Origin of the sequence: Streptomyces sp. MNU76 (genome assembly GCF_020982545.1) — a bacterium.
GTDB lineage: Bacteria > Actinomycetota > Actinomycetes > Streptomycetales > Streptomycetaceae > Streptomyces.
Genome location: NZ_JAJKLK010000019.1, coordinates 857,301 through 914,971, shown reverse-complemented (window position 1 = coordinate 914,971; position 57,671 = coordinate 857,301). Strand labels below are relative to the sequence as shown.

Genomic DNA, 57,671 nt, shown 5'->3' with positions numbered 1-57,671 from the left:
GTGAACATCGGGAACCGCCGGGTACCGCGTACGGGCTTCCCGTCGGCATCGGGCACGCTGATGTGATCCCGCACCTCGATCTCATCACCGCCCTCGGCGGACCTGGCCGCGTCGGCCACCCCGGACGCCTCAGCCGAAGGGCCGGCGACCTCGGCCGCCTCGCCCGACCCGGCTGCCCCGGCGGCTCCGGTCGACCGCGAGCCCTCTGCACCCTCGTTCGCGCCGACTGTCTCCGCAGTCTCCGCCGCCTCCGGCTTCCCCGCCTTCTCCGGCTTCTTGACCGACCCGGCGGCAGCCGAGCTGCCCTTCCCAGCCGACCCGGCCCCCTCAGCGGCGGCCCCCGCGGTTTCTGTCGTCCCGGCCTTTTCCGTCGTCCTCGACATCTGTGCCCTCTCCGACGACATCTGTGCCCTCTCCGACGCCGCCCCGTCGCTCGCGCCCGGCCGCTCCGACGTGGCGGCTTCGACCGCCGTCTTCCCAAGGCCGGGGGCGCCGTCGGCCGACGCCCCTGGCCGTTCGGCCCGGCCGGAGGCCCTCGGTGGCCCCGGCCGCCGCGATGTCCCCTCCGCCCTGCCGTCAGCCGACACTGCGCTCCGCCGCCTCGACCACGTTGACGAGCAGCTGGGCGCGGGTCATGGGCCCGACGCCCCCGGGGTTGGGGGAGATCCACCCGGCGACCTCGGCGACCCCGGGGTGCACGTCCCCGACGATCTTGCCCTCGGCGGAGCGGGAGACACCGACGTCGAGCACGGCGGCGCCCGGCTTCACGTCCTCGGGCCGGACGAGGTGGGCCGAGCCGGCCGCCGCGACGATGATGTCTGCCCGCTTGAGGTGCGCGGCCAGGTCACGCGTACCCGTGTGGCACTGGGTCACCGTGGCGTTCTCGCTGCGCCGGGTCAGCAGCAGCGGCATCGGGCGGCCGATGGTCACACCGCGACCGACGACCACGACCTCGGCACCCTTGATCTCGACGCCGTACTGGCGCAGCAGGGTGAGGACACCGTTCGGCGTGCAGGGCAGCGGCGCGGGCTCGTTCAGGACGAGGCGCCCGAGGTTCATCGGGTGCAGGCCGTCCGCGTCCTTGTCGGGGTCCATCAGTTCGAGGATGCGGTTCTCGTCGATGCCCTTGGGAAGCGGCAGCTGCACGATGTATCCGGTGCACGCGGGGTCCTCGTTGAGCTCCCGCACCACCGCCTCGATCTCCTCCTGCGTGGCGGTCGCGGGCAGCTCACGCTGGATGGAGGCGATGCCCACCTGCGCGCAGTCGCGGTGCTTGCCCGCCACGTACTTCTGGCTGCCGGGGTCCTCCCCGACCAGGATCGTGCCGAGTCCGGGCGTGACGCCCTTCTCCTTCAGCACCGCCACGCGGGCGGTCAGATCGGACTTGATCGCGGCTGCGGTGGCCTTGCCATCGAGAATCTGGGCGCTCATGGCCCCAATCTTCGCGGATGACCGGTGCCGGGTTCCAATCCGGTCACCAGGCGGACGCCTTCCGCCCCCTACCGGTCCGTGCGGAGCGTCCGTGCCGGACAAGATCGGATGTGTTGCACTTGCACAACACCCGCGGTATCTCCCTGGACATCCGGGCGGGCATATAAAACGATTGGGACACAGTGCCGCGGGCACTGCCGGGGGGCGTGACCAGTTCAAAAAGACAGGCATTCCTCCGAACCGTGCCGCGCGTCCCCGCACCAGGCAACGGAGGAAACCCCGCATGAGCTTCGGCGACCCGAACAACCCGTACGGCCAGCCCCAGCAGCAGCCGCCCGCCCCGGGCTACGGCTACCCGCAGCAGAACCAGCCCCAGCAGCCGGGGTACGGCTACCCGACCGCCCCGCCGGTCTCCCAGGGCTATGGCGGCTACCCGGGCGCTCCCGAGACCATGCCCAGCACGGTGAACGCGGCCCGCATCATGCTCTGGGTCATCGTCGGCCTCCAGGTCGTCGGCGTGCTCCTGTACGGCATCGGCGCGATCGGTGTGGCCGCGGCCAGCGACAGCACCGAGGACCCGGCCCTCGCGGAGGCGCTGGGCAACATCCCCACCGGCCAGATGGTGGCGATCGCCGTCTTCGCGGTGGCCTGGCTGGTGTACGCGATCATGCTGGCCGTGAAGTTCAAGTCCGGCGGCAACGGCGTACGCGTCGCCGCGCTGGTCTTCGGCATCATCACAGCCGTCCTGGGCGTCTTCCCGTTCTTCCTGATCGGCCTGGTCCACCTGGTGCTGGGCATCCTGATCGCCGTCTTCGTCGGCAACGCCAACGGCAAGGCGTGGTTCAACCGCCCGCGCTACTGAGCGCGGCCGAGCACAGCGAAGGGCCGTACCCCGCGGAAGGGGGTACGGCCCTTCGGCGTGTTCACGGGGGCGTCACGCCACGCCTGAAGCCGGCCCCGGAGTCCGCGCCGCCCGGCGGCACGCGTACGACGTGGGGCCCGTCGGACGAACCGACGGGCCCCACGCCCCACGCCCCACGCCTCACGGCTTCAGCGCATCCGCTCAGTGGAATCAGTGGAAGAAGTGCCGCGTCCCCGTGAAGTACATCGTGATCCCGGCCTTCTGCGCGGCCTCGACGACCAGCTCGTCACGGACCGAACCGCCCGGCTGGACGATGGCCTTGACGCCGGCCGCACCCAGCACGTCGATGTTGTCCGGGAACGGGAAGAACGCGTCCGAGGCGACGTACGAGCCCCGCGCGCGCTCGGCGCCGGCCCGCTCGACCGCCAGCTTGCAGGAGTCGACGCGGTTGACCTGCCCCATCCCCACACCGACCGACGCGCCGTCCTTGGCGAGCAGGATGGCGTTGGACTTCACCGCGCGGCAGGCCTTCCAGGCGAACGCCAGCTCGGCCAGCTCGTCGGCGGAGAGGGCCTCGCCGGTCGCGAGGGTCCAGTTCGCCGGGTCGTCGCCGTCGGCCTGGAGCCGGTCGGTGACCTGGAGCAGCGCACCGCCGTCGACGGGCTTCAGCTCCGCCGGCGCGGCGGGGGCGCCCGGCGCCTTCAGTACCCGGATGTTCTTCTTCTTGGCGAGGGCCTCCAGGGCCCCCTCCTCGTAGTCGGGCGCGACGATGACCTCGGTGAAGATCTCCGCGACCTGTTCGGCCATCTCCTTGCTGACCGGCCGGTTGACGGCGATCACACCGCCGAACGCGGACAGCGGGTCACAGGCGTGCGCCTTGCGGTGCGCCTCGGCGACATCCGTGCCGACCGCGATACCGCAGGGGTTCGCGTGCTTGATGATCGCGACGGCCGGCTCGTCGTGGTCGTACGCGGCACGGCGCGCGGCGTCCGTGTCCGTGTAGTTGTTGTACGACATCTCCTTGCCGTGCAGCTGCTCGGCCTCGGCGAGACCGCCGGTCCCGGAGACGTACAGCGCGGCCGGCTGGTGCGGGTTCTCGCCGTAGCGCAGGGTGTGCGCGCGCTCCCAGGTGGCCCCGAGGAAGTCGGGGAACTGCGAGTCGTCGGCGGGCGCGTAGGACGAGGCGAACCAGGAGGCCACGGCCACGTCGTACGCGGCCGTGTGCTGGAAGGCCTCGGCGGCGAGCCGCTTGCGGGTGGTGAGGTCGAAGCCGCCGTCCTGCACGGCGGCGAGGACGTCCGCGTACCTGGCGGGGCTGGTGACGACCGCGACGGAGGGGTGGTTCTTGGCGGCGGCGCGGACCATCGAAGGGCCGCCGATGTCGATCTGCTCGACGCACTCGTCGGGGGTGGCGCCGGAGGCGACGGTCTCCCGGAACGGGTAGAGGTTCACGACGACGAGGTCGAACGGCTCGACGCCCAGCTCGGCGAGCTGGCGCTGGTGGTCCTCCAGCCGGAGGTCGGCGAGGATGCCCGCGTGGACCTTGGGGTGCAGGGTCTTGACCCGGCCGTCCAGGCACTCGGGGAAGCCGGTGAGCTCCTCGACCTTGGTGACGGGGACGCCCGCGGCGGCGATCTTCGCGGCCGTGGAGCCGGTGGAGACGAGCTCGACACCGGCCTCGTGCAGCCCGCGGGCCAGCTCCTCCAGCCCGGTCTTGTCGTAGACGCTGACGAGCGCCCGGCGAAGGGGCCGCTTGTTGATGTCGGCGGTCACTGGATAACTACCTTTCGTCCCTCAATGCGATAGCCGTTGCGGGCGAGCCGCCCCACGACATCGACGAGCAGCCTTCGCTCGACTTCCTTGATGCGCTCGTGCAGAGCGCTCTCGTCGTCCTCGTCCCGGATCTCCACCACGCCCTGCGCGATGATCGGCCCGGTGTCGACGCCGTCGTCGACGAAGTGGACGGTGCAGCCGGTGACCCGGGCGCCGTAAGCGAGCGCGTCCCGCACCCCGTGGGTCCCCGGGAAACTGGGGAGGAGAGCCGGGTGGGTGTTGACGAACCGGCCGCCGAACCGCGCGAGGAACTCCTTCCCCACGATCTTCATGAACCCGGCGGAGACGACGAGGTCGGGCTCATGGGCGGCGACGGCCTCGGCGAGCGCCGCGTCCCACTCCTCACGCGTCGCGTGGTCCTTGACCCGGCAGACGAAGGTCGGCAGCCCGGCGCGCTCGGCGCGGGCGAGTCCCTCGATCCCGTCGCGGTCGGCTCCGACGGCCACGATCTCGGCGCCGTATGCCTCGACGCCGGTCGTCGCGATGGCGTCCAGCAGCGCCTGGAGGTTGGTGCCGGATCCGGAGACCAGCACGACGAGGCGCTTGGCCACGGGCTTGGCGGCCACGGTGGGGCCCTTTCTACGGGTTCTGCGGGGACGTTCGGGTCCGCCGACCGCGCCGGTGCGTGCGGTGCACCTGCGCGCTTGTGCATTCCTACGAATGCTTCGCGTCCCCCGATACGGGGAAGTCTACGAAGCGGCCGACCGTCAGCAACGATACCGGCACTTCGGACGGCCCCCGTGGGACGGGGGCGTGGCCGGGAGGTAGCGTCTGCCAGGAGCGGGCTCGGGAACGCGGCCGGTGTGCGGGGCGTTCACGGAGTGCCGGCTCATGCCCTACCAGTGGATCTCAGCGCCGAGATCGAGACCGGGTCCACCGCCGACGTCACCGCCGAGCACACCACCGACCGTATTCACCGAGGGGAAGACGCACTCCTGATGCCGGACCGCAGCCTCCGCCTTCCTTCGCTCCTGCTGCGCGAGCGGAGTTCCTCGCCCACGCCTCCGCGCGAGAGCGAGGACACCCCCGAGCAGCCCGGGCAGCCCGGGCGGGGCCAGGGCTCAGGCTCTTCGGACGACAATCCGTTCGCGCCGCCGCCCGAGGGCGCGCCCGACCGGCCGTGGCAGCCGCGCCGGCCCGACGGCCGGGGTTCCGACGACGGAGCGGGGCGCGGCGGTGGCCACTCGCCGTGGGGCAGTCAGTGGAGCGACCGGCAGCCCGGCCGCTCGTCCGGCGGACACTTCGGTGACCGTCCCGGTGGCCAGGGCGGACCGGGTGGGCCCGGCGGTTCCGGGCAGGGCCCCGAGGGCGGGCCGGGCAGTGGGCTGCGCTGGGACCCCACGGACCCGGCCCAGCGTCGCGCGCGGTACTCGTTGCTCAGCGGTATGTGGGCCTTCTTCTTCGCGCTCTTCGCCTGGCCCTACGTGGCGCTGCTGCTCGGTTCGCTGGCCGTGTACTGGGCCGTCAGCGCGCTGCGGGCGAAGCCGGCCACGCCGGACCCGTCCCGGCCTGCGGCGCCCGAGCCGAGCGGTCGCCCCCAGCGGACGGCGGCCATCAGCGGCCTGGTGACCTCTACGATCGCGCTGGCGATCGTCGCCATCACCTTCACGGCGCAGTTCGTCTACCGCGACTACTACACCTGCGTCGACGACTCCCTCACCACGGTCTCCGCCAAGTCCTGCAAGGACCTCCTCCCGGAGGGCCCGCTGCGGGAGATGCTGGGCGCGCAGTAGCCGCCCGGCACGGCGGTCAACACCACAAAGGCGCCGCCGAGGACGACCACGGGCGGCGCCTTCGCACTGGTCAGGGTGCTTCTCCGGGCCGGAGCTCGGTGCCGGTGTCGACCCCTGGCGCCCCCTCGGACGAGGGAGGGGCAGGAGCAGGGGCAGCAGGGGCCGGGGCTCCGGTAGCGGCCGAGGCAGCGATACCTCCACCGAAGCCGCCGTCGTCGGGAGAGCCGGGGGTTCGATCACTCTCGCCCCCGAGCATCAACGCCTCGCGCAGCGCCGCCCAGCGGGCTTCACGCGAGGCGGGGTCCCAGACGGGCGGTGACGGGGAGACGGCGGTCCCTCGGACGGACGCGTCGGGGGTGGGACCGGCTCCAGGGTCGGTGCGGGGAACAGTGCCCCGGTCGGCGTGCGGAACAGTGCCCGGGTCGGCGTGGGCAACGGTGACTCGGCCGGCGTCGGGAACGGTATCTGGGCCGGCGTCCGCCTGCGGGGCCGCGGTGGGCGTGGGAGTGGCCGGGGTCCGCAGTGCAGCCGTGTGCGCCCCCGCCACGCCCTTCCGCGCTGTCGCACCCGCGCCGTCTCCTCCCGCGCTGCCGGACCCCGCGCTGTCTCTGCCCCGACACCTCCACCGCGCCGCCCTTCATCACGCCGCCCTTCATCACGCCGCCCTCCAACGCGCTGTCCTCCACCACGTCCCCCGCCTGACCCTGCCCGAACTCGGCCCCTGCACCCTCTCCGGCCCCACCTCAACCGTCGGCGCATGCAGCACCCTCTCCGGCCCGTTCCCTCCGGCACCTCCACCGCCCCACCGCGCCCCGGCGCCCCGCCGCCCCTCCCGCCCGGCCCCCTCGCCCCGGCACCCCCGCCGCCGTTCGTGGGCCGGTGGTCGGCGCGGCGGCCTTGGGCCGGGGCCGTGCCCGTGCCCAGCGCGTCGTCAGCGCGACCGGGAGTGCCACCGCTCCCACCCAGGCGCCGGCCGCGCCGCCCGCACGCCACCACACGGGACCGAAGTCGGTGAGCGCGGCGACGCCGAGGGGCCCACCGGCGAGGTGGGCGAGGAAGGCGAAGGCGGCGGCGGACAGCAGCGCCGCGAGGAGAACCGCGGCGGCCGTACGCCGTACGGACCACGGCTTCGACCGGTCGGCGGCGGCCCGGCCCGCGATGAACCACCCGACCGTCACCCCCGCGGCCAGCGGCACCGCACCCACCACCCAGTACACCGGCGCACCCCCGCCGGCCGGAACTGCGGCGAGCAACGGGAAGGACGGCAGAAACGGGGCGGGAGCGGCCGCGCTCAACGGCGCGACGGTGTGCCCGGCGCTCAGCACGAAGCCCGGCCCGAGCGCGTACGCCGCCGCCCACAGCGCCGCGTTCGGGACGAGGGCGACGCAGAGCAGCAGGACGGCGAACCGCCCGGACAGCCCTTCGGTCAGCTGGAGGAACGAGTCACGGGTCGCCGTTCCGTGCCAGACCAGGGACACGGCCACCAGCAGGGCACCCCCACCGGTCAGGACGAGCACACCCGCCCCGGCGGCCCGTCCGGCGGTGGCCGCCAGCTGCCGCCGCCCTTCCGTCCCGGCGGCGCCTCCGAGGAGCGCGGGCAGGGGCAGCCGAGAGCCCCGGCGCGCCGCCCACACCCCCGTGCCCGCCGCGAGCGCCGCGAGCAGCGGTACGCAGAGCGCGGCCCACAGCCACGACGGGCGCAGCACGCCCCCGGAGGCGTACAGCGTGACCACCGCGCCGACGGTCCCGTACCCGATGACGAGTCCGGCCCAGGTCGCCCGGGCGCTCACCCCGGAGCCGTCCCCCCCGTGGTCGCGGGCCGAACGGTGCAGCAGGGCCACCGGCAGCGCGAGCAGAAGGAGGGGGACGAGGCCGACCGGGGCGGGGGCACCGGAGAGCGTGTCGGTGCGGACGAGTTCCACGCCGTGGGAGAGCAGCCACAGGGCCGCCGCCACGTGCAGCGCCCCGCCGGGCCCGCTGTCCGGGTACGGCGAACTGATCCAGAGCACGGTCACGAGCGCGGTGAACACCGCACACCCGAGGCCCGCCGCGAGGGCTCCGCCCAGCACCCCGGAGACGAGCTTGGACGACCGGCGGCGCGCCCGTCGGAGCAACGGCGAGAGGGGGGACCGCGACGACGAGTACAGGGAGGCCGTCGACTCCACCTGCCTGAGGGGCATCCCGGGTGCCGTGGACGATGCCGCCCAGGCGTGGCCGGTGGGGTGGCCCGGCCCGGTGGCCGGGTCGTTCGGGTCGGTCGCGTGCGTCACGTCGGCCATGCTCCCAACGACACGCACTTTACCGGCGTAACGGACGTTTCCTGCACGTGTCGCCCAATATGTGCTTATGTGTTTTTTCGTACGAGGGTTGGTCCGACGGAGGTCGCCACGACGGGAGGCGACCCGGTGACCGCGCCCGGGGCCGAGCCCGGAACCGGACATCGAAACAGGACGGGAGCCGGGAGGGGAACCAGAACCGGCCCGGGCTCCGGCACCGGCACCGGCACCGGCACCGGCACCGGAGCCAGAACGGGCGCCGGTGTCGGCGTGGGCCTCGGCGCCGAAAACGGAACCTCATCCGGAACTGCGGCCGCGCCTTCCGGTGAGCCGGCCGTCCAGGGCGGGACCGAGTGGTATCAGCAGCCCCTCGGCACCGGGGCCGACGTCGATGCCGAGGATCCGACCCCGGCCTCGGTCCCGCCCTCACCGCGCCTGACGCCCGCCCAGGCCTTCGACGCGCTCTACGCGTACTGCGCCCCCACCCTCGTACAGCAGACCTATCTGCTCACCGGGCAGCGCCGGCTCGCGCGTGAGGCCGTCGAGCGCGCCTTCCAGCTGGCCTGGCACCGCTGGCCGGAGGTGGCGGTCGACCGCGACCCGGCGGGCTGGGTGCGGGCCGCCGCCCACGACTACGCCCTCTCCCCCTGGCGCCGTCTGCACCCCTGCCCCTTCCAGCGCCGCGAACCACCGCCGACCGACCCCGCCGACCGCGCCCTGCTGACCGCCCTCCTGGAACTGCCGCCCCCGTACCGCCGGACCCTGCTCCTCTACGACGGCGTCGGCCTCGACCTGCCCGACACGGCCGCCGAGACGGAGGCCAGCACTCCCGCCGCCGCCGGCCGTCTCCTCTACGCCCGCGAGACGGTCACCGCCCGCCTCCCTCAGCCGGTCGCCCCCGACGACCTCAACCGTCTCCTGGCCGCGCTCCCGTCGGACGTCCGGCCCGGCCCGGCCCGGCCCGTCGACCTGCGCGCCCGGGCCGACCTGCGCGCCCGGCGCTGGATCCACGCCGCGATCGCCTTCACCACCCTTCTCCTCACCACCACCGCCCTCACCCTCCACACCGCCCCCGACCACTACGAGCCTCCGGTCCCGCCGGGCGCCCCGGTCCAGGGCGTGCCCCGCGAGCGGCCCCCGGCCCCTCTCCAAGACCGAACAGAAGCTCCGGGCCAAGCTCAGGTCGGAGGCGGCCGCCGGGCCGGAACGCCTGCATCCGGAAGCCGACTGAGCGGCAACGCCGCCGGACCGGCCCCGCCCGGAGACGCCGGTGGGCCCGCACCCCGTGACCGGGGTGCGGGCCCACAGAAGGCTCGGCCGAGCCGAAGGTCAGCCGCCCAGGATCTCGCGCGCGAGCTTCGCCGTCTCGGTCGGCGTCTTGCCGACCTTGACGCCGGCGGCCTCCAGGGCCTCCTTCTTCGCGGCGGCCGTACCGGAGGAGCCGGAGACGATGGCGCCGGCGTGGCCCATGGTCTTGCCCTCGGGCGCGGTGAAGCCGGCGACGTAACCGACGACCGGCTTCTTCACGTTGGCCTTGATGAAGTCGGCGGCCCGCTCCTCGGCGTCGCCACCGATCTCACCGATCATCACGATCAGGTCGGTGTCGGGGTCGGCCTCGAACGCGGCGAGCGCGTCGATGTGCGTGGTGCCGATGACCGGGTCGCCACCGATGCCGACGGCCGACGAGAAGCCGATGTCACGCAGCTCGTACATCATCTGGTACGTCAGCGTGCCGGACTTCGAGACCAGGCCGATGCGGCCCGGCTTGGTGATGTCACCGGGGATGATGCCGGCGTTCGACTGACCGGGGGTGATCAGACCCGGGCAGTTCGGGCCGATGATCCGGGTCTTGTTGCCCTGCGACACGGCGTACGCGTAGAACGCGGCCGAGTCGTGGACCGCGATGCCCTCGGTGATGACGACCGCGAGCGGGATCTCGGCGTCGATGGCCTCGACGACGGCCGCCTTGGCGAAGGCCGGCGGTACGAAGAGGACGGACACGTTCGCGCCCGTCTTCTCGATCGCCTCGGCGACGGTGCCGAAGACCGGGATCTCGGTGCCGTCGACGTCGACGCTGGTGCCCGCCTTGCGGGGGTTCACGCCACCGACGATGTTCGTGCCGTCGGCCAGCATGAGCCTGGTGTGCTTCATGCCCGTGGCACCGGTCATGCCCTGGACGATGACCTTGGAGTCCTTGTTGAGGAAGATAGCCATGGCTGTGTTCCCTCGTCCTTACTTCGCAGCCGCGAGCTCGGCGGCCTTGTCGGCCGCGCCGTCCATGGTGTCCACGCGCTGCACCAGCGGGTGGTTGGCGTCGGAGAGGATCTTGCGACCCAGCTCGGCGTTGTTGCCGTCCAGGCGGACGACGAGGGGCTTGGTGACTTCCTCGCCCCTGTCCTTGAGCAGTTGCAGCGCCTGCACGATGCCGTTGGCGACCTCGTCACAGGCGGTGATGCCACCGAAGACGTTGACGAAGACGGACTTGACGTCCGGGTCGCCGAGGATGATCTCCAGGCCGTTCGCCATGACGGCGGCGGAGGCGCCACCGCCGATGTCGAGGAAGTTGGCGGGCTTGACGCCACCGTGCGCCTCACCGGCGTACGCGACGACGTCCAGGGTGCTCATCACGAGACCCGCGCCGTTGCCGATGATGCCGACCTCACCGTCGAGCTTGACGTAGTTGAGGTTCTTCTCCTTGGCCGCGGCCTCGAGGGGGTTCGCGGCGGCGTGGTCGACGAGCTCCTCGTGGTCGGGGTGGCGGAAGTCCGCGTTCTCGTCCAGGGAGACCTTGCCGTCGAGGGCGAGGACATCGCCGGAGGCGACCTTCGCCAGCGGGTTGACCTCGACGAGGAGGGCGTCCTCCTCGATGAAGGTCTTCCACAGGGTGACGAGGATGTCGGCGACCTTGTCGGCGACCTCGGCCGGGAAGTTCGCGGCCTCGACGATGCCACGGGCGACCTCGGGGGTCACACCCACGTTGGCGTCGATGGGCGTCTTGGCGACGGCCTCGGGGCGGGTGGCCGCCACCTCCTCGATCTCCATGCCGCCCTCGACGGAGGCGATGGAGAGGAAGGTGCGGTTGGTGCGGTCGAGGAGGTAGGAGACGTAGTACTCCTCGACGATCTCCGGAGCGGTCTCGGCGATCATCACCTTGTGGACCGTGTGGCCCTTGATGTCCATCCCGAGAATGTCCGTCGAACGGGCGACAGCCTCGTCCGGGGTGGCGGCGAGCTTGACGCCGCCCGCCTTGCCTCGACCACCGACCTTCACCTGAGCCTTGACGACCGACTTGCCGCCCAGCCGCTCGGTGATCTCGCGCGCCGCCTCAGGCGTGTCGATGACTTCACCGGCCAGCACCGGTACACCGTGCTTGGCGAAGAGGTCCCTCGCCTGGTACTCGAACAGGTCCACGCGCTTCCGTCCCTATCAGTGATCGCGGTTCGTCTTATGCGTGGGCGTGCCGCGAAGGGCAACGTGACGTCCGCCGAGAGTCACAAGGGAGGCGCACACGGTGTCCGAGCGCGCGGCATGTCCGTCTCGCAGGTTATCGCTGCTTCCGAAGGGCCCCTAAATCGAGGGTCACACCTGAGCGGTGATACCTGTCACATGATGCCGCGCTCACTGGCACCGCGTGCCGCGCGTGCGGAACCTCACCGGACGGGGGTACGTCCGGTGAGGTTCCCAGAGGCCCTCCACCGATGTGGAAGGGGCCCCCGACGGGCGATCTCCTCCCCATGGGAGACCGTCCGTCACCGCCCCCGGCATCCGCCCGGACCGGGCCGACGGCTTTCGGCCGTCCGGGTTTCCGCACGGAGGGTCGGTCGACTGTGGCCGCGTCCCCTACGGCGTAGGGGCGGCGCGGTACACGAAAGGGGACGGGGATCGGGGTGACCTGAGGGCGGGAAGCGCGGGCGGAGCAGCCACCGCTCTTCGTGGTCCGCCGGTCCTCCGCACCGCGGAGGGGCGTCCGGACAGCGGGCCGATGTGGTCGGCCGGCACGGAGCTACAGGTCTGGCGGGGTGGGGAGACCGGCCCTCAGCCGGGGGACTCGGGGATGTCCCGGTGCCGGTCCCGGGTCCCGCCCGGGGTGTCGGTCGCGCGAGCGCCGGGCACGAGGCTCAGCGGCGCCGGGTCGAGAGCGGCGACGGCGTGCGGCTCGGCGTGCCGGGGCCCGCCGTTGTCGAGGGAGGAGTGCCGTCCGAGGGCACCCGTGGGAACACCGTCCGGGGCGTGCCGCGCCGGCACGCGGACGCCGGGCGAGCCCTCTGCGTCCAGGTCGCCGGCGGTCCGGTGCGGGGCCGGCACGGCGGCCGTACCGCCGACCACGGCCTTCGGCCCGTACGTGACGGAAGCCGGACCGGTGGCCCCTTCGGTGTCATGCCCGGCGCCACCGTCCGAGGCCGGGCCCGGGTTCTCGGGCTCCCTCGGCCCCGACTCCTGGGGCACGCCGCCGACGGGCAGGGACTCGACGGGCAGGGTGTTCCATTCGGGCAGCCCGGGCAGTGGCGGCAGCTCCGGAAGCCCCGGCACTCCGGGCAGCGACGGCAGGGTCACCTGCGGCAGCTGCGACGTCACCCCGCCCAGCCCTCCGGTCACCGACTCCACGAGGTCCCCCACGGGCACCACGACACCCTCGGTGACAGGCCGCACGACCGACTCGGTGACCGGGCGCACGACCGACTCGGTGACCGGGCGCAGGGCATCCCCGACGACCGGCTCCAGGACGCCGCCGGTGACTCCCTCGGTGGCTCTCTCGGACGCCGGCCGCACGATCCGCTCGGTGACGGGCCGCGCCACATGCTTCGCGACAGGCTTCACGGTGGTCCCGGTGACCGGTGCGGCCACCTCGGCGACCGGCCGCACCCTTCGCTCGGCGACCGGCCGTACGACGTCTTGCGTGACGGCGGTCAGGAGGGACGGGGACGGCGAAGTCGGTGCCCCGTCCGCGGCGCTCGCCCGCTCCCCGCACACAACGCCCAGCATGAACAGTCCACCCACCAACAGCGCCACGCGCACCAGACGGCACCCGGCGGCCCCGCGCAGCACGCACAGGACGCCACCGGCACCGGGAAGCGCGGTCGCTGGGATCAAGACGGAAATTCCTCCGGTGCGGCGGAACGGCGGAGTACGGGGCGAAGATGCGCGAGATGCGAACACCCGTGTGAAGGCTGTGAAGTGTTGCCGATCCTCGCACGGGACGTCGGCCGCCGCACAAGCCCCCTGTCACCGACGCGTTCTCATGTCCGTTTTTCAACCTCCCTTGTCCGGTTACCGCCTGCCACCCCGGCCGCGACCGCCGCCACCCGCGACCGCTCCGCCTTCACGCACGGCCGTCGCTGCGCCGTTGCGCGCCGCCGCCGGCCCGCCTTCACTCGCTGTCCGGTATCTGCAACGGCCGCTTCTCGATCGCCGCCGCCATCACCTCCGGAAAGAGGTCGGGCGTGCAGGCGAACGCCGGTGCGCCGAGCGCCGCCAGGGCCGCCGCGTGCTCGCGGTCGTACGCCGGCGTTCCCTCGTCGGAGAGGGCGAGCAGGGTCACGAACTGCACCCCCGACGCCTTCATCGCCGCCACCCGCTTCAGCATCTCGTCGCGTATGCCGCCCTCGTAGAGGTCGCTGATCAGCACGACCACGGTGTCCGCGGGACGGGTGATCTGCGACTGGCAGTACGCCAGGGCCCGGTTGATGTCCGTGCCGCCGCCGAGTTGGGTGCCGAAGAGGACGTCGACCGGGTCGTCGAGCTGGTCGGTGAGGTCGACGACCGCCGTGTCGAAGACGACGAGCCGGGTGCTGACGGACCGCATGGACGCCAGCACCGCCCCGAACACGGAGGCGTAGACGACGGACGCCGCCATGGACCCCGACTGGTCGATGCAGAGGACGACCTCCTTCTTCACCGACTGCGAGGCCCGTCCGTACCCGATGAGCCGCTCGGGCACGACGGTCCGGTACTCCGGCAGGTAGTTCTTGAGGTTGGCCGCGATCGTGCGGTTCCAGTCGATGTCGTGGTGGCGGGGCCGGTTGACGCGCGCGCTGCGGTCGAGGGCGCCGGTGAGGGTGGCCCGGGTGCGCGTCGCGAGCCGCTTCTCCAGGTCCTCGACGACCTTGCGCACGACGGCCCGCGCGGTCTCCTTCGTCGTCTCCGGCATGGCCTTGTTGAGGGAGAGCAGGGTGCCGACGAGGTGGACGTCGGCCTCGACCGCCTCCAGCATCTCCGGCTCCAGCAGCAGCGCGGACAGTCCTAGGCGGTCGATGGCGTCCCGCTGCATCACCTGGACGACGGAGGAGGGGAAGTACGTCCGGATGTCCCCCAGCCACCGGGCCACGGACGGCGCCGACGCCCCGAGTCCCGCCGAACGGTCCCGCCCCGTCCCCGGCTTGTCGCCCTTCCCGTACAGGGCGGTCAACGCCTGGTCCATCGCCGCGTCCCGCCCACCGAGCGCGCACCCGGTACCGTCCGCCGACTCCCCGCCCAGCACCAGCCGCCACCGCCGCAACCGCTCGGCCGTCACATCCGCCCCGGCCCCTGCCGTCATCGGTCCACCCCGCACGGAACCGGGCCCAGAGAGGCATCACCGTGACCGTGGTCGGACGGTCGCCCGAGCGCGGCCCGTGTCCGTGTCCCTGCCCGTCCCTGCCGCCCCCGCCGTGGCGGCCCGCCTCGGCTCACGCAGTCCGTCACTCGTCATCCCGCCACCCCCACAAGGCCGTTGTCGCCGGCCTTCTCGTGATCCGTCTTCTCCTGCTCGGCCTGCTCCTGCTCGGTCTTCTTCTGCTCGGCGTTCTCCCGGTCTCCGTGAGCGCCCTGAGCGCCCTCGTGGGCGTCGTCCAGGCCCAGCAGCAGCCGCACCACCGGCAGCACCGCGTCCGCGCGGTCACCGTCGAGTTCGTCGGCGAAACCCGGTATGCCGCCACCGACGGCCGCCGCGCTCGTCGGCCGGCCCGGCCCGCGGCGGACCAGCTCGCCGAGGGTGCGGCGCACCCCCGGCTCGTACGCCGAGAACGTCCGGCGCAGCAACGGCAGTACGTCCGTGAACGCGTCCCCCGGAACTCCGGTGAGCCAGGCGTCCACCAGGCCCAGGAGCCGTTCGTCGTGGACCAGCAGCATCCCGCCGCCGGAGCCTCCGCCGACGAAGCCCTCGATCCAGGCCGCCGCGTCGGCCGGTGGCGTGCCCGGCGAGAGCACGAGCCCCATGAGCCGGGCGGCCTCGTCCTGCGCCAACTCCCCGTCGTCCAAAAGGAGTCGTACGGCGCGCCCCCGTATGACGCCGGGCACCGTGTCCCGCCCCGCGAGGACGTGGAGCACCGAGTGCCAGCGGGGCCGCAGGCCGCCGTCCCCTGGCGCCCGCTTCCCCGGCACTGCGTCGCCCAGCAGCCCCACCGCCCCGTGCACGGCGTCGACATGGCGGCGCATCTCCTGGGCCGCCTCCGTGTCGAGCGCGGCGCACGCGGGCGGCAGTCCGACGAAGACGCGCTCCGCGAGGCCCGCGGCGACCTCGGCCAGGGCCCGGGTGTCGGTGGCGCGGACGTCGCCGTAGCGCAGGGAGCGCACGAGGGCCGGGAGCGCCTGGGCGAGGTGGGCGACGTCGGCGTCGAGGGCCGCGCGGTCGGCGAGGACACGCATCACCACGGGCAGGGCGTCCGGGAGTTCGGCGAGGAGGCAGTGCTCGGCGAGGCCGGTGATGTCGGCGAGGGAGCCGGCCGTGACGGCGTCCGCCTCGGCCTTGGCGGTCGTCGCCGCGAGCACGGTGGTCCCCCAGACCCCGGCCTCGGCCACGCGTACGGACAGCTCGGGCTCCCAGCGCAGCCGCCAGGTCTCCCGGAAGGTGCCCGTGCTGCCGCGTGAGGTGGTCGGTTCGCCCCAGGCGACGCCGAGCAGCCGCAGTCGGTGCAGCAGCCGGCTGCGCTCCGCGTCGTTCTCCTTCCGCAGGTCGAGCTCCAACTCCCGTTCCAGGGCCTCCGGCTTGAGCCGCAGCCGCCGCTGGAGCCGGGTGAGGTCCCGCTGCAACGGCACCGCCGGCGCGGACTCCGGCACCTCCCCCAGGGCGTCCCCGACCACCAGCCGGTCCCGCACCAGCGACAGCGGTACGTCCGAGCCGTCGCACATCACCGCCCGTACGGCGTCGGTGGTCTCGGTGAGGCCGGGCAGCGGGCGGCCGCGCATCGCGGCGAGCGTCTCGGCGAGCCGTACCGCCTCGATGACGTGCGCGGAGGAGACGATCCGGTCCTCCGCGCGCAGCAGCCCGGCCACCTTGGTGAGCCAGCGCTCCACGGGACGGTCGGGCGCGCCGAACAGGTGCCCGTACCAGCCCGGCGAGTCGATGCCCGCGCCGTAACCGCCGGCCCGGGCCAGCCGCCGGTTCGTCCACGGCACCCAGGTCATGTCGGCCTTGACCTTGGGCAGCCCCTTCAGCAAGGCCCGGTCGGCGGCCACGGTCCGCTTCTGCCGCAGGGCGGGCACATGCCAGGCCCCGCACACGACGGCCACTCCGGCGTCCCCGTACTCCTTCTGCGCGGCCCGGATCCGCAACCGCATGTGCGCCTCGCGCACCAGGTCCCGGTCGCGGCCCCCGGTGCCGTACGTCTCCCGGAGCGCCCCCATGGCCTCCTCCAGCACGGTGAACGGCGCGAAGGCGTCCCCGCCCGTCCCCGGTGCTCGACCACGTCCTCCCACCACCGCTCGGCGTCGTCGTACCCGGCGGCTTCGGCGAGCGCGGCGAGCGGGTCGCCCCGCAGCGGCTCCTCCTCCGGCGACGGGGCCGACCCCTCCGGCTCGGCGTCGGCGTCCTCCTCGTGCCCCCGGGCCAGGGAGTGTGCGGCCGGCAGGTCGATGAAGCGGGCGGGGACACCGTGGGCGAGGGCCCAGCGGATGGCCACCCACTCCGGGGAGAACTCGGCGAAGGGCCAGAAGGAGGACCGGCCGGGTTCGTCGACCGCGTGGGCGAGGAGGGCGACCGGGGGCCGCATACCCTCGTCGGCCGCCAGCGGAATCAGCTCGTCCGCCTCCGGTGGCCCCTCGATGAGCACCACCCGGGGCCGGGCCGCGTCCAGAGCGGCCCGCACCGCCCGGGCCGACCCCGGCCCGTGATGCCGCACCCCCAACAACAAGGGCCCGTCGCCCGCCCCGTCGGCCCGGACGGCGCCGCCGCCCGGCGGCGCTCCCTCCACCCGCTCGCTCACGCGCTCACCTCCCGGCAGGCGCGGTAGAAGTCGGTCCAGCCGTCGCGTTCGCGGACGACGGCCTCCAGGTACTCCTGCCAGATGACACGGTCCGCGGCGGGGTCGCGGACGACGGCGCCGAGAATGCCGGCGGCGACGTCGGAGGGGCGCAGGACGCCGTCGCCGAAGTGCGCGGCGAGGGCGAGCCCGTTGGTGACGACGGAGATCGCCTCGGCGGTGGACAGCGTGCCGCTGGGCGACTTCAGCTTCGTCCGGCCGTCGGTGGTGACGCCGTCGCGCAGTTCCCGGAAGACCGTGACGACTCGGCGGATCTCGTCGACGCCGTCGGGCACGGCCGGCAGGTCGAGGGACCGGCCGATCTGGTCGACACGGCGCGAGACGATGTCGACCTCGGCGTCAGCGCTCTCCGGCAGCGGCAGCACCACGGTGTTGAAGCGGCGGCGCAGGGCGCTCGACAGGTCGTTCACGCCCCGGTCGCGGTCGTTGGCCGTGGCGATGAGGTTGAAGCCGCGGACGGCCTGCACCTCCTGCCCCAACTCCGGTATCGGCAAAGTCTTCTCGGACAGGACGGTGATCAGCGTGTCCTGGACGTCGGCCGGGATCCGGGTCAGCTCCTCGACGCGTGCCGTCATGCCCTCCGCCATGGCCCGCATGACAGGGCTGGGCACGAGGGCGTCACGGCTCGGCCCGTGGGCGAGCAGCCGCGCGTAGTTCCAGCCGTAGCGGATCGCCTCCTCCGGGGTGCCCGCCGTGCCCTGCACGAGCAGCGTGGAGTCGCCGCTGACGGCCGCCGCCAGGTGTTCGGACACCCAGGTCTTGGCCGTGCCGGGCACGCCCAGCAGGAGCAGCGCGCGGTCGGTGGCGAGCGTGGTGACGGCCACCTCGACGATGCGGCGCGGTCCGACGTACTTCGGTGTGACGACCGTGCCGTCCGGCAGTGTCCCGCCGAGCAGATAGGTGGCGACCGACCACGGCGAGAGCTTCCACCGGGCCGGCCGGGGCCGGTCGTCCTGGGCGGCCAGCGCGGCGAGTTCATCGGCGAAGGCGTGCTCGGCGTGCGCCCGCAGCACCTCGCCGTCCGGACGGGCGCCCGGGTGTGTGTTCGCGGGCGCGGACTGGTTGTGGCTCGGGTCGACAGTGGTCGTTCCAGCAGACGCAGGCATGGCTGAGTCCCCCTCCAGCTCGGCCGGTTCGGATCTGCTGACCACACTGCACCACGCCACTGACAATCCAGTCTGACCTGGGGAAATTGGATCGCGCAAGCCAATTGTCAGTGGTGGGATCTACCTTCAGAACATGACTCAGCAGGGGGTGCGCTGGACGGCTGAGCAGGTGCTGGCATTGGCACCTGACGCAGCGTCGCGCAAAGCCGGAAGCAAACTCGCCGTGGCCGGACCTTGGTCGTCGGCGGGTACTTCGGACGAGGGGACGGTGTGGGGACTATGCAAAGGCAGTGGCAGCAAGCCGTATCAAACAGTGATCGACGTCGCGGACTCCACCGGGCCCGCCTACAAGTGCAGTTGTCCGAGCAGGAAGTTCCCGTGCAAGCATGCGCTGGGGCTGCTCCTGCTCTGGGCGGGCGACGACACCGCGGTGCCTCCTGGGCAGGCACCGGACTGGGCGCAGCAGTGGCTTGCCGGCCGCCGCACGCGCGCAGCGGAGAGGACGACGAGGACGGACGCGGCATCTGGGGCCACGTCCGCTGACCCCGAGGCGGCGCGTCGCCGGGCCGAGCGGCGCGCCGACCGGATCACCGCGGGCGCGGCGGAGCTCGAACAGCGCCTGACCGACCTGTTCCGCGGCGGCCTGGCCGCCGCGGAACAGGCGGGATACGCGCTCTGGGAGGAGACGGCGGCCCGCATGGTCGACGCCCAGGCACCCGGACTGGCCTCACGGGTGCGGGAGTTGGGCGCGATACCGGGCTCGGGGCCCGGCTGGCCCGTCCGCCTCCTGGAGGAGTGCGCCCTCCTCCATCTGCTGGACCAGGGCTGGCTGCGCCGCGACCACCTCCCGGAGGGCCTCGCGGCCACGGTCCGCTCGCGGATCGGCCTGTCCGGCTCCCCGGACGGCCCACCGGTCCGCGACCAGTGGCTCACTCTCGCCCAGTACGACACCTCCGACTCCCGCCTCACCACCCGCCGCATCTGGCTGTACGGCACCGGGTCGGGCCGTACGGCACTGCTCCTCTCCTACGGAGCCGCGGGCCGCGCCCCCGAGTTGTCGCTCCCCGTGGGGCTGGCCTTCGAGGCGGAGGTCGCGGCGTACCCGGGCGCGGGACAGCTGCGCGCGGCGCTGGGCGAGCGCTTCACCGCGCCCGAGCCCTCGTCCGTACGCCCGCCGGGCATCACCCCGTCCGAGGCGGCCGCGCGGTACGGCGCGGCCCTCCAGGACGACCCCTGGCTCGACGCGTACCCGGTCACGCTCACCCGCGTCATACCCGCCCCGGACGGCGACTCCTGGCAACTCATCGACGCCGACAGCGATCTCGCCCTTCCTCTCACCTCCTCGGCCCGCTCCCGCCCCGGCCTCTGGCGCCTCATAGCCCTCTCCGGCGGGGCACCCGTCACCGTGTTCGGCGAGTGCGGGCACCTCGGCTTCACACCACTGACGGCCTGGGCAGCCGAGCGAGAGGACGCCCAGGGATCCACCGGGCAGGCGGTGGCCCTGTGTTGAGTCGAGCCGGCGGACGGGCCGCCTCACCTCTTCCTCGGCCCCGCCGCAGCCCATCTGCTTCACCCAACCGTCAGCGCACGGAAGGACCCCACATGAGCGGCACCACAGGCGACGCTCCCTCCTCCACGCCGACCACGCCAGTGCCCGCCTGGGAGGAGCTGGTCACCACCGCCTTGCTCGGGACGGATCGGCGTACGCCGCCGGGGGCGGTGCCGGGCCGGGACGCGCCGGTCGCGCTGCTGGACGCGGCGGCCGTGGCGACCGTCCGGCGCAGGGCGGGGATACGGCCGGTACGGGCGGCGGCGCGACCCGGACCGGCGGCACCGGACTCGCGTCCGCCCCTGCCACCGGCCGCGACGAGGCGGCTGACGACGCTGCTCACCGACCGGCCCGGCACCGGCGGGGGACGCCGGGGCGCGGCACCCGACCTGATGGAACTCCTCCCCCAGTGGCTGGCACTGGCCAACGCCTACGGTTACGCGGCACCTCCGGAGGCCCTGCCCGCCCTGCTGGACGCGGCCCGCGGCCGTACGGATCTGCGTCCCGCCGTGCTCGCCTTCGCGGGCGCGCGGGCGCTGTGGCTGGCCCGGCTCAACCGGGACTGGCGCTTCGCGCTGCGTGCGGCGCCCGGTGGTGGCGCGGCGCTCCCCGGCTCGGACGCGCCCGAGCGGGTCCGGCAGCTCTGGCAGGAGGGCCTGTTCGCGGAGCGCGTCGCCCTGCTCACGGCGATACGGGTTCGGGACGCCGCCTCGGCCCGTGAGGTGCTGTCGTCCACGTGGGCGACGGAGCGGGCCGAGGACCGGCTCATGTTCCTCGACACGCTCCGTACGGGGCTGGGGGCGGCGGACGAGCCCTTCCTGGAGGCCGCGTTGGCCGACCGCAGCCGGAACGTCCGTGCCACGGCGGCGGAGTTGCTGTCCGCGCTGCCGGACTCGGCGCTCGCGCGGCGGATGGCGCAGCGGGCGACCGCGTGTGTGGCCGTCGACCACACCGGCAGCGCGTCGGCGGCTTCCGGGGCACCCACGATCGTGGTCGAGGCCCCGCACGAGTGCGACCCGGGCATGGAGCGCGACGGTGTGCTGCCCAAGGCACCGGCCGGCCGGGGGGAACGGTCTTGGTGGCTGGGCCAGTTGGTGGAGGCAGCGCCGCTCGGGGCCTGGTCGCGGCGGTTCGGGGGGCGTACGCCGGAGGAGATCGTGGCGTTGCCGGTCGCGGACGACTGGCAGGGCGAGTTGCACGGGGCGTGGTGCCGGGCGGCTGTGCGGCAGCGGGATCCCGGGTGGGCGCGGGCGTTGCTGGGGGCGCCGTCCGCGCCGGAGGCCGGCGGGCCGGGCGCGGTGTCGCTGGCCGAGCGGGCGAAGCTGCTGGCGACCTTGGAGGGCGGGGAGCGGGCCGAGTGGGTGGCGGGGTTCATCGCCACGCACGGCTTGTCGGAGGCGTTCCAGCTGCTCGGGGTGTGCGCGGTGCCGTGGGCGCCGCCGCTGGGGCGGGCCGTGGTGGACGCGCTCAACATCGCGCGGGACGCGGGGAGTTATCCCTGGAGCTTCAGTGGTGTGATGGGGCTGGCCGAGCGGTGCCTGGACCCCGCGGAAACGGTGCGTCTCGAACCGCTGACGGCCACGCCGGAGGACGCGGAGGACGCGGCTCCGGGGGCAGGGGGGTACTGGGCGGAGGCGTTCCAGCGACTGACGACGACGTTGCGCCTACGGGCGACGATGAGATCGGAGCTGGCACCGCCGGGGGTTCATGAGGTTGGGGGTGTGAGGGGTGCGTTGTCGGGTGCGGGTGAGTGGGGGCTGATCGCGCAGTTCCCGCGCCCCTGAAAGCCCAGACCCCGCCGAGGCCGCACCCGACAACGCACCCCCGGCCGCCCCACACCCGTTCAAGCCCCCGCAGGCTGCCGCACGTTCGCCCGTACCCACTCCACGATCGACGCCGTCGTCGCCCCCGGCGTGAAGATCTCGGCCACTCCCTTGTCCTTGAGCGGCGCGATGTCCGCCTCGGGGATGATGCCGCCGCCGAAGACGAGGATGTCCTCGGCGTCACGCTCCTTGAGGAGTTCGATGACGGCCGCGAAGAGCGTGTTGTGGGCACCGGAGAGGATGGAGAGGCCGATCGCGTCGGCGTCCTCCTGGATCGCGGTGTCGACGATCTGCTCGGGAGTCTGGTGGAGGCCGGTGTAGATGACCTCCATACCGGCGTCCCGCAGCGCCCGCGCGATCACCTTGGCCCCGCGATCGTGGCCGTCGAGTCCCGGCTTGGCCACCACCACGCGGATCGGACCGGCTGCCACACCCATCACTGCCTCCATGAAACGACTGCACCAACCCATGACCAAGCGGCCGAGAGCGCCGCACGAACCAGGCGAACCGCGCACATCACGGCCTCAGGTCCATGAAACACCTACCCGCACCGCCCACCGGGGAAGTGAACGAACGTTATCTCCAGGATCCCGCAACCGGCAGTTTCGCGGTGGAGAGCGAGGGGGAAATCACACGGTGGGACACGTTCGCCGCGCACTGCTCCCGGATTCCGCGGCTCACGCGTCGCGGGGACCGAGGTGATCACGGAGGTGATCGCGGCATCCGGACCGTTTCCGGGCCGCCGGCCGGAGGCTCCCGTGGCGTGCGCGCCACGGGGAGGCGTGCGCAAGGAGAGTCGCCGGAAGGGGCCGTACCGACCCACCGCCCGCGGGAGGCCAGGGCAAAGGACGGATCGGCACCGGCGGACGACAGAGGGCAGGGCAGCGGGGAGTCAGGAAGAGCAGGACCCCTCGTCGCGTGGTCGGCGCCTCACACGTCGCACACGCACCGCACGTCACGCACGCGCTCCACACGCACCGCGTCACGTCGCATCGCACCCGCCGTCCGCCGCTCGCACCGCCGGTCTCTCCACTAGGCACACGGGGGACAGAGCCGTCCGCCCGTGTGCGACGGGAGGTCGGGCATGAAGGTCACCAGGGCGGTCGCGCCCCTTGTTCCGCTCTGTGAGCGCTTCCTGCCGACCCGGCTGACCGGTCTGTCCGTGGCCCTTCTCAAGGCGACCGCCCTGGAGTTGGCGATCCTCGCGGGACATCTGCTGCTCTATCCGTCCGGGATGACGCAGGAGCGGCGGGCCACGCCCACGCTCCCCCCGTCCGACGCGCCCCGGCTCCCCACGGAGGAGAAGCCCCCGGTCGTCCTGCTGCACGGCTTCATCGACAACCGCTCGGTCTTCGTCCTGCTGCGCCGCTCCCTCGCGGGGGCCGGCGCCCGGCATCTCGAATCGCTCAACTACTCACCCCTCACCTGCGACATCCGCGCCGCCGCCGAGTTGTTCGGCCGGCGCATAGAGGAGATCTGCCAGCGCACGGGCCAGGAGCGGGTGGACATCGTCGGCCACAGCCTGGGTGGACTGATAGCCCGGTACTACGTGCAGCGCCTCGGCGGTGACCACCGTGTCCGTACGCTCGTCACGCTCGGGACCCCGCACGGCGGCACCCGGGCGGTGCCGCTGGCGGACGCCCATCCGATCGTCCGGCAGATGCGGCCGGGTTCGGACGTGCTGGAGGAACTGCGGGCACCGGCACCGGACTGCCGCACCCACTTCGTGGCGTTCTGGAGCGATTTCGACCATGTGATGGCACCAGTGGAGAGCGCCTGCGTCGACCATCCGGACCTGATGGCGCAGAACATCAGGGTCACCGGGATCGGTCATCTCGCCCTGCCCGTGCACCCGGCCGTCGCCAACGGGATCCGAGAGGCCCTCGACACCTCACGGACGGGCGCCCGCGCCACCGCCCACCCCGGCGACCTGACGGTGGCATGAGCCACGCCGACCAGCGGACGAGAACCCGGCGACAGGACCAGTGACGCTCACCACAGGGCGACCAAACGCGGACGTAAGGTTGTAAACGTGGCGCACGCCCACGCGCCCCCATCACGCGCCCGACTCTCGACACCCCTCCCCACGGCAACTACGCGCCCCATGCCGAACCCGCGGCCACCCGGAGGAACGTCTCGCCCCGGTTCTCACGGGCGTCCCGCATGCCGCACACAGTGGTCGACCATCGAACAACCTTCGAACGCCAGGCCAAAGTCGTGCCCACAGACCGCCGAAAGACGCTCGAATGCCCGTTTCCTGCGCGCGTGAAACCCGTTGAAGATTGTCGCGCCCGCATACCGCCGGGTACAGTCACCGCACTGCTCTGCCAGCCCCTGTCGTCGAGGCGAAAGAGAAGTTGGTGAACGATCGTCACCCGTCGGGGACCGCAACACCCCCGGCTCCGGCTCCTGAAGCCGAACCGGCGCACTACGCGTCGTACGGCCACCAGGAAGCCGGCTACGGCGACTTCACCACGTACGGCGATTACCCCGCTACCGGTGTTGAACCCGGCTCCCACGCGAACGCGACGGGCACCTTCGCGGTCGACCCCCTCTTCGGCGACATGCCGGGCAACGACAGCGGCACCGGCTCCTACGACGCCACCCAGTGGTCGACCGGCGGCCACCAGACGCTGAACTACGACCCGTACGCCGCGCAGCACCAGGCCGCGTACGACACGGGCAGTTACGACACGACGTCCTGGTCGTCCGGTTACGAACACCTCTCCCAGGTCCCGACGCAGCCGACGGGCCCCGACGCGAGCGGCCAGTGGGACGCGAACGGCTGGCTGCAGACCGAACAGTCCGACGACGCGGACCAGTTGGGGCAGGGCGGCCAGACCCAGCAGTGGACCGGCACCCAGCACTTCGACACGGGCGCCTTCGACGCCACCCAGTGGAACAGCGACGGCACACCCGTCGGCGACGAGCACGGTGGCGGCGCGGCCGAGTCCTACGAACACTCCGCCGGCGCCCCCGAGTCGTACGACGCGCACGACCACCCGCAGACCGTCGTGGTGGACCTGTCGGCCGAGGGCACGGACTTCCACCAGCAGGCGACCGCCACCTTCGAGCAGATCGCCCCGTACGACCAGGACGAACACCCCTCGGCGGACAGCGAGTTCGAGACCGACGGCGCGGACCGCGCGGTGCTCCTCGACGGCGAGGAAGAGATCACCGCCGCGGCCACCAGGAGCGCGGGCCCCGGCCGGGCGGCCACCCGCGCGGCCTCACGGTCGCGCCGGAAGGCTCCGCCCAAACGTTCCGCCCTGCTGACCGTGGCCGTTCCGTCGGCCTGTGTCATGGGAGTCGCGGGGATCGCGGCGGCCTCGGTCGGCGCCACATCGGACGACACGGAGACGTCGGCGTCGGTCAAGTCGGACGCCACCGCCGTGAAGCCGTCCACCGCCAACAACCAGCTCGACACCCAGCTGGAGAGCCTCTCCGCCGAGGCCGACGACTTCGCCGACCGGGCCAGCCGGACGCAGGAGCGCATCGACCTCAAGGCCCAGCAGGTGCTGGAGCAGAAGAAGGCCGCCGCGGAGGCGGCCCGCAAGGAGCGCCTGCGGCCGAAGTTCGCGCTCCCCGTCGCCGAGCGCGGACTCAGCGCGTACTACGGGCAGTCCGGCGTCAACTGGATGTCCCTGCACACCGGCATAGACTTCCCCGTCTCGTACGGCACCCCGGTGATGGCCGCGACCGACGGCACCGTGCGCACCCAGTGGAACAGCGCCTACGGCAACATGGTCATCGTGACCGCCAAGGACGGCACCGAGACCTGGTACTGCCACCTCTCCACGTACAAGGTCGCCTCCGGTACGACCGTCAAGGCCGGCGACACCATCGCCTACTCGGGCAACTCGGGCAACTCGACCGGGCCGCACCTGCACTTCGAGGTCCACCCGGCGGGCGGCTCCGCCATCGACCCGCTGTCGTGGCTGCGCAGCCACGGGCTGGACCCGACGTAACAGTCAGCCGGCACCCGCCTGGCGCGCACGGACAAGACGAGAAGGGCCCTGCTGAGCAGGGGCCCTTCTCGTTGAGCACGGCGCGGGGCGCGTCCGCTACAGCTTCTCCACCGGCGCGTACCGCAGCAGCAGCCGCTTCGGCTTGGTGTCGCCGAAGTCGATCGTCGCCTCCGCGTTCGCTCCCGAGCCCCCGACGCCGACGACCGTGCCGAGGCCGAACTGGTCGTGCGTGACACGGTCGCCCACGGCGAGGGAGACCACCGGCTTCTCGTCGCCGCGGCGGGTCGCGAAGCCGGACGCGCCACGGGCCGAGGAACGGGAGCGGGAGGACGACAGCGACGCCGCGATACCGGCGGCCGGACCCGAGGACACCGGCGCGGAGGCACCCGTGCGCTTCCACTCCAGATGGGTGGCCGGGATCTCCTCCAGGAACCGGGACGGCGGGTTGTACGAGGGCTGTCCCCAGGCGCTGCGCAGCGTCGACCGGGTGAGGTAGAGCCGTTCACGTGCGCGGGTGATGCCGACGTACGCGAGGCGGCGCTCCTCCTCCAGTTCCTTGGTCTGGCCGAGGGCGCGCATGTGCGGGAAGACGCCGTCCTCCATGCCGGTGAGGAAGACCACCGGGAACTCCAGGCCCTTGGCGGTGTGGAGGGTCATGAGCGTGATGACGCCCGAGCCGTCCTCCTCCTCGTCGGGGATCTGGTCGGAGTCGGCGACCAGCGCCACCCGCTCCAGGAAGTCGGCGAGCCCGGCGGAGGTCGTACCCGCCGCACCGCCCTCGGTCTCGCCCTCCGCGACACCGGCCTCCTGCTCGAACTCCAGGGCGACCGCGGCGAGTTCCTGGAGGTTCTCGATCCGGGTCTCGTCCTGCGGGTCGGTGGATGCCTGCAACTCGGCCAGATAGCCCGTGCGTTCGAGGACGGCTTCCAGGACGGTCGCCGGTCCGGCGCCGGACTCGACGACGGTCCGCAGGTCCTCCATCAGCGTGTTGAACCGCTTGACCGCGTTGGTCGACCGGGCCGCCATGCCGTACGCCTCGTCCACGCGCTTCAGGGCCTGCGGGAAGCTGATCTTCTCGCGCTGGGAGAGGGCGTCGATCATCGCCTCGGCACGGTCGCCGATGCCGCGCTTGGGCACGTTGAGGATGCGGCGCAGGGGGACGGAGTCCTCGGGGTTGGCGAGGACACGCAGATACGCGAGGACGTCCCGGACCTCCTTGCGCTCGTAGAAACGCACGCCGCCGACGACCTTGTAGGGCAGGCCGACGCGGATGAACACCTCTTCGAAGACACGGGACTGGGCGTTCGTCCGGTAGAAGACGGCGACGTCACCGGCCTTCGCGTCGCCCGCGTCCGTCAGTCGGTCTATCTCGTCGGCGACGAACTGGGCCTCGTCGTGCTCGGTGTCGGCGACATAGCCGGTGATCTGCGCACCGGCGCCCGCATTGGTCCACAGGTTCTTCGGGCGGCGGGACTCGTTGCGCTCGATGACCGCGTTGGCCGCGGAGAGGATCGTCTGCGTGGAGCGGTAGTTCTGCTCCAGCAGGATCGTCGTCGCGTCCGGGTAGTCCTCCTCGAACTGGAGGATGTTACGGATGGTCGCGCCGCGGAAGGCGTAGATCGACTGGTCCGCGTCACCCACGACGCAGAGCTCCGCCGGCGGCACGTCCCACTCGGCCGGTGGCACGTCCACCGGGTGCTCGGAGGTGCCGACCAGCTCTCTGACCAGGGCGTACTGGGCGTGGTTGGTGTCCTGGTACTCGTCGACGAGGACATGGCGGAAGCGACGGCGGTAGTGCTCGGCGACGTCCGGGAAGGCGCGCAGCAGATTGACCGTCGTCATGATCAGGTCGTCGAAGTCGAGCGCGTTCGCCTCGCGGAGGCGGGACTGGTAGAGCGCGTAGGCCTGGGCGAGGGTCTTCTCGAAGCCTCCCCCACTCTCGGCTCCGCTCGAGCGGGAGGTGCCCCCACCGGCCTGGGCGGCGAAGTCCTCCTCGTCGATCAGCTCGTTCTTCAGGTTCGAGATCTTGGCGCTGAAGGACTTCGGCGGGAAGCGCTTCGGATCGAGGTCCAGATCACGGCAGACGAGCGCCATCAGCCGCTTGCTGTCGGCGGCGTCGTAGATCGAGAAGGAGGACGTGAAGCCGAGCTTCTTCGACTCGCGCCGCAGGATCCGGACGCACGCGCTGTGGAAGGTCATGACCCACATCGCGTGCGCGCGCGGGCCGACGAGCTGCTCGACGCGCTCCTTCATCTCACCGGCGGCCTTGTTGGTGAAGGTGATCGCGAGGATCTGGCCCGGGTGGACATGCCGCTCGCCGAGCAGATGGGCGATGCGGTGGGTGAGCACCCGGGTCTTGCCGGAACCCGCGCCGGCGACGATGAGCAGAGGGGAGCCGGCGTGCACCACGGCCGCGCGCTGGTTCTCGTTCAGCCCGTCCAGAAGGGCCGCCGCGTCGAGGGCCGGGCGGGGGGCACCGCCTCGGTAGTACTCGTCCCGGTCCGGTGGCGCGTCGAACTTCCCGCCGAACAGATCGTCCGGAAGCGGCTCCGGTACATGATCGTCCTCGGGCGGCGGCGGGGGCTCCTCCGCGTGGCCGCGGGGGGCCTGGAGGTCCGCCAGGAAGCTGTCGTCAAAGAGGCTGCTCATCGCTCTCCGAGTCTAGGCGCCCCCACTGACAGCGAGGGGCCGCCCCGGGAAGTCCACACCCACCACTCACCGCGCTCACCTCACGACGGTGAGCGATCGAGCCTACCGCCTGTCGCGCGCAAGAGGCTAAGGTCACGAAAACGTATCGGGCATATCGAACATCAACCTTCACACGGGACCCACGAGTTGGCTAACTTCTTCCCTTGGGTCGTACGACACAACCGGCGAACGTCGCCGGGCCGCACGGCCCCCGCCGAGTCCGGTACGCCTCTCGCGGCGCCGGAGCCGGGGACCCACCGACCTCTGGGGTGAATCGACCCGACCGCCGCTCGCGGCAAGGGTCGTAGGGCAAACCTTCCGAAGCTTGCGCCCGAACCCGACAGCTAACTCGGTAGGCGGACTACGGAAGGAGACGCCGCACCATGGCGCCGCACCGCAAGCCGCGTCCGACCGGCCGGACACGCGCGGGCATACGCACCCCCGCTCTCGCCACGGCCGCCCTCACCTCCGTGGCCCTGCTCTCCCAGACGGCCACCGCCGCACCCTCCGACGACGACAGGCCGAGCCTGGAGGAAGTCGAGAAGAAGGTCGACGACCTCTACCGCCAGGCCGGGTCGGCGACCGAGAACTACAACGCGGCCAAGGAGAGGACGACCAAGCAGAAGAAGAAGGTCGACACCCTCCTCGACGACGTCGCCAAGCGCACGGAGAAGCTCAACGAGGCACGGGAGGAACTGGGATCGTTCGCCGCGGCCCAGTACCGCAACGGCGCGTCCGCCCCCGACCAGGCCTCGCTGCTCCTCGCGGACAACCCGCAGGACTACTTCGACCAGAACCAGCTGATGGACCGGCTGACGGACCGTCAGAAGCAGGCCGTCGACGCGTACGTCACCGAGCAGGCCGACGCGGCGGAGCAGCGCCGGACCGCGAGCGACAGCCTCGAGAAGCTCACCGAGTCGCAGAACGCCCTCAAGACCAGCAAGGCCAAGGTCCAGGCGAAGCTCGCCGAGGCGCGCGAACTGCTCTCCACCCTCACCGCCGCGGAGAAGGCCCGGCTCGCCGCGATCGAACAGCGCGAGCAGGAGGAGGCCGACCGCAAGGCGGAGGAACTCGCGCGTCAGCAGGCGGCGCAGCAGGCGAGCCAGGAGGCCCCGAGCACCCAGGAGACCCAGGGAGGGACCGCCGCCGGCACGGAGACGTCTCCCGGCACCAGCGGGACCACCGCCCCCGTCGAGGACTCCACCTACGCCGCGAAGGCCACCAAGGCCCTGGCATTCGCCCGCGCGCAGATCGGCAAGCCGTACGTCTGGGGCGCCACCGGCCCCGGCTCCTACGACTGCTCCGGCCTCACCCAGGCCGCCTGGAAAGCCGCCGGCGTCGACCTCCCGCGCACCACCTACGACCAGGTCGAGGCGGGCACCACCGTCCCCCTCTCCGACGCCAGGCCGGGCGACCTTGTCTTCTTCTACGACAACATCGGCCACGTCGGCATCTACATCGGCAACGGCATGATGATCCACGCCCCCAAGCCGGGCACGTACGTCCGCGAGGAGTCGATCTTCTACGACGGCGAGTCCTCGATCCACAGCGTGGTGCGGCCCGCCTGACCGGGGTGTAGGGCCGCTTTAGATCTGTCGGATTCTCAGCGATCTGTCGCCAACTTGTCGTTTGCGGCAGATCGCTGAGAATCGCTCCGCAGAGTGATGTCCCGTCGCATCGAACCCCGGCTTGTCGCACGGATCTGTGCACTGAGCTTGCGCAGGGAGGGCCGAGACAGGTTTGAGTGAGACTGTGTCCGCTTTGGGGTGGCTCTTGTCTCATTACAGGTGGCTTGTCCCAATCCAGCGGACATCGTCCTGGTGTGGACGATGAGGGGAAGCCGCTGAGCGGTGAGGGACGGGCGGCCGGTTCCGAGGTGGCCTGGGTCCGGGATGGTGTCGAGGTACGCAGGCGAAGCGGCACAGCGACTCAACGTCGCCCCCCACCAGCTTCCGCCGCGTGAGATGGTCGCGCCCATGATCGAGAAGGTGCCGTGATCTCATGCCCTGCCTGTCAGTGGTGATCGCCATCATGGGGATATGACCAACCCCAACCTGACCACTGGCAGTATCTGGCGGCTCCACCACGGCGACCAGGAGATTGTCCGGCTGACCGTGACCGGCGCCGATTGGCCCTGGACTCACGCCGAAGTCGAGACACTTCCTGGCTTTGAAGAGTTCCGTCCCCTCTTCGCTGAGCAGGAGCGGGCTGTCGACGAGGAGGACTGGGAGCAGGCCGACGCCTGCTACACCCAGATCCGCAGTGCGCTCACCATGACGTTTCCCGATGGCAGCCCGGTCGCTGAGTTCATGCTGCACATCCACGACGACGGCACCGCCGGCTGGCGCTGGCACGACGAGCCCTTCGATGCGGTGAACCAGTGACGCGCTGGCTTCGCTGCTTCTGGGACGAGGAAGCCGTCTGGTTCTACTTCGAGCTGGACACCGATGGGTACGTGATCCGCCAAGTCGAGTTGCAGGAGCCCGGAAGCAAGGCTTTGGCCGCTGCCTCGCTGGTCGAGTGGCAAGAAGCCCAAAGAGACGGTCGGTTGGCTGAATACGAGAGTGTCTACGGTCTGACCGCGGAACCGCCTATCTCTGAGTGGGAGGGGCATGACCCGCAGTGGTTGTCGGCCGATGAGTTCGAGGTCGTTTGGTCGACCGCCCGTCGGCAGCTTCAGGATCGTCAGCGGAGACACCCTTCCTGAGCACGTCCGCTGCTGCGGCCTTTGTTAGGAAACTGTCATCTTCAGTGCGAAACCGAGGGTCGAGCGTCTCGCGACCCTGACAAGGACCTGCTCAGGCGGCATCACCCTCGCCATGATCCATGAGACGCGCCACCGGCACCGCCCACAGGTCTTCAACGACGCCTCGTCACTCCCCCCAGCAAGTCGCGGTTCAACCTGTCACCCCGCAGGTCAACGGCCCCGCCGCTGCAAGATCTAATGAGACGGGACAAGTGACTCTCGGCCACTCACAGCATTCTTGCGCTCTCCGGGCGCATGAGCCGCGGGTCGCCTCAGGTCCAGAGCACCGCGATGAAGACGTTGGCGGTGGTCAGCGCGCCCACCAGGGCGAAGAGCGGCTTCTCCACCGTCTCCTCGTCGCGCTTCACGTAGACCAGACCGAGGATCACGATCAGCAGCGCGAGCTTGACGCCGATCTTGATGTTGTCGACGGGCTGGTCGTCGGCCTGGTTGAGGCCGACGAGGAGGGCGCCGGTGACGAGCATCGTGAGGGCGCCGTGCAGCATGGCGGGGACGAAGCGGGCGGCGCCCTGGCCCATCGCCTTCATCTGGGTGAGGAAGCCGCCCAGGAGGGAGGCGATGCCGATGATGTGGAGGGCGACGAGGATGTGGATGAGTACGTCCATGCGCGGAGCCTAATGAGGTGCCCGAGACCCGTCGGACACCGGGGCGGCCGGACCGCAACCCTCGACCGGCACCCTCAGATGACCTTGCATATATGCGCTCCATAGCACCGAGGCGCCCCCGCCCGGTCCGAAATCGCCGCATCGGTCATCGCACAGCGTGAAGTCGGCGGCGCCGGGCCCGGATCCCGGTCACATACGGTCACCTCACGGTCGGTGCGCGCCACTTCCGTACAACGCGTTACCGAGCCATCACACCCAGGTTTAGCGTCCTCCCTCAGGTGACCGGCTCCCCACCGCCGCCCGGGCCAGGGGCGGCAGTCGGCCACCACCGCCGAGAAAGGTCCGGCGGCGTCCCGCTCCCCCTGTGCGGGCCGCCGCCGGACGCGTCACCGCTCCCCCCAGGCGGTCCGTACGGACAGACGATGTTCGTACTGCGGACGGCGGTCGTACGGAGAGGACGTGGACTCCACGTGGCAGCGCACCGCAAGCCCAGACAGCGCTCGCTCGGCGGCCATACGGCCCGCACGGCCGCGACGATCGCCCTCGCGGGCGCGGCGACGGCGACCGGTTTCGACGGCATCGGGCACGCCGACCCCCAGCTCACCCCGGAGCAGGTCAGGGCGAAGGTGGCCAAGCTGTACCAAGAGGCCGAGGTCGCCACCGAGAAGTACAACGGCGCGAAGGAGAAGGCCGACAAGGCTCAGGAGAACCTCGAGGAGCTGCGCGACCAGGCCGCCCGCCGCACCGAACGGCTCAACTCGGCCCGCGACGAACTCGGTTCGCTGGCGGCGGCGCAGTACCGGGACGGCGGCATCGCCCCCACCTGGCAGCTCGCCCTCTCCGCCGATCCCGACCAGTACCTGGACGGCGCCGCCCTCGCCGAGCGCGTCGGGAGCCGGCACTCGGCGGACGTGGCGAGCGTACGGAAGCAACTGCTGGACATCGAACGGCTGCGCGGCGCCGCCCGGGTCGAACTGGGCACGCTCAAGACCCGGCAGACCGAACTGAGACGCCACAAGAAAACCGTCACCTCCAAGCTGACCGACGCCCGTCAACTGCTCGGCCGACTCACCACCGAGGACCGCTCACGCTTCGACACCCGCAGCGGCGCCACGGGGCACGCCTCGCGCTCCTCCACCACCGCCCAGCGCGGCCTCACCGGCCCGGTCTCCCCCGTCTCCGCCACGACCGACGCCCCCAACTCCCGCGCCGCCGCGGCCATCTCCTACGCCTACTCCAAGATCGGCAGCCCGTACGTCTGGGGCGCCACCGGGCCCAACGCCTTCGACTGCTCCGGCCTCACCCTGGCCGCCTACCGGGCCGCCGGTGTCTCCCTCCCCCGCACCACCTACTCCCAGATCAACGCCGGCCCCCGCGTCGCCCGCTCCGACCTCCGCCCCGGTGACCTCGTCTTCTTCTACTCCGGCATCAGCCACGTGGGCATCTACATCGGCAACGGCCAGATGATCCACGCCCCCAACCCCTCCGCCCCGGTACGCGTGGCCCCCTGGACGAGATGCCGTACGCGGGGGCGACACGGGTGGCTTGAGCGGGGCCCTGAGCCGTGGGCACCGAGCCGTGGGCCCGAGGCTTGGGTCCGAGCCGTGGGCCTGAGTGGCGGGTGGGAAGCGGGTGGGGTGCCCTGCGCTGGGAGACACGGCGGGCGCGGCCGGACCCGCCCCGGCCGACCTGCCTCGCCGTCCCACCGTGGCGCTCCGGCCTCACACCAGGCGGCGTGCCGTCGCCCACCTCGTCAGCTCGTGGCGGTTGGAGAGCTGCAGCTTGCGCAGGACGGCGGACACATGGGACTCGACCGTCTTCACCGAGATGTAGAGCTGCTTGGCGATCTCCTTGTACGCATAGCCACGGGCGATGAGCCGAAGTACCTCACGCTCGCGCTGGGTGAGGCGGTCGAGGTCCTCGTCGACGGGCGGGGCGTCGGTGGAGGCGAAGGCGTCGAGCACGAAGCCGGCCAGGCGGGGAGAGAAGACCGCGTCGCCCTCCTGGACCCGAAAGATGGAGTCCACCAGGTCCGAGCCGGTGATCGTCTTGGTGACATAGCCGCGTGCGCCGCCCCGGATCACCCCGATCACGTCCTCCGCCGCGTCCGACACGGACAGGGCGAGGAAGCGCACGGGCTGCTCGGCATCCCCCATCAACGACGAACAGCGGCGCAGGACTTCGACCCCGCCGCCGCCGGGCAGGTGCACATCGAGGAGCACCACCTCGGGCCGCGTACTCGTGATCACCGAGACCGCCTGATCGACATCGGGGGCCTCCCCGACCACCTCCACCCCCGTACGGTCCGTCTGCCCGATCTCGGCCTGCACTCCCGTACGGAACATGCGGTGGTCGTCCACCAGCACCACCCGGACATGCCGCCCGGGACCGGCCGGTCCCGGTGCGCCGAGTGCGCTGGGCGCGGCGGCACCCTCGGGCGTGGAGGGCTGGACCGGCGTTTCCCGCCGGCCGGGCTCGCTGGGCAGGCCCTCTGCCGAACCCGTGCCCCGCGCGGCCGTACCTCCTGGTCCCCCGCTCGGCGTCGTGCCTGAGCCGCCCTCTGCGGCAGTGTCGTTGGCCCCGTTCGCGTCACTCATGACGTCGTCTCCGCCCTCTCCATCTCCAGCTCGACCTCCGTGCCGCCGCCCGGTACGACGCGGAGCCGCGCCGTACCTCCGTTGCGCTCCATGCGGCCGATGATCGATTCTCTGACGCCCATGCGGTCGGCGGGTATCGCGTCGAGGTCGAATCCTGGGCCGCGGTCGCGGACGGACACGAATACCGTCCTTCCCTCGACCTCGGCGTAGACCTGCACGGCACCGCCCTCGCCACCGTACTTGGCGGCGTTGACCATTGCCTCGCGCGCGGCCTGCATCTGTGCGGTCAGTCCCTCGTCGAGGGGGCAGTCGCCGACGACGACCACCTCGATGGGGACACCGTGCTTGTCCTCGACCTCGGCCGCGTTCCGCCGGACGGCCTCGGCGAGGGTGTCGGGCTCGTCGTCCTCGTCCTTCCCCGTGCCCTCGGGCTTGTACAGCCAGTTCCGCAGGTCGCGCTCCTGGGCGCGGGCGAGGCGGCGGACCTCGTTCGGGTTGTCCGCGTTCCGCTGTATGAGCGTCAGCGTGTGCAGCACCGAGTCGTGGACATGGGCCGCGACCTCCGCGCGCTCCTGGGCGCGGATGCGCATCAGGCGCTCCTCGGAGAGGTCCTGGGTCATGCGCACGAGGTACGGACCGGCCAGCAGGGCTATGCCCACGAGGACCGCGAGCGCCGCCTGCAGGACCGAGCCGAGGTGGGCGGCCGAGCCCTGGAGGACGAATATCCCGGAGACCCCCGCGGTGACCAGCAGGACACCCGCCACAGAGCGCAGCAGTGTGATCGTGCGTCGACGGCGGCCGACCTCGGCCCAGCGGGCCCGCCGCGCGTTGTCCGCCTGGCGCCAGACCAGGGCGACGCCGGCGGCGACGAGCACCGTCGGCCAGAGATACGCCCTGGCGCCCTCCCCGAGGTTCACATTGCCGACGAAGACCATGGCCACGACGACCATGAGGAGGAGGGCGACTATCTGGCCTCGGTCGGGCTTGCGGGCCACGAGCTTGCGGCGGCCGTCGGGGGAGATCTCCGTGGCGATGGCCGGAGGCCGCTGGTTGTCGACGCCTCCCACGCCGAGGGGGACGAAGAACCAGAACGCCGCGTAGACGAGGGCACCGAGGCCATCGGCCAGGAAGAGGCCGGCGAACACGAGCCGCACCCAGGTCACAGGCAGACCGAGATGTCCGGCGAGCCCTCGCGCCACGCCTCCGAGCCAGCGTCCGTCGCTGCTGCGGTAGAGCTTGCGCGGGGGCCGCGGAGTGTCGACTGGCAGTGCTGCGGCTTCCGGCATGCCATCGATGTTCACACGCACGGCCGAGCGAGGCATCAGGGTCGACCCCCGAGACGTCCCTGATCTTCGGCGCGAGCCTGATCGAACACATCCCCCTGACGGATATCAGGGTTCGACCAGGGTCATCCCGAGTGCCATCGGAACGGCGCGGCGGTCACGATGGACGCATGACGGATCACCAGCACGCGGCAGCGGAGCCGGGCCCCGGCTCGGGTCCGGACGCCCCGCGGCCCACCAGCGAGCCGCAGGACGCCGTGCCCCCACCGGGCACGGGGGCCAGGAAGCCGCGCGCGCACGAGGGCGCGGGCGCGCACACGGGCGCGGACCCGCAGGCAGAAGCGGGCACGCGAGCGGATCAATCGGACGCCACCGGCCCCGACGCTTCGGCCGGTTCCCCGGCCCTCTCGGTCCCCGGTCCCCCGGTCCCCGGTCCCCCGCACAGGTTCCGCCGCGACCGGCGGTACAAGATGCTGGGCGGTGTCTGTGCCGGGCTCGGGCGCCAGTGCGACATGGATCCGGTGATCTTCCGCGTGGTACTGGCGGTGCTCTCCCTCACCGGAGGCCTCGGCCTCCTCTTCTACGGCTTCGCCTGGCTGTTCGTGCCGTACGACGACGAGGAGGAGAACGAGCTGCGCAAGCTGCTGACCGGCCGGGTCGACGGCCAGGCCCTCACGGCCGTGCTCTTCGCGCTGGTCGGCTGCGGCGTCTTCCTCACCATGCTGGGCAACACCACCGTCCTGACCTTCTCGGTGGTCGTCTCCCTGCTCCTGGCCGGCGCGGGGTACTGGTCGCAGCACCGCGGCACCCCCGACCCCGATCCACTGGCCGCCCAGGCGGTGGCCGACGCCCCGCCGGAGGCCCAGGCACCACCGGTGGCCTCCGCCTACCCGTCGTGGTGGCGCGACCCGATAGTCAAGGACGGCACCCACATCGGTGGGACGGGCTATCTATGGGGCCCGTGGGAATCCCGCGACCGGGACATGGCCGCGGCGGTCAACATCGCCCGGGGCATCCGGCCCACCCGTCAGGACATACGCGTGGCGCGTCCGCCGAAGCCGCGGGGGCCGCGCTGGATCGGCGGCTGGATCTTCCTGCTGGCGCTGCTCGCCGGCGGCGCGGGTACCGGAGCCACCTGGGAGGACCGCACCCTCGCCGCCAGCCTGCAGACCGGTCTGGCCTGCGCGCTGACCGTGTTCGGTCTGGGCATAGCCCTCAGCGCCTTCCTCGGCCGTACGGGAGCGGGGTCGATCTTCCTGGCGGTGGTCACGGCGGGATTCCTGGCGGGCACGGCGGCGCTTCCGTCGAACATCACCACCGACTGGGCCCGTACGAAGTGGGCACCGCGGAACGCGGACAGCGTGGCGGCCCGCTACGAGCTCGGGACCGGGGTGGGGACGCTGGACCTGTCCCGGGTGGACATACCGAAGGGAGAGTCGCTGAGCACCAGCGTGGAGGTGGGCGCGGGCAAGGTGAAGGTGGTGGTTCCACCGGACGTCACCGTGCGGCTCGACATCGAAGTGGGCCTGGGTGACATCCAGTTGCCGGGTGACGACAAGGAGGACGTGGACGTGGCACCGGACAAGAGCGACCGGCTGACACTGCCCCCCGCGAAGGGCTCGGGCAGTGGGGGCACGCTCACCATCGACCTCGAAGTCGGTCTGGGACAGGCGGAGGTGGCCCGTGCTGCGGCATGAGTTCCGGCCCGGGAAGCTCGTCGCCGGCCTCTTCCTCACCGCCGCCGGTGTCGTGTACCTCGGCGACGCGGGCGGCGCCTGGAAGACCCCGTGGTTCGTGGTGATACCCCTGGTGGTCGGGGGGCTGTGTCTCGCGGGGGCAGTGGCCTCTCTGGACCACGAGATACGGGGGCGGCGGCGCGCGGGGCGGCCGGGAGCAACGAGGGCGACGGGGGCGGGGCACCGGCTGGGCCCACGGGAGCGGCGGGGGCATCCGGGGCGACGGGCACGGACGGGCATGGCTAGAGCAGGTAGGGACGGCTGAAAGCAGGGAGGCCCGACCGACAGTGGATGAACGCGGCCGACAGTGGATGGACGCGGCAGTGAGTGGGTGAACGCGGCGGAGAGGAAGGCCGGTCCGGCTGGGAGCGGGCGGGGAGCGAGCCAGGGCTCCTCGGACTCACGCGGCCCCAACCGGACCGCACGGCTCCCCCAGCGGACAGTTCAGCCGGTGCGGCCAGGCACAGCCCCGCTCCCCGGACGACTCCGCCCGGCCTCAGCCGCACTCATCCGGTGCGGCGGGGCGTCGTGGGGCTCAGTGGTAGGCGGCGCCCGCTCGGTGCCTGCTGGGGCCGCCCCGGCGTCGGGAACGGATGGCGGCGTCCACCGAGAGGACCGGGGCGCCGGCGAGGATCAGCGGGATCCAGGCCATGAGGTAGGGGAGGTCGTTGCCGTAGTAGTACGGAGATGCCGACCAGCTGACGGTGAGCCAGAGGCTGAGGGAGATCAGGGCTCCGCCGAAGGCGGCGAGGCGGGTGAGGAAACCGAGGAGGGCGCCGATACCGACGGCGAGTTCGCCGATGGCGATGGCGTAGCCGAAGCCGACGGGGTTGTTCAGGGCCATGTCGATCATGGCTGGGATGGCGGAGGAGTCGCGGGCGGCGCTCATCATGTCGCCGATGGAGCCGGAGCCGGAGTCCGCCAGGAAGGCACTGTCGGTGAGTTTGTCCAGGCCGGCGTAGATGAAGGTGACGGCGAGGAAGAGGCGTAGGGGCAGGAGGGCGTAGCGGGTGGCGGTGTCGCGCCAGTCGGGGCCGCCGTCGAAGTAGGGGGTGTGGGAGTCCGAGCGAATGCCGTGAGTCATGGTCTGCGCCGCCTCTTGTCCGCCGTGCCGTCGACCCCTCAACAGACGATACGTTCAGAGGGGTGGGGGTGCTCAATGGTTCGGGCGTGTTTTTCCGGGTCGGAGAGCCTGTCGGGAGGGCAGGGTGGCCTCCGTCCAGGAGGCTCCCCGCCACCGCCGACGGAGCCTTTCCGCCGGCCCGCCGGCCCACCGGCCGAGGGGCCGCGGATCCGAGGGCCGACCTGCTCCCCGCACCACCGACCGAGGGGCCGAGCCGCTCCCCGCGCCTCCGTGCCCCCGCCTCTGAACCTCCGCACCTCCGCTGGAGGGACGGCGGCCCGCTCTTCCTGAGCTCCCCGCCCCGCTCCTTCGCCCTTGAGTCAGTCAGTCCCCCCTCGGCAACCGGTCAGTCCGCTGAGACCTCGATGGTGTAGCGGTTGGTCTCCACGCCCGCCGCCGTCACGACCTGGACTTCGATCTTGCCAGGTTCGACGTCGACGGGGACGGGCGCGGTGAGGACGGCGTCGGTGGGGTTGCTGAAGCCGCCGACGACGGGGACGAGCGGGACGTGGACGTGGACGGGGCCGATGCGGACGACCATGCGGGAGAGGTGGTCGGCGGTCTGGGCGCCGGGTGGGACGAAGCCGGAGCCGCGGATCTCGATGTCGTCGCCGTTGCGGATGGGGGCGTCGAGGTCGCCGGCCTCTCGGGCGCGGACGACGGAGAGGATGACGGGGCGGCCGCCCTCGGCGTACTTGCCGGCGACGTAGGTGGCCGCGGAGACGAGGACGAGGAGGGCCAGGCCCCAGGGAAGGTCGGGGAGTTGGTCGGGGCGACGGGCGAGGCGGACCGCCGCGAAGGTGAGGGCGACAGTGCAGATGATCACGTACTGGATGTCGGTGAAGCTACCGCGGCCGGAGTCGTCGGTGAGGAGGTCGGCGGCGCGGGGGCGGTGGGCGCGGACCTTCTGGAGGCGCTGGGAGAGGACACGGAGACCGACCACGCGGCGGACCAGGACGGCGATGCCGCAGACGACGGCGAGGACGGTCACGATGCCGGCGCCGCGGGCGAGGTCGAGCCCGGCGATGAGGGCGTCGCGTTCGCGGTGGTCGGAGGCCGCGGCGAGGCGGCCGACGAGGACGAGGACCGCGAAGACGACGAGGAGCACCCAGCCGACGGCGACCGCGCGGGAGGTGGAGAGACGGTTGTCCTCGCCGATGACCGGGGCGAGCGCACCGCCGCGCGCCCGGTGGAGATACCCGGCGCCCGTCAGGGCCGCGGCCACCAGCAGGGCGGCGAGCAGACCGGCGGTGCGGGCCGAGGTCCAGCCCGCGCCGATCGCGGTGAGGGACTGGATGAGGAGGAGGGTGACGACGGCGGCCCAGACCACGATCGCCGTGCGCAGCCACAGGCGGGCCAGCCAGGTCTCGCCCTCGACCCGGCCGCGTTCGGCGACGAGCGCCGCGGACTGGGTGAGTTCGTCGGACACCCACTGGCGGGAGGCGGACGCGGAGTGCGCGACCGCCGCCGGCAGCCCCTGCCCGGACGCGAACTCCTCCCGCTTCAGCAGGAACTCGGCGACCGCGCGCCGGTGTCCCGCGCGCGCCCCGTGCGGGCAGTCCCCGCACGTGCACCCGCCTTCATGGGCGCCCGCGCCCATGCCCCCTCTCGCCTCCTGCACCGCCACGCCCGAGTCCGCCTTCCCGCGCCGTCGTCCGCGGGCGCCACCGCGCCCACGTCCGCGTACTTCGGCATTCGCCGCCACCGTCATTGCCATCTGCCAGCACTGCTGTCACCGCTCCGGCCACGAGGGCGACGACAGTCGCCCGTGCGTTGCCGGGACCGCTGCGTCGATACCGCCGTAGCGCGGTGTCGTACATTCGTCCGCTCACTACCACAGCCGTGCGGCCGTACAACTGCCCTGCGATGACAGCGAATTGTGCCGTATGGAACACGGCCCGCATTCAGCAGGGCCACTCCGTGCGTGGGAGGCGCGGGGTGAAGTGCGGGTGCTCGTGTTGACCGGGCTGGGAGAATCCTCCTATGGCCGAGATCATCCAGCGTGACGGCGTCTGGGCCTTCGACGGCGACACGGTCCGGATCACGCCGGGCCTGCACCGTTCCGTGGCGCTGTTCCGACAGACGTACGGGGAGATCGCGGTGCCGCTGGAGGCGGTGGCCGGTGTCGTCTACGAGCCCGAACGCAAGCGCGGGCGGCTGCGGCTGCGGCTGCGCGAGGGCAGTGATCCGCTGCTGCAGGCCACGGGCGGGCGGCTGCCGGACGAGGCCGACCCGTACCGGCTGACGGTCGATCTCGACCGGTCGGGCGTCGCCGAGTACATGGCCGACGAGATACGGCGGTCGATGCTGCTGGAGCAGACGCCGAAGGAGCCCGCCGGGGCCTACCTCCTGCCCGGTCCGCCCGTGCCGGTGTCGGTGCGGTCCAGTGACGGCACGGTGTCGTTCGACGGGACGCGGGTCCGGATCGACTGGAACGACACCTCCGACCGGGTCAAGCGCGCGACCGGCCCGCGGATCATCGACATCGGGGAACTGGTGCAGGTCGAGTGGGTGCCCAACTCCGGTTACGAGGACGGGTTCCTGCGGTTCGTGACGCGCGAGACCGTGTTCTCGAAGCTGCCGCCGGAGCGGGACCCGTTCGCCCTCGATCTGTGGGGCAGTGCGCGGCGCGACCTGCTCACGGCGCTCGTCGCGACGGCGGTCACGGCACGGCTCCCCCATCCGTCGACACGGGCGAACGGCTCCGCGAACACCCCCGTGGACGGCGCGCGGCCGGGCGGGGCCGACGCGGCCCGGCCGTCGGTCTCCGACCGCCCCGACGCCTCCGACCGCCCCGGCTTCTCCGACCACCACGACACGCTCCTGCGTCGGCTCCGCGAACTCGGGGAGCTGCACCGCGGGGGCGTCCTCACGGACGAGGAGTTCGCGGCCACGAAGGCCGCCGTGCTGCGCGGCTTCTGACGGGCACGCGCGAGATCGCCGTCCCACCAGGCCGTCACGCGTCGGCGGGGGCTGTGTGGCTGGTCGCGCGTTTCCCGGCGCACCCTTCGGGGTGCTGCGGTTCAACTCAGCAGATCCGGCTCGCTGCGGCTGATGTCCTGCCACAGCGGCTGGTAGTTGATCCACGCCACCAGGTCGCCGCCCGCCTGTTCACGTGTCGCGACGGCCAGCCGGTGTTCGATGAGCAGGGGGCGGCCTGCCGCCTTCGCGGTGAGCTGGACCTGGGCCGAGCGTTCCATGGACAGGAACCACCAGGCCGCCGCGTCGACCGAGTCGCCGACCGTCAGCAGTCCGTGGTTGCGCAGCACGAGGGCCTTGCGGCTGCCGAGGACGGCGGCGATGCGGCGGCCCTCGTCCGCGTCCACGGCGACGCCCGTGTAGTGGTCGTAGAGCGCCTGGTCCTCGTAGAAGGCGCAGGACTCCTGGGTGATCGGGTCGAGCAGCTCGCCGAGGGCGGACAGGGCGCGGCCGTGCACGGAGTGACAGTGGGCGACGGCGACGACGTCCGGGCGGGCCGCGTGCACCTGGGCGTGGACGGTGAACGCGGCCTGGTTCACGTGGTAGCGGCCCTCGATCACCTGGCCGTCCTGGTTGGCGAGGACCAGGTCACTCACCGTGACGTGCTTGAAGGGCATCCCGAACGGATTGACCCAGAAGCAGTCGCTGAACTCCGGGTCGCGCGCGGTGATGTGTCCCGAGACCCCCTCCTCGAACCCCATGCGCCCGAAGATCCGCAGGGCCCCGGCCAGCCGTTCCTTGCGGTGCCGTCGCTCGTCCTCCAACGATTCGTGCATCGGCGGCATGGCGAACCGGAGCTGGTCGGTGGGTAGAGGCAGGGGCGGTGTGGGCCCGTGCATGTGTCCTCCAGAATGACTTCCTTTACGAAGCGGAAGTTACCGTCGGTCCCCCAGGGAGAACAGGTCCGTCTCGTGAAGAGAGTGCGCAACCGTTACGCAAGTCACCGAAGCGCGTCAGGTGGCGCACCGCTCGGCCGGGTCGGGCAGCGCCGTACGGCGCCCGTGCGGCGCCGGGGCATCGGCCGTATGTCGGCCGTACGTCGCTCGGGGTAACCGGACAATGGTTGTCGGGTATCCGGGTGAGACTCGATGTATGCCGGAGAATCTTTCGAACTGGGGCGCCTTCGTCGCCGCCGAACCTGAGCTCGCCGAGACCGTCGAAGCGCGTTTCGGGGCCTTCACCCATCACGTCCTCGCCACCCTGCGCAAGGACGGGTCGCCGCGTACGACCGGGCTGGAGGTCCGGTTCAAGCGGGGGGAGCTGTGGTTGGGGATGATGCCCGACTCGCTCAAGGCGCTCGATCTGCGCCGCGATCCCCGCTTCGCGTTGCAGGCCAACCCGGGGCCGGGCACGGGGATGGGCGGCGGGGACGTGCGGGTGAGCGGGCGGGCGGTCGAGGTCGACGATCCGGCGGAGAAGGCCGCGTACGGCGAAGAGGTGGAACCGCCGGAGCCGTTCCACCTCTTCCGCGCCGAGTTGACGGAGGTCGTACGGACCTACGTCGAGGACGACAAGTACCTGGTCGTCCAGGTCTGGAAGCCCGGAGAGCCGGTGCGCGCCCTCAAGCGGACCTGAGCCCCTGCCGGAGCCTTACAGAGCCCGAAGCCCCGAGCCCCGCAGGGCCCTGAGCCGGGGGCTCACTCCCACTCGATGGTGCCCGGCGGCTTGCTCGTCACGTCCAGGACAACGCGGTTGACGTCGGCGACCTCGTTGGTGATCCGGGTGGAGATCTTCGCGAGGACCTCGTACGGCAGTCGCGACCAGTCGGCGGTCATGGCGTCCTCGGAGGAGACCGGGCGCAGCACGATGGGGTGGCCGTAGGTGCGGCCGTCGCCCTGGACGCCGACGGAGCGGACGTCCGCCAGCAGCACCACCGGGCACTGCCAGATGTCGCGGTCGAGGCCGGCCGCCGTCAGCTCCTCGCGGGCGATGGCGTCGGCCTCGCGGAGCAGGTCGAGGCGCTCCTTGGTCACCTCGCCGACGATGCGGATGCCTAGGCCGGGGCCCGGGAACGGCTGGCGCTGGACGATCTCCTCCGGGAGCCCCAGCTCCTGGCCGACCATCCGAACCTCGTCCTTGAAGAGCTTGCGGAGCGGCTCGATCAGCTTGAATTCGAGGTCTTCCGGCAGGCCGCCGACGTTGTGGTGGGACTTGATGTTGGCCGTCCCGGTGCCGCCGCCGGACTCGACGACGTCCGGGTAGAGGGTGCCCTGGACGAGGAACGCGACCTCGGGGCCCTCGTCGGCGATGATCTCCGCCTGGGCCTGCTCGAAGACGCGGATGAACTCGCGGCCGATGATCTTCCGCTTCTGCTCGGGGTCGGAGACCCCGGCCAGCGCCTTCAGGAAGCGCTCCTCCGCGTCGACGACCTTCAGCTGGACGCCGGTCGCGGCGACGAAGTCCTTCTCGACCTGCTCGGTCTCGTTCTTGCGCATGAGGCCGTGGTCGACGTACACGCAGGTCAGCTGGGAGCCGATGGCCTTCTGGACGAGGGCCGCAGCGACCGCGGAGTCCACGCCGCCGGAGAGGCCGCAGATCGCGCGCTTGTCGCCGACCAGCTCGCGGATGGCCTCGACCTGCTCCTCGATGACGTTGCCGGTGGTCCAGCTGGGGGTGATGCCCGCGCCCCGGTAGAGGAAGTGCTCCAGGACCTGCTGGCCGTGCGTGGAGTGCATGACCTCCGGGTGGTACTGGACGCCGTACAGCTTCTTCTCGTCGTTCTCGAAGGCGGCGACCGGGACGACGTCGGTGGAGGCCGTGACGGTGAAACCCTCGGGGGCGGCGGAGCAGGCGTCGCCGTGGGACATCCAGACGGACTGCTCGTCGGGGGTGCCCTCGAAGAGGGTGCTGCCGGGCTTGGCGACATGCAGGGGCGTACGGCCGTACTCGCGCGCGCCCGTGTTGTCGACGGTGCCGCCGAGGGTGGTGGCCATCAGCTGGAAGCCGTAGCACATGCCGAAGACGGGGACGCCGGCCTCGAAGAGGTCGCGGTCGAGGCGGGGGGCGCCCTCGGCGTAGACCGAGGAGGGGCCGCCGGAGAGGATGATCGCCGCCGGGTTCTTGGCGAGCATCTCCGCGACCGGCATGGTGCTCGGCACGATCTCGCTGTAGACCCGGGCCTCGCGGACCCGTCGGGCGATGAGCTGGGCGTACTGGGCGCCGAAGTCGACGACCAGGACGGTGTCGGGAACGACGGCAGCGGGGTTCGCTGATGACACGGGGTGCCTTCCGGCGGTGGGGCGGGGGTCTGTGGTCCGAGTCTACCGGGGTGGGCGCTCGTGAAGCGGGCCACCGGTGGCTCGGACGGGGACCGCCCGCGCCCCTTGCGGGAGGAAGGACTCGTCGGGTGGGGACGGTGGGGCGAAGCCGCGTAAGGATGGGGCGCGGGGAGGCGGTCGCCGCCTGCGCCCGGGTGCCATTGCTCCCCTCCCGTCCACGCCTCGGCCAACGGCCCGTGCCCCGGCCATGCCCCGCCGACGGCCCGCCCTCGCCCGGGCATCCGGCACGCCCACCGCGATTCCGGACACGCGCGAGTGCGTCAGACTTCCGGACACGCGTCTGCCGGGATCGGTTCGTGGCCGACCGGCGCATTCGTCGTGGCTTGTCGCGCAGTTCCCCGCGCCCCTGAAGGGGCGCGGGCGGCAGGGGCCAGGTGGGGCGTGGCATACTGGCGCTCATGTTCGCGCACTCGACTCTTGTCTTTACCTATGGCACCGGGCCCACCGGCTGCCATGGTCGTGCTGCTTGAGCAACTGACAAGCGACTTCCCCAGGCGCCCCGGGCCGACAAGGTCCGGGGCGTCTGGCGTTTTCCGGGTCTTGCCGATCCGGGGGTCCGTTCGACTTCCGACGAGGAGCCCCAGGATGACCATCACCTCCACCGAGAAGACCGGTGCCCGTACCTCCGAGGCGGCCGGTGTGATCACCGGTGCCCGGGAACGCATCGACGCCCTGGACGACCGGATCATCGGCCTGATCCAGGAACGCGTGGCGGTCTCCGCCGTGATCCAGGAGGCACGGATCGAGTCCGGCGGCAGGCGCGTGAACCTGTCGCGGGAGATGGAGGTCCTGGCCCACTACAGGGACGCCCTCGGCAAGCCGGGCACCGCACTCGCCATGACCCTGCTGGAGCTGTGCCGGGGCCGTATCTGACCGGCGCGCGCCGGCGGCGCACATACGTACGCCTGTCGTCTCACCCGTACGGCGCGTGACCGCCGTACGACGCGTTTCGTTGGTGTCGGTGTCCGTGCCAGCCAGGTGCGGGCCCGAAAGAACCACGCGTGGCTCCGCTGGAGCGATGAGGCGTCCGGATCGTGCCGTGCGCCGTGGGACCTCGCTCCAGGGTTGTGACCGGACGGCAGGGGACAGCAGCCCGGTCACTCAAGAGAACGGCCGGCTCCGGGGACGCCCGGGGCCGACCGGCGGAACTGTTCCGAGGTGGGCGCGACGGTCACGGAGCCCGTTACCCCTTCACGACGCGGAACAGATCACCGACCCCAAGGGCCCCGCGGAACGGCCGAGCCGGCCGTTCCGCGGGGCCCTTCGTCACGCCGGGGGCGCTCAGCCGGCGACCTTCTCCACCTTCGCGACCTGTGCGTCCAGGATCGCGTCCGGCACCTCGGCCTTATCCGCGTCGAGCATGTTCATCGAGTAGAACCCGATGAGTGTCGAGCCGCTGCGCACCACCGTGAAGGACATCGGGATCTCGGCGCCCTCGATGTCGCCCTTCACCTTGTAGGCGACGGCCTCGTCGCCCTGGTCGGGAGCGGTGAGGGCCTCGATGCCGCTGTACTTGTTGCCGACGTGCTCGTACCCGTCGCAGCTCTCCGTCGCCCTGCGCAGATCGGCCATGACCTTCTCGGCGTCGTCCTGCTCGTGCGCGGCCAGGGCGAGGGAGATGACGCTGGCGGAAAGCTCGTCCTCCGAGGTGACCGTGCGTCCGGCGCGGGCCTTCGCCTGCGGGTCGGAGGTGAAGTAGAACATGTTCGCGAGGGGCTGACAGGCGGCCGACTGCGCGGGAACGGTCTCGGCCGGCATGTCCTCCGCGGGCATGTCGGCGATCTTGTACCCCTTCACGTCCCCCTTCGCGAGGGCCGCCTCCTTCAGCTGGGCGGCGGTCAGCGCGGCCTTCCCGGCGCCGTCCTCCCCGTTCTTGGCGTCCTCGGCTGCCGAGGCGCTGCCCGCGGCCGACGGCTTCTTCTCCGCCTTGTCCTCGTCGCCGCCCCCGCCACACGCCGCGGTCAATCCCAGCGTGGCCACGACCGAGACGGCCACCGCCACCCGCGACATCGTCGACTTCATGTCCCCCACCCTCGTGACTTTCGTTTCCTGCCTCGCAGGGGCCCATAGGCCCCATCGAACATGTATGTGACGGCGGGGCGCGCCCGTCGGTTGTACCGGCTCGACGACCCATCCATATGACTCACGTCACACAAGAAAACAGTTATTGCGAGGGCAACCCTTCACGGCACTCACCAGTCACACCTGGCACACAAGAGAAGAACCCGCGCTCGGAGGGGGGCGCGGGTCCTTCTCCGTAACTACTTCTTCGGCGGCACCGTCGGAACCGGCATCAGCGGCAGCCGGAGCGCGCCGAAGGCGTCCTCCGGGACCACCGGGTGCAGGGGCGCCACGGGAGTGAGGCGTTCGTAGGCCTCCCCGGGTGCGGGGCGCCGGTCCGGCTCGCCGTTGTTGGGCCAGAACGACATCGCCCGCTCGGCCTGCGCCGTGATCGTCAGGGACGGATTGACGCCCAGGTTCGCGGAGACGGCGGCGCCGTCGACGACCGAGATGCCGGGGTGGCCGTAGAGGCGGTGGTACGGGTCGATCACTCCGTCGTCCGCGGTGGCGCCGATGGGGCAGCCACCGAGGAAGTGCGCGGTGAGCGGGGTGCCCATCAGCTCGCCCACGTTGCTGCCGGCGAAGCCGTTGATCTCGGCGGCGATGGTGGAGGCGGCCCGCGAAGCGACCTCGATCTGCTTGGGGTTGGGCGCGCCGTGGCCCTGACGTGCCGTCAACAGGCCCTTGCCCAGACCCTTCGGCTTCAGGTGGGTCGACAGGGAGTTGTCCAGGGACTGCATCACCAGGCCGATGATGGTCCGCTCCGACCAGCGGCGGTTGGAGAGCGAACGGGCCACCAGCAAGGGGTGCTTGGCCGCGTACCCCAGCCAACCGAGGACGCGGGCGGTACCCGACGCGGCGCTGCCCGCGTACGGGACCTGGAGGATCGACAGGCCGCCCATCGCGTTGGAGCCCTTGCCGTAGCGGACCGGCTCGATGTGGGTGTTCTCGTCCGGGTGGATGGAGGAGGTGATCGCCACGCCGCGGGTGAAGTCGACCTCGGGCGCGCCGTGCGCCTTGCGGTAGCGGCGGTTGTCGGTCTGGGCACCGACCAGCGCTTCGGAGTTGGTGCGGGTCAGCATGCCCAGACGGTCCGAGAGGTGCGGGAGTTGGCCGCCCTCCTTCATCCGGTGCAGGAGGGTCTGGGTGCCGTAGGTGCCGGCCGCGAGGACGACGCGGTGGGCCTTGAGCACCCGGCCCTCGCCCTTTCTGCGGTTGTCGGTCGGGAGGGTCGTCACGGCGTAGCCGCCCTGCGAGTCCTCCGTCACGGCCACGACCGTGGTCATCGGGTGGACGACCGCGCCCGCCTTCTCGGCGAGGTGGAGGTAGTTCTCGTTGAGCGTGTTCTTCGCGCCGTGACGGCAGCCGGTCATGCATGCGCCGCACTCGGTGCAGGCGTTGCGGGCGGGGCCCGCGCCGCCGAAGTACGGGTCCGCGACCTGGTCGCCCGGCGCGGCCTTCGCCTTGCCGTCGGCGTCCTCGCCGTCACCGAAGAAGACGCCGACCGGGGCGAGGTGGAAGCTGTCGCCGACGCCCATCCGCTCGGCTGCGGCCTTCAGGTGCACGTCCGACGGGGTCATCGTCGGGTTGAGCCGTACGCCGAGCATGCGGCGGGCCTGGTCGTAGTACGGCTTCAACTCCTCCTGCCAGTCGGTGATGTCCTTCCACTGCGGGTCCTCGAAGAACGGCTCGGGCGGCACGTAGAGGGTGTTGGCGTAGTTGAGGGAGCCGCCGCCCACGCCTGCTCCGGCCAGCACCATGACGTTGCCGAGGAGGTGGATGCGCTGGATGCCGTACAGGCCGAGGGCGGGCGCCCAGAGGTAGTTCTTCAGGTCCCAGGAGTTCTTGGGGAGGGTGGCGCGGGTGAAGCGACGGCCCGCTTCGAGGACGCCGACCTTGTAGCCCTTCTCGGTCAGGCGCAGGGCGGTGACCGAGCCGCCGAAACCGGATCCGACGACGATGACGTCGTAGTCGTACGACACTTGTTCTCCTCGTTGAGAACGGTCCTTGTCTGCGGGCCGTATGTGGTTGCTCACGCCCACGCGGCGGAGCCGCATGTCGATACAGCCCCGCGCCGCTGAGGGCAGGGGCCGCCAGGGGGTGTTTCGAAAGTCCCGCACAGCACCCACGGCGCCCGGCACGCACTCTCGCCGCACCGGCCGAAACCCCAAGCACGTCCAGTACGAGGGCTTTCGTCCGGCACGCCGAGAGCACGCACCGGACACCGCGGGCACCGCACAGGACTTTCGAAACACCCGCTAGCGCAGCCGGAGTGCCTTCATCGCCCGGAGGCAGCGGCTCATGAACTGGGCGTACTTCTCGTCGTCCATGCCGAGGGACGGGGCCATGGGCAGCAGGCGCTGCTGGGCGACCGTCTGGGCCTCCGTGTACTTGAGGATGCCCTCGGAGCCGTGGCGGCGGCCGAGGCCGGAGTCCTTCATGCCGCCCATGGGGGACTGGACGGAGCCGTACGCGGAGGCGTAGCCCTCGTTGACGTTGACCGTGCCGGCGCGGACGCGGGAGGCGACCTCGCGGCCGCGGCGGCCGTCCTTGGTCCAGACGGAGGCGTTGAGGCCGTACGCGGTGGAGTTGGCCTCCGCTATGGCCTCGTCCTCGTCCGTGAAGCGGTAGATGGAGACGACCGGGCCGAAGGTCTCCTCCGTGCACACGGACATGGGTTCCGTGACACCGTCGAGGATGGTCGGCTCGTAGAAGTAGGGGCCGATGTCGGGGCGGGCCACGCCGCCCGCGAGGACCTTCGCGCCCTTCTCCACGGCCTCGTCGACGTGGCGGGTGACGGTCTCCAGCTGGCGTTCGCCGACGAGGGAGCCCATGTCGGCGCCGTACGCGAGGGACGTGCCGAGGCGCATGGCCTTGGTGCGGGCGGCGAAGCGCTCCAGGAAGGCGTCGGCGATGGACTCGTGGACGTACAACCGCTCGATGGATATGCAGAGTTGGCCGGCGGAGGAGAAACAGGCGCGGACGGCGCCCGCCGCCGCCTTCTCGATGTCGGCGTCGGCGAGGACCAGCATCGCGTTCTTGCCGCCGAGTTCGAGAGAGACGCCGACGAGGCGGGCGGCCGCGCCCTGGGCGACCTCGCGGCCGGTGCGGGTGGAGCCGGTGAAGGAGACGTAGTCGGCGTGCTTGACGACCTCGGGGCCGATGACGGGTCCCTCGCCGAGGACGACCTGGAAGACGTCGGCGGGCAGGCCGGCCTCGATGAGCAGGTCGCGGGCCCACAGGGCGGTCAGGCAGGTCTCCGTGTCGGGCTTCATCACGACGGCGTTGCCCGCGACGAAGGCGGGGATCGCGTCGCCGACGGAGAGTTCGAGCGGGTAGTTCCAGGGCGCGATCTGGCCGATCACCCCACGCGGGTGGCGCAGTTCGGTGACCTTGGTGAGGGTCGGTACGGCGCCGGTGTGCCGTTTCGGCTTCAGGTAGAAGGGGGCCTTGCGGCCGTAGTGACGGGCGGCGACCGCGACGGCCTGGACCTCCTCGTGGGCGTGCAGGCGGGCCTTGCCCGTCTCCAGCTGGATGAGGTCGAGCACCTCGGCCTGGCGTTCGAGGACCAGGTCGTGGAAGCGGAGCAGGACGGCGGCGCGCTCCCGCACGGACCGCTGGGCCCAGACGGCCTGCGCGGCGCGGGCCGTCGCGTAGGCCCGCTCCACGTCCTCGGGGGTGGACTCCGGCAGGTCGGCGAGCTTCTCGCCGGTGAACGGCGTGTGGTTGGCGGTGCGGCCGGAGCCGACCACGCCCTTGGTGAGCTGGGCGACCAGTTCGGGGGTCACCACGTCGGCGGCCGTACGGGCGCCCTGCGGGGCTGCCGCGAGGGGGTTGGTGCCGGTCGTCCGTGCCGTGCCGGTCGTACCCGTGGTGGTCGTGCCGGTCTTTTCGGGGGCCTGCGAGTCCGTCATGACGCGCAGGGTATTCCGGACCGGACGACTTTGGGTACCCGGTGGTAACAGGGTTTCACCGGGCGCACACACCATGCCAGTGATCGCTGGCAACGAAGTCGCTGATCAGCGCGTCGGGCGGTGGCGTGCGGCCGCGAATGCGGCGTGGATCACGTCCGTGCGCGGCGGCTGCCTACGGTCCGATCTCCAGCCGTTCCCGCGCCCCTTTGAAGACGGCCGTCCCCTTCTTCTCGTCCGCCGTGCCCTTCGGCATGTCCACGCGCAGCTCGTACATCCGGTCGTCGTCGGTGCGCACGATCAGTTCCAGGACCCGGGTGGGAGTGCCGTCCAGAAAGTGGGTGGTGTCGGCGAGGACGGCCTCCTGGTCGTGGAAGCCCGTGTCGGTGTACTGGGCGGTCGACTTCACGTCGCCCGCCACGATGTCCGTTGCGTCCTTGGCCTGTTCCATGGGCGAGGCGGGCGCCCGGTCCCACTGCGTCAGCCGCACCCGGACGACCTTCTCGCCCTCGTAGGTGACCGTGCGGGGCCGCGCGTCGTCGCCGCCCTCCGCGCGGAGCCGTCGGTAGGAACCGGGGAGGGAGAGGACGGCGTCCATGGCCTCCTCGCGGTGGGCCACCCAGCGCGTGCCGGCCGTGGTGCCCGAAGTGCGGTCGGTGCTCGGGGACTCGACGCGGGCGTCCACCCACCCGACCGTTGGCTCGGCGACCTCGGTGACACCGCCGCCGGTGTCGAGCGCGACCCCGGCCCAGGCTCCCCCGGCGGTCAGCAGCAGCCCGACGGCGGCCAGAGCGACGGGACGACCGGCACGCGACCTGCGCCGGGGGCGCACGGCGCCGACCGGCCCGACTTCGGTGTCGGGCGCGTCATCGGACTTCTCACCCCGTGCGTCATCGGACTTCTCACCCCGTGCGTTCTCGGGCTTCGCACTGTGCACGGCCTCGGGCCTCGTACCTTGCACGGCCTCGGGTCTCGCACCCCGTGCGTTCTCCGGCTCCTCGCCCCGTATGTTCTGCGGCTTGCGCTGCTGCGGCCCGGCGGCACCCTGCGGCTTTTCGCCGAGCCGTAGCGTCCGCGTCGCCACGTCCTCGCTCGACTCGCGGAGCCCGGACGGCATCCGGAGGTCGGGCGTCCGGCCCTCCGCCACCTCATCAAGGAACCCGGCGGTCTCCTCGGCGTCCGGCCGGAGCGCCGGGTCCTTGGCCAGCAGGCGTACGAGCAGGGGGGCGAGGGGGCCCGCCCGCTCCGGCGCCGGTGGTTCGGCGGCGAGGATCGCGGCGAGCGTGGACTCCAGGGTGGTGCGGCGGAAGGGGGACCAGCCCTCGACGGCGGCGTACAGCAGGACGCCGAGCGACCAGAGGTCGGAGGGCGGGCCGGCGGCGCCGGGACCGGCCATTCGCTCGGGGGCGACGCATTCGAGCGACCCGACGAACTCCCCTGTCACGGTGAGCGATTCCTCGCCCTGGACGTGGGCGATGCCGAAGTCGGTGAGGACGACCTGGCCGTGCGGACCGAGGAGGACGTTGGCGGGTTTGACGTCCCGGTGCACGATGCCGACGCCGTGCGCGGCGTGCAGCGCGCCGACGACGGCGAGGCCGACGCGGGCTGCCTCGACGGGGGTGAGGACGCCACGCCGGAGCACCTCGTGCAGGGACTCGCCGCGGACCAGTTCCATGACGATCCACGGGGCCCCGTCCTCGACCACGACGTCGTGGATGGTGACGGCGGACGGGTGGTCGACGCGGGCGGCGGCGCGGGCCTCGCGGTAGAGCCGGTTGGCGGCCCGCCGACGGGCGTCCTGCTCAGTCCCGCCGGGCCCGGCGGGACTGCCCGAACGACCGGGGCCGTCCGGGCCATGCGGACCGTCCAAGCCATGCGGACCGTCCGGGCCATGCGGGCCGTTCAGGTCGTGCGAGCCGTAGGAGTCGCCAGGGAGCTTGGGCTGTTTGACGGCGACTTCGCGGTCGACGAGTTCGTCGACCGCCCTCCAGACGGTGCCCATGCCGCCCGATCCGACGCGTTCCGTGAGACGGTAGCGGCCGCCGACGAGACGACCGGTGGCCCGGTACGCCCGGACGCCGGACGGGAGTTCGTCGCGCGGATGTTCGCCGTCGTCGCTCATGCCCCATCAGTACCGTGCTAGGGCGGAGCTTGTCGACGCGGACCCGGTCGACCCACGTTTCTAGCGTCGGCGGTTCCACAACTCCTGTGCCCAGCCGTACCGTTCGCGGTGCTTGGGCAGCGCCGTACGGCCGACCGCAGCGGCGAGTTTGCGCAACCGGCGCCAGTCCAAGGGCGGTTTGGGCTCGGGGACGCCGGGGCGGTCGCGGGGCACGCGGACGCGCAGGGCTTTCGACGAGACCCGGCAGTGGACGGGGGTCGGCAGGACGAGGGCCTCGCCGTCGACGCCGACCTCGATCTCCGGCCGGTCGGCCTCGACGACGATCTCGTCGGCGACGAGGAGGCTGAGGCCGGGGGCGTTCGGACCGAGGACGAGTCCGGCGGCCTCGGCGGCGCTGTCGACGCGGACGCCGACGACACCGAGCACCCCGGCGTCGAGCCGTTCGCGGCGGCCGAGACCGACGAGGTCGTCGCTGCGGTAGACGTTGTTGCTGACGAGGACGGCCTGGGGCGCGTCGATGACGGCATCCCCGATGCGGGCGGTGAGCCGTGGGCCCCGCTGGTGCGTGAGCAGTTCGGGCAGCAGTTCCAGGGTGGTGCGGACCTTGTCGTCGCGGTAGGCGGGGCTCTGTACGACGGCCGCGTACGCGCCGAACGAGGCGTTGTTGACGAAGGGGTGGCCGCTGGCGTAGCCGAGGTCGACGTGGAGTTCGACGCCCTTGTCGGTGAGGGCGTCGAGGCAGGCGGCGGGGTTGTCGCGGTCGAGGCCGAGGTCCATGGCGAAGTGGTTGCGGGTGCCGGCGGAGATGACGAGCAGGGGGACGTCGTACGCGGCGGCGATGGCGGCGACCTGGGCCTGGGTGCCGTCGCCCCCGGCGACGCCGAGGAGGTCGGCGCCGTTCCTGACGGCGTCCCGGGCGAGGACGGCCACGTCCTCGTGGCGCGCGGGGTCGAGCAGGTGGACGGTGGCGCCGAGTCGTTCGGCGCGCTCCTTCAGCCGGAAGCGTTCGACCTTTCCGCCGCCGGACTTGGGGTTCATGATGAGGAAAGGGCGGGTGGGGCCGGGACGCGGTGTTCGGGGACGTGCACCTGATGGGACTTGGTGCTGCTGAGGGCGAACTTGCCGGACCAGACGGCGACGCTCCACAGGGCGGCGGAGACGATCACGACCCAGAGCAGGTTGACGACGGCGAACCACCAGACGACGCCGACCGGCGCGGCCACGGCCAGCACTCCCGCCGCGACGCGGGCGGGGCCGCGCCGGGTCAGTACCCACCAGAGGGCGGCCACGGTGAGGCCGGCGCCCAGCACGACACCGGCGACGAGGAGGAGGCTCGCCCCGCGGGCGTAGCCGAGGGGCAGCAGCACGGCGAGGACCGCGCAGCCCAGAGCGGCCCTGGCCGCCCAGCGTTGTCTCGCGTGCGCCCGTACGTCCAGGTGTTCGATGCCCACGCTCGCTCGCCCTTCGCGCCGATCATGCACTTGACACGGCATGTTAGGGGTTGCGGGCCGGGCAGAGCGACGGTTGCCGGAGGACGGAGACGAAGATCCGGTGGGCCACCGCCGAAGCGGTGACCCCCGGAGTGTCGCGTGTCGCGGACTAACCCGCTTTCACCCGCACGAGCCGGTGAAGTTTCGCCGCGCAGTGCGGAGCGAGGGGGACTTCGGCGCTGTCGATCCGATAGGCGCCCGCGTCGCGTTCGAGGACGAACAGCTCGCCCTCGGTCGCCTCGGCGCCCGGAAGCGCCGCGTCCATGAGCGCGAGACTCCCGTCGCTCTCCAGCACCGGGCCCTCGCGCCAGACGATGGAGTCGAGATCGACCTCGGAGGCGTGCGCGCGCATCTCGTCCTCGGAGTTCGCGTGCACCCACTGGACGATCAGAGAACGCGACTCCAGGACCGTGCTCGCCAGGGGTTCGTCCCCGAGGACCATCACGTTGCGGCCCGGCAGCAGGTAGGCCTCCGACCACCCGGCGTCCGTCCCCTCGATGACGAGATCGTAGTCACCCTCGTATCCCGTCCAGGTGGGGAGCAGCGACACCGGAGCCAGCAGGAAGGGACCACCGTCCGTCTCCAGCCATTCACGGCCCTCAGGAGCCCTGTGCGTCATAGAGCCCTTTCATCATCTGCAGGGCGTCCTGGTCCGGTTGCAACGGCGGCCGGTTGTAGGTCACTTCCAGGTGGGCGTTGCCGCAGAAGCGCTTCCAGTACGAGACGTCCGACTCGTTGGCGGCCTTGAGGCGGAACGTGGTGGTGTCCCAGCCCTTGGCGGCCGCCGTCCGGATGGTGCCGGTCACGCCGAAGCGCACGTTCTGGTTGGTCGAGGTGCACGAACCGGCCGTGTCGGTCGGCGACTTGGCGGTGATCGTGTCCTTCGAAGAGGGCTGGTTGGACCAGTTGGTCTTCGAGCTGATCGCGCTCGCGCCGGTGCTGTTGACGCGGGCCAGCTGCACCTCGCGCGCGGAGTCGCTGTAGAAGTGGACCAGCGTCACGGCGAACTGTGCCTCGACGATGTCCTTGCCCTCGAACGTCCCGGTCGGGATGGCGAAGAACTGCCGCTTCTTGTCGCTGCTGCTGGAGCAGCGGAACGAGACGTTGGACGGGCACAGGCCCACGCCCTCGTCGTCGCCGAACTTCCAGAAGGAGTCGGACGGGGAGTCGGAGGACACCATGGTCCAGCCGGTGCGGTTGGCGGTGCGGAACACGGGGTCGATGTAGACCGGGTACACCGTGTCGTCTCCGGTGAGCAGGTCCGCGTCGGGGGTGAGGGTGACGCTGTCGGAGTCGACGGCCACCGCCACGTCCTCGACGGTGGCGCCGTCGGGCGGTGTGATGTCCCCGCCGGGGGCCGCGGGGGCCTCGGCCGGTTCGCCCGTGCCGGTGTACTTCCTTCTCTCCATGCCGTCCGTCACCCGACCACGCCGAACGAGACGCCGTTGTCGGGCAGTCCGCCCGATCCCGGCTGGTACGTGGTGGCACCCGTGCTGGTGGTGCCGTCGAGGTCGGCCCACGTCAGAACGTGGAGGACCCCCTTGGTGGTGCCGGACGCCTTGCTGAAGGGCACCCCGACATAGAGGTTGTTCGCGCCGACGGTCCGCGACATGCCCAGGTGGTCCCGCCGGGTGGCGGTACCGGGCAGGCCCGAGCCGCGGGTGACCAGCCGGTCGGCCGCGCCGATCGTGACCAGTGGCCGGAAGACCTGGACGGCGCCCGCGTCGGTGACGGCGCCGACGTCCTCGTACGGCACCCCGACGACGAGGTCGGTGCAGCCGTCGCCGTCGGCGTCGTAGGTGGTGCGGGAGGTGCCGAAGCCGTCACCGGGCTCGGGCGCGGCGTTCATGCCGGGAGTGGCCTGCGAGATCTCGACGACCCCCTTGCCGCCGCCCAGGATCACCCGCACCAGGCCGGCGCCCTTGACGCCGCTCACCGTGGCGTTCGGGTCCGCGACGACCGTGTCGACGACGCTGTCGCCGTTGAAGTCGGTAGACGTGCCCGCCGTGCAGGTGGCCGCCGCTGCCACCCCGGCGACACTGGAGGGCAACAGCCCCGATGACATGACGACGGAAGCCAGCAGGGCCAACCCTGCTGTGCGTGTGCGTATTCGCACAACTCACCCCTGTATCCCCGTTGAGTGACCACAGCAACCCCCCTGGCCACATAAGGGGAAGCCAAAGGCGCACGTCGCCTACATGTCAACCCCCCTTTCCCCATGGCTCATCCACAGCCATGGAGATGTTTGCATATGTCATGCTCGACCCTCGCCAAGCCGTTCAGGCCGGAAATTTCCGGCCAACTCGTTTACCTCGATTGACGGTTGCTCGCGCGGGCCGCCTATAGTCCGGTTGCTCACGCAAGCAGGCCGTGTGGGCGCCCCCATGCCGTGGACGTTTCGGTCGGATCCCGTGGCCGGGGACGACGTCGCCTGCCGTCAGGTCACTCGAAGGGCAGGTAGCCGTGCGTCGGCTCTGGGGTTGTCTCATTCTTTGCGTTGCTGTCGTTGCCGCGCTGCTCGTCCACGACACCCGCACGAGCGAGGCGGCCGGCCGCAACGAGAGCTCCCACGCCTACGGTTCGCACCCCCGGCAGACCCTCGACGCCTACTGGAACACCGCTGGTGAGGACCGGGGCGGGGAGCAGCCGGGCATCGTGATCCTGCACGGCGGCCACTGGTACGAGGACACCGGCTGGGCCGGCTGGTCGCGCAGGTTCGCGGACGCCGGGTACGCCGTCTTCGCCGTCGACCACCGGCTGAATTTCGACGCCCCCTGGCCGGCCCAGCGGACCGACGCGCTGTCCGCCCTGGACTGGATCCGCGACCACGCCGCCGACTTCGACCTCGACCCCGACCGACTGGTCCTGCTGGGCTCCTCCTCGGGCGGTCAGATCGCCACGGCCGTCGCCACCTACCGCTCCGGCGCCTTCCGCGTCGACGGCGTGGTGGCGCTGTCCCCCGTGAACGACCCGTACCGCGCCTGGCGCGACGGCAACGCCGGTGACGCGACCGCCCGGCAGCGCAAACTGCGCGACAACGCCACGCTTCTGGCCCGCTGTCACCCCGACCCGTCGGACAACTCCGCCTCGGCGCACTCCGGTTGCCGGGACACCTGGGCGGACATGGTCGTCAGGAACCGTGCCTCCGGTGGCGACGACGCCCCCATGTTCCTGCTCCACTCCGAGGACGACTTCGTGCCCGTCCGGCACTCGC

40 protein-coding genes, 4 pseudogenes and 1 riboswitch (2 of these 45 cut by a window edge) are annotated in these 57,671 nt (G+C 71.8%); of the genes and pseudogenes, 16 read left to right on the top strand and 28 right to left on the bottom strand.

Annotation, left to right across the window (positions count from 1 at the left end):
• Together E4N62_RS30630 and E4N62_RS30625 are read right to left on the bottom strand one after the other, a co-directional pair.
• On the bottom strand, positions 1-119 hold the start of the coding sequence (locus E4N62_RS30630) for a DUF3017 domain-containing protein (protein WP_230220278.1). It extends 373 nt beyond the left edge of the window; 119 of the gene's 492 nt are visible here — the first part of the coding sequence; the start codon lies at positions 117-119; its stop codon lies off the left edge, out of view.
• Positions 120-576: 457 nt separating this feature from the next.
• Positions 577-1,431, bottom strand: coding sequence for a bifunctional methylenetetrahydrofolate dehydrogenase/methenyltetrahydrofolate cyclohydrolase (locus E4N62_RS30625; RefSeq protein WP_184904459.1), 855 nt, complete (start codon positions 1,429-1,431; stop codon positions 577-579).
• A gap of 283 nt (positions 1,432-1,714) precedes the next feature.
• Between E4N62_RS30625 and E4N62_RS30620 the strand changes: the two genes are divergently transcribed.
• Complete coding sequence (locus tag E4N62_RS30620) at positions 1,715-2,293, top strand: hypothetical protein (protein WP_230219662.1); 579 nt, start codon at positions 1,715-1,717, stop codon at positions 2,291-2,293.
• Between the two features lie 210 nt (positions 2,294-2,503).
• On the opposite strand, the gene purH is transcribed toward E4N62_RS30620, so the two are convergent.
• Positions 2,504-4,066 carry a bifunctional phosphoribosylaminoimidazolecarboxamide formyltransferase/IMP cyclohydrolase gene (gene purH / locus E4N62_RS30615; RefSeq protein WP_230219661.1) on the bottom strand — a complete coding sequence of 521 codons (1,563 nt, stop codon included), beginning with the start codon at positions 4,064-4,066 and terminating at the stop codon, positions 2,504-2,506.
• Complete coding sequence (gene purN, locus E4N62_RS30610; RefSeq protein ID WP_184904467.1) at positions 4,063-4,692, bottom strand: phosphoribosylglycinamide formyltransferase; 630 nt, start codon at positions 4,690-4,692, stop codon at positions 4,063-4,065. The genes purH and purN overlap by 4 nt, the downstream gene beginning before the upstream one ends.
• 372 nt (positions 4,693-5,064) lie before the next feature.
• Between purN and E4N62_RS30605 the strand changes: the two genes are divergently transcribed.
• Positions 5,065-5,859: a hypothetical protein gene (locus tag E4N62_RS30605; RefSeq protein WP_184906476.1), complete on the top strand. Its 795-nt coding sequence runs from the start codon at positions 5,065-5,067 to the stop codon at positions 5,857-5,859.
• A 743-nt stretch (positions 5,860-6,602) separates the two neighbouring features.
• Here the strand turns inward: E4N62_RS30605 and E4N62_RS30600 are convergent.
• The gene (locus E4N62_RS30600; RefSeq protein ID WP_230219660.1) at positions 6,603-8,138 is read right to left on the bottom strand and encodes a DUF6350 family protein; all 1,536 of its coding nucleotides are present in this window, start codon (positions 8,136-8,138) and stop codon (positions 6,603-6,605) included.
• Positions 8,139-8,405: 267 nt separating this feature from the next.
• On the opposite strand from E4N62_RS30600, the pseudogene E4N62_RS30595 reads away from it, so the two are divergent.
• Positions 8,406-9,366: pseudogene (locus E4N62_RS30595) on the top strand (RNA polymerase subunit sigma-70).
• A 98-nt stretch (positions 9,367-9,464) separates the two neighbouring features.
• Here the strand turns inward: E4N62_RS30595 and sucD are convergent.
• The 6 genes and pseudogenes from sucD to E4N62_RS30565 all read right to left on the bottom strand — a co-directional run bounded on the left by sucD (position 9,465) and on the right by E4N62_RS30565 (position 18,477).
• Positions 9,465-10,349: a succinate--CoA ligase subunit alpha gene (gene sucD, locus E4N62_RS30590; RefSeq protein ID WP_230219659.1), complete on the bottom strand. Its 885-nt coding sequence runs from the start codon at positions 10,347-10,349 to the stop codon at positions 9,465-9,467.
• Between the two features lie 18 nt (positions 10,350-10,367).
• Entirely contained in the window at positions 10,368-11,546 is a 1,179-nt protein-coding gene (sucC, locus tag E4N62_RS30585) for an ADP-forming succinate--CoA ligase subunit beta (RefSeq protein WP_184904473.1), read from the bottom strand.
• 624 nt (positions 11,547-12,170) lie between these two features.
• Positions 12,171-13,226 (bottom strand): hypothetical protein, encoded by a 1,056-nt coding sequence (locus E4N62_RS30580; RefSeq protein WP_230219658.1) that lies wholly within the window; start codon positions 13,224-13,226, stop codon positions 12,171-12,173.
• A gap of 277 nt (positions 13,227-13,503) precedes the next feature.
• Positions 13,504-14,670, bottom strand: a complete 1,167-nt coding sequence (locus tag E4N62_RS30575; protein WP_230219657.1) for a VWA domain-containing protein — start codon at positions 14,668-14,670, stop codon at positions 13,504-13,506.
• Positions 14,671-14,819: 149 nt separating this feature from the next.
• Positions 14,820-17,302 (bottom strand): annotated as a pseudogene (locus E4N62_RS30570) (DUF5682 family protein).
• Between the two features lie 8 nt (positions 17,303-17,310).
• Positions 17,311-18,477, bottom strand: coding sequence for an AAA family ATPase (locus tag E4N62_RS30565; RefSeq protein WP_230219656.1), 1,167 nt, complete (start codon positions 18,475-18,477; stop codon positions 17,311-17,313).
• A gap of 133 nt (positions 18,478-18,610) precedes the next feature.
• On the opposite strand from E4N62_RS30565, the gene E4N62_RS30560 reads away from it, so the two are divergent.
• Both E4N62_RS30560 and E4N62_RS30555 read left to right on the top strand, forming a co-directional pair.
• A complete protein-coding gene (locus E4N62_RS30560; protein WP_230219655.1) occupies positions 18,611-19,987 on the top strand; it encodes an SWIM zinc finger family protein in 1,377 nt (458 codons plus the stop codon).
• 92 nt (positions 19,988-20,079) lie between these two features.
• The gene (locus E4N62_RS30555; protein ID WP_230219654.1) at positions 20,080-21,810 is read left to right on the top strand and encodes a DUF5691 domain-containing protein; all 1,731 of its coding nucleotides are present in this window, start codon (positions 20,080-20,082) and stop codon (positions 21,808-21,810) included.
• 59 nt (positions 21,811-21,869) lie between these two features.
• On the opposite strand, the gene E4N62_RS30550 is transcribed toward E4N62_RS30555, so the two are convergent.
• Positions 21,870-22,286 carry a cobalamin B12-binding domain-containing protein gene (locus E4N62_RS30550; RefSeq protein ID WP_230219653.1) on the bottom strand — a complete coding sequence of 139 codons (417 nt, stop codon included), beginning with the start codon at positions 22,284-22,286 and terminating at the stop codon, positions 21,870-21,872.
• Between the two features lie 647 nt (positions 22,287-22,933).
• Here E4N62_RS30550 and E4N62_RS30545 point away from each other — a divergent pair.
• Together E4N62_RS30545 and E4N62_RS30540 are read left to right on the top strand one after the other, a co-directional pair.
• Complete coding sequence (locus E4N62_RS30545) at positions 22,934-23,794, top strand: triacylglycerol lipase (RefSeq protein WP_230219652.1); 861 nt, start codon at positions 22,934-22,936, stop codon at positions 23,792-23,794.
• Positions 23,795-24,209: 415 nt separating this feature from the next.
• Positions 24,210-25,817 (top strand): M23 family metallopeptidase, encoded by a 1,608-nt coding sequence (locus E4N62_RS30540; protein ID WP_230219651.1) that lies wholly within the window; start codon positions 24,210-24,212, stop codon positions 25,815-25,817.
• Between the two features lie 96 nt (positions 25,818-25,913).
• Here the strand turns inward: E4N62_RS30540 and pcrA are convergent, their stop codons facing one another.
• Entirely contained in the window at positions 25,914-28,466 is a 2,553-nt protein-coding gene (gene pcrA / locus E4N62_RS30535) for a DNA helicase PcrA (protein WP_230219650.1), read from the bottom strand.
• A gap of 241 nt (positions 28,467-28,707) precedes the next feature.
• Positions 28,708-28,880: riboswitch (cyclic di-AMP (ydaO/yuaA leader) on the top strand.
• 8 nt (positions 28,881-28,888) lie between these two features.
• Between pcrA and E4N62_RS30530 the strand changes: the two genes are divergently transcribed.
• The 3 genes from E4N62_RS30530 (at position 28,889) to E4N62_RS30520 (ending at position 31,212) form a co-directional block, all read left to right on the top strand.
• Positions 28,889-30,073 (top strand): C40 family peptidase, encoded by a 1,185-nt coding sequence (locus tag E4N62_RS30530; RefSeq protein WP_230219649.1) that lies wholly within the window; start codon positions 28,889-28,891, stop codon positions 30,071-30,073.
• Positions 30,074-30,544: 471 nt separating this feature from the next.
• Positions 30,545-30,889 (top strand): hypothetical protein, encoded by a 345-nt coding sequence (locus E4N62_RS30525; RefSeq protein WP_230219648.1) that lies wholly within the window; start codon positions 30,545-30,547, stop codon positions 30,887-30,889.
• Complete coding sequence (locus E4N62_RS30520) at positions 30,886-31,212, top strand: hypothetical protein (RefSeq protein ID WP_230219647.1); 327 nt, start codon at positions 30,886-30,888, stop codon at positions 31,210-31,212. Before E4N62_RS30525 ends, E4N62_RS30520 begins: the two co-directional genes overlap by 4 nt.
• A 311-nt stretch (positions 31,213-31,523) precedes the next feature.
• Here E4N62_RS30520 and E4N62_RS30515 read toward each other — a convergent pair whose 3' ends face one another.
• Positions 31,524-31,877 (bottom strand): hypothetical protein, encoded by a 354-nt coding sequence (locus tag E4N62_RS30515; RefSeq protein ID WP_230219646.1) that lies wholly within the window; start codon positions 31,875-31,877, stop codon positions 31,524-31,526.
• 470 nt (positions 31,878-32,347) lie between these two features.
• On the opposite strand from E4N62_RS30515, the pseudogene E4N62_RS30510 reads away from it, so the two are divergent.
• Positions 32,348-33,426 (top strand): annotated as a pseudogene (locus E4N62_RS30510) (NlpC/P60 family protein).
• 172 nt (positions 33,427-33,598) lie between these two features.
• Here the strand turns inward: E4N62_RS30510 and E4N62_RS30505 are convergent.
• Complete coding sequence (locus E4N62_RS30505; protein WP_308185842.1) at positions 33,599-34,474, bottom strand: response regulator transcription factor; 876 nt, start codon at positions 34,472-34,474, stop codon at positions 33,599-33,601.
• On the bottom strand, positions 34,471-35,796 hold the full coding sequence (locus E4N62_RS30500) for an ATP-binding protein (protein ID WP_230219645.1): 1,326 nt from the start codon (positions 35,794-35,796) through the stop codon (positions 34,471-34,473). The genes E4N62_RS30505 and E4N62_RS30500 overlap by 4 nt, the downstream gene beginning before the upstream one ends.
• Positions 35,797-35,927: 131 nt before the next feature.
• Here E4N62_RS30500 and E4N62_RS30495 point away from each other — a divergent pair, with 131 nt between their 5' ends.
• Positions 35,928-37,454 carry a PspC domain-containing protein gene (locus E4N62_RS30495; protein ID WP_230219644.1) on the top strand — a complete coding sequence of 509 codons (1,527 nt, stop codon included), beginning with the start codon at positions 35,928-35,930 and terminating at the stop codon, positions 37,452-37,454.
• Between the two features lie 574 nt (positions 37,455-38,028).
• Here the strand turns inward: E4N62_RS30495 and E4N62_RS30485 are convergent.
• Positions 38,029-38,577 (bottom strand): DoxX family protein, encoded by a 549-nt coding sequence (locus E4N62_RS30485; protein ID WP_230219642.1) that lies wholly within the window; start codon positions 38,575-38,577, stop codon positions 38,029-38,031.
• Between the two features lie 385 nt (positions 38,578-38,962).
• Positions 38,963-40,216, bottom strand: a complete 1,254-nt coding sequence (locus E4N62_RS30480; protein ID WP_230220274.1) for a hypothetical protein — start codon at positions 40,214-40,216, stop codon at positions 38,963-38,965.
• 383 nt (positions 40,217-40,599) lie between these two features.
• On the opposite strand from E4N62_RS30480, the gene E4N62_RS30475 reads away from it, so the two are divergent.
• Positions 40,600-41,538: a DUF4429 domain-containing protein gene (locus E4N62_RS30475; RefSeq protein WP_230219641.1), complete on the top strand. Its 939-nt coding sequence runs from the start codon at positions 40,600-40,602 to the stop codon at positions 41,536-41,538.
• A gap of 101 nt (positions 41,539-41,639) precedes the next feature.
• Here E4N62_RS30475 and E4N62_RS30470 read toward each other — a convergent pair whose 3' ends face one another.
• The gene (locus E4N62_RS30470; protein WP_230219640.1) at positions 41,640-42,434 is read right to left on the bottom strand and encodes a class II aldolase/adducin family protein; all 795 of its coding nucleotides are present in this window, start codon (positions 42,432-42,434) and stop codon (positions 41,640-41,642) included.
• Positions 42,435-42,687: 253 nt separating this feature from the next.
• Here E4N62_RS30470 and E4N62_RS30465 point away from each other — a divergent pair, with 253 nt between their 5' ends.
• Positions 42,688-43,170 carry a pyridoxamine 5'-phosphate oxidase family protein gene (locus tag E4N62_RS30465; RefSeq protein ID WP_230219639.1) on the top strand — a complete coding sequence of 161 codons (483 nt, stop codon included), beginning with the start codon at positions 42,688-42,690 and terminating at the stop codon, positions 43,168-43,170.
• Between the two features lie 62 nt (positions 43,171-43,232).
• Here E4N62_RS30465 and guaA read toward each other — a convergent pair whose 3' ends face one another.
• Positions 43,233-44,813, bottom strand: coding sequence for a glutamine-hydrolyzing GMP synthase (gene guaA / locus E4N62_RS30460; protein ID WP_230219638.1), 1,581 nt, complete (start codon positions 44,811-44,813; stop codon positions 43,233-43,235).
• A 645-nt stretch (positions 44,814-45,458) separates the two neighbouring features.
• Between guaA and E4N62_RS30455 the strand changes: the two genes are divergently transcribed.
• Positions 45,459-45,746, top strand: coding sequence for a chorismate mutase (locus tag E4N62_RS30455; RefSeq protein ID WP_184904515.1), 288 nt, complete (start codon positions 45,459-45,461; stop codon positions 45,744-45,746).
• A 408-nt stretch (positions 45,747-46,154) separates the two neighbouring features.
• Here E4N62_RS30455 and E4N62_RS30450 read toward each other — a convergent pair whose 3' ends face one another.
• The 8 genes and pseudogenes from E4N62_RS30450 to E4N62_RS30415 form a co-directional block, all read right to left on the bottom strand.
• Positions 46,155-46,895, bottom strand: coding sequence for a hypothetical protein (locus tag E4N62_RS30450; protein WP_230219637.1), 741 nt, complete (start codon positions 46,893-46,895; stop codon positions 46,155-46,157).
• Positions 46,896-47,134: 239 nt separating this feature from the next.
• Entirely contained in the window at positions 47,135-48,916 is a 1,782-nt protein-coding gene (locus E4N62_RS30445) for a GMC oxidoreductase (RefSeq protein WP_230219636.1), read from the bottom strand.
• A 276-nt stretch (positions 48,917-49,192) separates the two neighbouring features.
• Positions 49,193-50,848 (bottom strand): succinic semialdehyde dehydrogenase, encoded by a 1,656-nt coding sequence (locus E4N62_RS30440; protein ID WP_230219635.1) that lies wholly within the window; start codon positions 50,846-50,848, stop codon positions 49,193-49,195.
• 172 nt (positions 50,849-51,020) lie between these two features.
• Positions 51,021-52,967, bottom strand: coding sequence for a protein kinase (locus E4N62_RS30435; RefSeq protein ID WP_230219634.1), 1,947 nt, complete (start codon positions 52,965-52,967; stop codon positions 51,021-51,023).
• Positions 52,968-53,027: 60 nt separating this feature from the next.
• Positions 53,028-54,418 (bottom strand): annotated as a pseudogene (locus tag E4N62_RS30430) (diacylglycerol kinase family protein).
• A gap of 148 nt (positions 54,419-54,566) precedes the next feature.
• On the bottom strand, positions 54,567-55,076 hold the full coding sequence (locus E4N62_RS30425; protein WP_230219633.1) for an Imm21 family immunity protein: 510 nt from the start codon (positions 55,074-55,076) through the stop codon (positions 54,567-54,569).
• Positions 55,057-55,866, bottom strand: coding sequence for a DNRLRE domain-containing protein (locus E4N62_RS30420; protein ID WP_230219632.1), 810 nt, complete (start codon positions 55,864-55,866; stop codon positions 55,057-55,059). The genes E4N62_RS30425 and E4N62_RS30420 overlap by 20 nt, the downstream gene beginning before the upstream one ends.
• Before the next feature lie 8 nt (positions 55,867-55,874).
• Complete coding sequence (locus tag E4N62_RS30415) at positions 55,875-56,507, bottom strand: FG-GAP repeat protein (protein ID WP_230219631.1); 633 nt, start codon at positions 56,505-56,507, stop codon at positions 55,875-55,877.
• A gap of 413 nt (positions 56,508-56,920) precedes the next feature.
• On the opposite strand from E4N62_RS30415, the gene E4N62_RS30410 reads away from it, so the two are divergent.
• A protein-coding gene (locus E4N62_RS30410; protein ID WP_230219630.1) for an alpha/beta hydrolase crosses the window boundary here: on the top strand, positions 56,921-57,671 show its 5' portion. The gene runs 155 nt beyond the window's last position; 751 of the gene's 906 nt are visible here — the first part of the coding sequence; it begins with the start codon at positions 56,921-56,923; its stop codon lies beyond the right edge, outside the window.

What these genes read in the sequence shown, in the direction of transcription:
- E4N62_RS30625 (WP_184904459.1), bottom strand. Translation starts at nt 1,431, where the DNA reads ATGAGCGCCCAGATTCTCGATGGCAAGGCCACCGCAGCCGCGATCAAG.
- E4N62_RS30620 (WP_230219662.1), top strand. Translation starts at nt 1,715, where the DNA reads ATGAGCTTCGGCGACCCGAACAACCCGTACGGCCAGCCCCAGCAGCAG.
- E4N62_RS30605 (WP_184906476.1), top strand. Translation starts at nt 5,065, where the DNA reads ATGCCGGACCGCAGCCTCCGCCTTCCTTCGCTCCTGCTGCGCGAGCGG.
- E4N62_RS30600 (WP_230219660.1), bottom strand. Translation starts at nt 8,138, where the DNA reads ATGGCCGACGTGACGCACGCGACCGACCCGAACGACCCGGCCACCGGG.
- sucD (WP_230219659.1), bottom strand. Translation starts at nt 10,349, where the DNA reads ATGGCTATCTTCCTCAACAAGGACTCCAAGGTCATCGTCCAGGGCATG.
- E4N62_RS30575 (WP_230219657.1), bottom strand. Translation starts at nt 14,670, where the DNA reads ATGACGGCAGGGGCCGGGGCGGATGTGACGGCCGAGCGGTTGCGGCGG.
- E4N62_RS30565 (WP_230219656.1), bottom strand. Translation starts at nt 18,477, where the DNA reads ATGCCTGCGTCTGCTGGAACGACCACTGTCGACCCGAGCCACAACCAG.
- E4N62_RS30560 (WP_230219655.1), top strand. Translation starts at nt 18,611, where the DNA reads ATGACTCAGCAGGGGGTGCGCTGGACGGCTGAGCAGGTGCTGGCATTG.
- E4N62_RS30555 (WP_230219654.1), top strand. Translation starts at nt 20,080, where the DNA reads ATGAGCGGCACCACAGGCGACGCTCCCTCCTCCACGCCGACCACGCCA.
- E4N62_RS30550 (WP_230219653.1), bottom strand. Translation starts at nt 22,286, where the DNA reads ATGGGTGTGGCAGCCGGTCCGATCCGCGTGGTGGTGGCCAAGCCGGGA.
- E4N62_RS30545 (WP_230219652.1), top strand. Translation starts at nt 22,934, where the DNA reads ATGAAGGTCACCAGGGCGGTCGCGCCCCTTGTTCCGCTCTGTGAGCGC.
- pcrA (WP_230219650.1), bottom strand. Translation starts at nt 28,466, where the DNA reads ATGAGCAGCCTCTTTGACGACAGCTTCCTGGCGGACCTCCAGGCCCCC.
- E4N62_RS30530 (WP_230219649.1), top strand. Translation starts at nt 28,889, where the DNA reads ATGGCGCCGCACCGCAAGCCGCGTCCGACCGGCCGGACACGCGCGGGC.
- E4N62_RS30525 (WP_230219648.1), top strand. Translation starts at nt 30,545, where the DNA reads ATGACCAACCCCAACCTGACCACTGGCAGTATCTGGCGGCTCCACCAC.
- E4N62_RS30515 (WP_230219646.1), bottom strand. Translation starts at nt 31,877, where the DNA reads ATGGACGTACTCATCCACATCCTCGTCGCCCTCCACATCATCGGCATC.
- E4N62_RS30505 (WP_308185842.1), bottom strand. Translation starts at nt 34,474, where the DNA reads ATGAGTGACGCGAACGGGGCCAACGACACTGCCGCAGAGGGCGGCTCA.
- E4N62_RS30500 (WP_230219645.1), bottom strand. Translation starts at nt 35,796, where the DNA reads ATGCCTCGCTCGGCCGTGCGTGTGAACATCGATGGCATGCCGGAAGCC.
- E4N62_RS30495 (WP_230219644.1), top strand. Translation starts at nt 35,928, where the DNA reads ATGACGGATCACCAGCACGCGGCAGCGGAGCCGGGCCCCGGCTCGGGT.
- E4N62_RS30485 (WP_230219642.1), bottom strand. Translation starts at nt 38,577, where the DNA reads ATGACTCACGGCATTCGCTCGGACTCCCACACCCCCTACTTCGACGGC.
- E4N62_RS30480 (WP_230220274.1), bottom strand. Translation starts at nt 40,216, where the DNA reads ATGGGCGCGGGCGCCCATGAAGGCGGGTGCACGTGCGGGGACTGCCCG.
- E4N62_RS30475 (WP_230219641.1), top strand. Translation starts at nt 40,600, where the DNA reads ATGGCCGAGATCATCCAGCGTGACGGCGTCTGGGCCTTCGACGGCGAC.
- E4N62_RS30470 (WP_230219640.1), bottom strand. Translation starts at nt 42,434, where the DNA reads ATGCACGGGCCCACACCGCCCCTGCCTCTACCCACCGACCAGCTCCGG.
- E4N62_RS30465 (WP_230219639.1), top strand. Translation starts at nt 42,688, where the DNA reads ATGCCGGAGAATCTTTCGAACTGGGGCGCCTTCGTCGCCGCCGAACCT.
- E4N62_RS30455 (WP_184904515.1), top strand. Translation starts at nt 45,459, where the DNA reads ATGACCATCACCTCCACCGAGAAGACCGGTGCCCGTACCTCCGAGGCG.
- E4N62_RS30450 (WP_230219637.1), bottom strand. Translation starts at nt 46,895, where the DNA reads ATGAAGTCGACGATGTCGCGGGTGGCGGTGGCCGTCTCGGTCGTGGCC.
- E4N62_RS30440 (WP_230219635.1), bottom strand. Translation starts at nt 50,848, where the DNA reads ATGACGGACTCGCAGGCCCCCGAAAAGACCGGCACGACCACCACGGGT.
- E4N62_RS30435 (WP_230219634.1), bottom strand. Translation starts at nt 52,967, where the DNA reads ATGAGCGACGACGGCGAACATCCGCGCGACGAACTCCCGTCCGGCGTC.
- E4N62_RS30425 (WP_230219633.1), bottom strand. Translation starts at nt 55,076, where the DNA reads ATGACGCACAGGGCTCCTGAGGGCCGTGAATGGCTGGAGACGGACGGT.
- E4N62_RS30420 (WP_230219632.1), bottom strand. Translation starts at nt 55,866, where the DNA reads ATGGAGAGAAGGAAGTACACCGGCACGGGCGAACCGGCCGAGGCCCCC.